Raw genomic sequence first — 57,671 nt, 5'->3', positions numbered from 1 at the left:
GGTAGGTGATGGTGGAATACAGCGGTTGGGTCATGGTTTATCTCCCGATACACGCTATGAGGGTTTGCAGCGCGGTTGGATCATTGACCGATACGATGGTTGGTTCCTGGAGATGCCATTTGAGGGATACCGGCCCAACGAGTTCCCGCCTGACCACCCAGAGATGAGCGGGGTGGTCCAACTGGAGCAAAGGAGAAAGGCGCGGAGCCCATCCCTTGTTCGTCATTTCCAGCCTGCCCACCTCGTCCACGCATATGACATCGGCGTTTTTGCATCTGGCCGGATCAAGGGCCCTGTTCCCGGCCTCCATGCCTTTCTTGAAAAAGGTGAACGGGATCGTCCCCGGTGCTGCCAGAAGATTGCGTCGGGCCAGTGGCGTAGACTGACCCGTTGCCAGATCGATGAGATCGAACCCCTCTCGCAGGTCGTTCTTCCACAATCCCTTGGCCAGAATTCCGGCTGTCCTGATACCGGAAAGTCTGTCCAGACATTCGGCAAGAAGAGTTGATTTGCCTTCCTGGGGCGCGCCGGTGAGGATGATTTTTTCCGGACTCATGCGGTCACACTCGCGGGCAGGAACACGTGTCGGTCCGTACCGATGGCGATTTTTTTGAGTTCTGTCTCATAGAGATCGCTCAGATTGTCTTCGGTCATGATTTCTCCGACCGATCCCTGGGCCACGATGCGTCCATACTTGAGAAGCACGACGCGATCGGCGAACAGGGTGGCCATGTTCGGATCGTGCATGGAGGTGACCACCCGGGTTGTGCGTTCCCGGCACAGTGCCTTGATGCGTTCCAGGAGGCGGTATTGGTTCTTGAAATCCAGGTGGTTCGTGGGTTCGTCCAGGAGCAGGGTGGAAGGATCCTGGACCATGGCCCGGGCCACCAGGGCGAGCTGGCGTTCCCCGCCGGAGATGCGGTTGAAATTTCTGGGGGCGAGTTTCCGGGCCCCGAGCATGGCCAGTGCTTTTTTGGCCATGGCGTAATCCAGTTCCGAAGGGGACTCGTACATCTTGAGGAAGGGGGTGCGCCCCATGACGACCACATCCAGGACGTCAAAGGGGAACATCTCTGTGCGTTCCTGGGGGACCATGCTCACATGCCGGGCGATTTCCCGGGCCGAAGCCCTGGTCATGTCCATCCCGTCCAGGATGAGGCTTCCGGAAGAGGGCTTGAGGATGCCGTTCATGCAGTGCAGAAGCGTGGTCTTGCCCGAACCGTTCCGGCCGAGCAGGGCGCAGAAGCATGCGTCCTCGACCTCGAAATCGATATCCTTCAAGGCATGGTGGGGGCCGTAGTGAAAATGGAGACCGTGGCAGGACAGTGTCATATCCATCCGCTCCCGCGGTTCTTGTACAGCAGGAAGGCGAACAGGGGCGCACCGATGATCGCCGTGATGATACTGATGGGCAGTTCGGCTGCGGTCATTGTCCGGGCGATATCATCGGCCAGGAGCATGAACAGCCCGCCCAGGGTGATGGTCACCGGGATCATGCGTTTGTGGTTGGGGCCGACCAGGGTGCGGGCGATATGGGGGATGACCAGACCGATCCAGCATATCTGGCCGCAGGTGGCAACGGACAGGGCCACGATGAGCGAGCTGATCACGATCAGGAGTATCCGATACATCCGGGGATTGATCCCCAGGGATCTGGCCTGGACGTCTCCCAGGGAAAGAATGTTCAAACGGTATCTGAGCAGGGTGATGAGAACCAGACCCAGTCCGACAATGGGGACCAGGGTGTGAACATCCTGCCAGGTGGCCCGGCTGAAACTGCCCATGGTCCAGAAGACAATGGCCGGAAGTTGATTGTACGGATCGGCCATGTATTTGAGGATCATGACCAGGGCGTTGAAGAACGAGGTGACGACCAGCCCGGCCAATACCAGGATGAGGATGGGTTTGACCCCGACGGCCCTGGCAATGCCCAGGGCCGAGAAGACCGCGGCCAGACCACAGGCAAAGGCGAGTATCCGGACCAGGGCAAAGGAACTGCCCGGCAGGATCAGGGCCAGGGCCGCGCCAAAGGTGCAGCCTGCCGCCACGCCGAGGATGTCCGGGGAAACCAGTGGGTTGCGGAAAAGTGCCTGGTACACGGCGCCCGAGCCAGAAAGCCCCATGCCCACGAGTATGGCCAGGATGCACCGGGGCAGGCGGACCTGGAAAAAGACCAGGGATTTGGAGAAGAGCGCATTGTCCAGGGGGGTGCCGGCCAGGGACGACCAGATGATGGTTCGGATTTCGTCCGGGGCAATGTCCAGTCTGCCCGTGTGCAGAGACATGACCGCCAGGATGATGAGTCCCCCCATGGCCGTATATTGCAACCGGCGATACCCTGTAGCCCCCAGGGTGGTCTTGTGGGGATCGAGAACCCGGCGGCCTCTGCAACGTGTCACCAATCGGTGGAGGGGATTATTGCGGAACGACTCGGTCGCCAAGAGAGCCTCCGAGATCGGTGAGTGTCTTTCCGAACAGGGTCATATAGAAATTGTCGATGCGTTGCTCGAGTTCGGCCTCGGAAAAAAGATCCGGATAGAGCCGGGTGGCACACCAGACAACCCCCAGCGTGGACAGAGGAGAGGGAAAGTCCCAGGGGACGTTGTTTGTTGGAAAAATATAGACCTGCTTGTCGGCAATGGCCGTGACCCCCTGGAGTTCCTTGCGGGCCAGAACACCGGTCAGGGCTTTCCTGGTGTTCCCGGTTACGGCCACAAAATCCGGATCCCAGGAGATAAACTGTTCCGGAGAGATTTGTTTGAAATATCCGGTAAAGGCATGGGAAACATTGATCCCGCCGGCTTTGACGAAGATCTCGCTCTGGAGCATTTCGCCGGAAGCCGTGGAGAAGAATCCGCGTGACCCTGCATAGTAGCAACGTTTTCGTTCGTCTTGGGGGATGGACGCGACACGTTTTTGGACATCACCAATGATTCCAAGGCACAAATCGACCACCTTGCGCGCATGATCTTCGACCCCGGTAGCCTGACCGATGAGCAGCAGGGTCTGGTCCAGCTTGGCAAAGTCTTCGGGCAGGATGACGATGGCGGGAATGCCCAGCCCCACCAGACGGTCGGCCAGGGCAATACCGTCTTTTTGGGCGTACATGATGACCAGGTCGGGCTTGAGGGCCACGATGGTCTCGATATTCAGCCCGGCGCTCTTGGTCCCCACACCGGCAGCCTTGGCAATGGGGGGATACACGCCCGTAGTGAAGGGCTCGTACCGGCACTCGTTGTCCACACCGACCAGATGGTCTGCCAGCCCGAGGCAATACACGGACAGTGTCGAGGGCTTGAACGTGGTCACGATACGTTCCGCCTTCTTGGGAATGAACACCTTGCGCCCGACCATGTCGGTCACGGTCCACCCGGCCAGGGCCGGGGCGGCGAGAAGGAGGGTGAGAAGGAAAGAGAGACAAAGAGCTCGTGGGCGGGGAAAGGTGTTCACAGCTGGGTCCTTGTAATGGAGATGAAATGATATGCAGAGTATCCAACCTTTTTCAGGCAGGTATTTTTTTCCTGGGAACGCCGAGCGTCTGCTCGGCATGGAATGATATGCCGGGGTAAGAACCGATAACGGTGTATGATCAACATCTATATCAACGCCCCAAATGCCGAGCAGACGCTCGGCGTTCCCAGGGATGAAGCGATGCTCTTGCCGGCTGATCCGCATGCAAGCCGTTGTTGATTCTGACGATAATCTCCTCCCCCTCGGATTCGAGAGGGAGGGGGGAGAAGAGCGCATGTTAGATCTTGGCGGACAGACCGACCAGAAAGCTGCGGCCCCGGCCGGGGAAGCTTTCTTCGGAATAGTAGTCCTTGTCGAAGATATTGTTCACCTCGACGTAGCCTTCGAGGTATTCCATGAACTGCTTGGAAAGGCGGCCGTTGAGGAGGAAGTAGTCGTGGAGTTTTGTTTCCGGATCATCCTCATGCCCCGGCGTCTGCACTTCGGAATAGCTTTCACCCATATAGAGACCGCGCAGATCGAGTTTTGTGGTAATGACCGGGAAAAGATAACCGATCCCCATGTCAATTTTATGTTTCGGGATGTTGACCATATGTTTTGATGGGGCCTCATCGCTTTCATTCTTTGCAATGGTGTATGTATAACCAAGTGAAAGGGTCAGGTTCTCAACAGGGTACGCTTTGACGTTGATTTCTGCTCCACTGAAGACAACGTCCGCCTCATTTTGGTATTGCCCGTCGTCATCAAGCCCGTCTTTATTGTAATCTCTAGAAATCCAATTTGAAATATCGCTGTAAAAACCTTCAACACTCGCGTCCAAACATTTGAAGAATGATCGTGAAATTCCAAGTGCGTAATTGATGCTGTGCTCAGCTTCGAGTTCAGGATTGTATGATTTTCCTGAATAAAGATATTGTAATGTAGGAAACCTTGTTTTTCGTGCTACAGATCCGTATAGTTTAGTCGTATCTTTAAACTCATAGCTAAGACCAATCATAGGATTGAATTCATCCATGGTATCTGCTTTTTCGATGTTGTCGTCATTATCATCAATGAAGTCTGATTTTGTTACTTCAAACCAGTCATAACTGGCACCCAAAATACATGTTAAGCCTTCTGTCGGTATGAATTCATTTTCCATTCCGAAAGAACCTGTGTATGAGAATGCGTCGTAGTAATTTGCCTTTTCCGATGTACGCTCTTTGTGGGAATCACCGCGGTAATGAAGCGAGAACCGTGCCGTGTACCACTCCAGAAGATCCATGTCGGTGATTAGAGAGCCCCCGGTCATGTAATCCTTGTATTTGCTGTGGGCGATTGCCTTGTCGTAATCGACGGGATCATCATAGGATACGTAGACATCCTGGTGGTTATGGTAAAAAAGTTTTCCTCGAAGGCTAATAATATCGTTCACCTTCTGTTTGCCGCTCAGGTCGATTCCCCAGTCGATGTCGTCATCGTCTTTTCCAAACCCTTTTGAAAAATTATCCGGATTCTCGTCGCCGAAATTTAACACTTTAACAGAATCCACATTTGCGGGCATGTCATGCTCGCTGGAGATGTAGTGGAAGGTGGCAAAATATTGGGATTCGTCGTTGGGCACGAAGCCGACACGTGTCCAGAGGGCATCTGTTGTGTACGCAGAATTGTCTCGGAATCCTCCATCTTCGATGATGGCGTCACCAGACTCGTTGTTGGGGTCAGGTTTGTGCTTGATGTAACCTTCGTGCGTTTCGTAGTCATCGGACATCCGCCAGCCGTCGGTATGCTGCCTGCTGTAACTCAGCCAGTAATTGAGGACACCGAATTGAGCGCCATGGGAAACGTTCGCGATGTAGGTGTTGTGTTCCCCGAATCCCACATTGGCCTCAGCCCATGGCTTTTCCGTTCCCTGCTTTGTGATGATATTGATCACACCGGCTTCGGCGTTTGCTCCATACAAAACCGAAGGGGCTCCCTTGATGACCTCGATTTTAGAAACAACGTTGGCAGGGATCTTGTTCAGGTCCAACTTGCCATAGTTCGTTTCATAGTAGGGTATACCATCAATCAAAACGAGAACCTTGCTCGAATCAAACCCATGCATTGAGACACTCGGCTTATTCTTCGTCCCGGTCGTCACCACAATCCCGGGCACGTACTGCAATGCCTCGGCAACCGTCTTGGCATTGGTGGCCTTGATCTCTTCGGCCGTGATATCGTTGGTGATGGCTACATCCTTGACCCCGGGTTTATCACCGGTGACGACCATTTCTCCCAAGGTATACACGTCCTCTGCCGATTTGTCTGCTGCCCAGGCCGTGGGGCATGACAGCCCGACAGCCAGGACAAGGAATAACCATGTGCTTACTGATTTCATCGGATTTTACCTCTCCATTATTGGTGTAAATTGTGACCCTGAAGACATATGAGTCAATGTTGACATGAATGGTTTCAGGTAGGGGAACTTGCAATTCCATGTCAATAGGGTTTCACAAAAAAACCAGATATGTTGGGAGAGTTTGGAAGAAATCTGGCCTATTTTGGGGGGTGGTTGTGTTCCAGGAAAAGGGAGATGGATTGGAGAGCTGATCGGGCATGGTTTACAAACCTGTCATTCTTGACATTGGTAAGCCAGGTAGCGGCCTGGTCCCAATCCTGGTTTTCCATGGCGCAGTATCCCATGAGCAACCAGGCTTGGTCACCGTCCTCTGTGTCCATTGCCACGATTGCCTGCAGGGTGGTGATGGCATCCTTGAAACGTCGGGCTGTCATCAACGTCCTTGCCTTGGTCATCAACCGTTCCGCAGTGGGATCCTGGGCAATGGCCAGGTCGATGTAGTGCATACTTTTGTCTATCCGATGGGCGCGCAGATATCCTCTGGCCAGATCGTCGTAATTTCGGGGCTTGGTCGATAATGCCGAACCCTTTTCCAGACACAGGGTTCCCTGCAACGGGGCATTGAGATAAAAATAGAGCGAACCCAATTCCTTCCATTCTTGGGCCGTTGCGTTCCCAATGCTCAGGGTTGTGCGCAGTGCAGCGGCGGCTTGGGCATATCGCTCCTGTTCCGTGCGGATGCCGGCCAAAAGTTTCCAATAGGCCCGCTCCGATGGGTATGCTTCAAGGAAGGATTCCAGGAGTTGGGTGCTACGCTTCAAATCGTGTTGGGCATAACATATCTGGATCATGAGGGTGAGCCATTCCCGGCGAACCGGTTTGGCTGTCTTGATGAGTTGTTCCAAAACCCTGCGGCTCTGCTCGAGCTGTTCGGCCTGATAGAAGGCTATGGCCGATTGGTAGAGCAGTCCGTCTTCTCGGGGGGTGGAGTGTTTATACGCCTTTCCAAAGAGCATCCCGGCTTTGGCAAAGTGCCCCAGTCCATATCTGGCAGCTGCCAGGTTGCGGCACAGAGAGAGATTGTCCGGGTGTTTGTCCAACCCTGCCCGGTACCATGTGGCTGCTGCTCCAAGATCCCCCTGCTGATAGCAGGCATTGCCCAGAACAAGAAAGAACAGGACGGGTTCCGTGTCCGGGTGGTGTTTGAGATAGGAAGAGAGCGTCTCCCGAACCATGGGATAGTCGTCCTTATCCATGGCCTGCTGGGCCCGGTAGAGGACACGCTGCTGGGGAACAGAGAGCCTGTCCTCGGCCCGCGTGCTGCCGGGCACAAGGGTAAGCAAGAGGAAGAGCAAAACTATGGTACGGATGATCATCGATTGCATGGACAGGATCATAGTTTGAAGGAAATGGGCGCGACAACCCAGGTGGCCACGGGTTTATCCTGATAGATGCCCGGTTTGAAGCGCCATTTGGTAATGCAGTCCTTGACCGCCTGGTCAAAGACGCCCTTGGGCTCGGACGAGACAATGGAAATTTTTTCGACCAGGCCCGTGGAGTTGACCAGAAATCGGACCGTGACCTTGCCGGTGATCCCCTGGCGCCGTGCCCTGAACGGATAGACCGGGCGTACTCTGCGTACCGGCATGGGCGGGGTGTCCAGCTCGCCCAGTTCGAAGCCGATTTTTGCCGTTTGGGGAGGACCGGTCTGGATGAAATCCGCCACCGCATCCGGCGGGGGCGGAGCTACCGCCATCCCCGGAGAGATCGGGTTGGCCATGGCCACTTCAAAGGACGGGGCCTTGGACCGTATTTTGGGCTTTGATCGGTGCGGCTCCCGCTGTTTCAGGGAAATGGCCGGCGTCTTGACCGGTTTTTCGGGCTTGGGTTTGGGTTTTTTCACGGTTGCGCGCTTGGTCCGTTCGTCCATGCGCGGGGGCGGGGCCAGAAGGATGGGGACGGTGGACAGCTCTTCCTGTGTGCGGGCCGAGTTGTCCGAAAGAACGGGCGCGATCATGCACATGAGTGCGTTGACAAGGAGGGCCGCTGCAAGAAGCAGGGACCAGAAGGTCAGGTTGTAGGCGAGTTTCATGCCGGTTTTTTGGCTGCAACGCTGATGTTGGTCACCCCTGCCAACCGGCAGGCGTCCAGGATCTGGACCACGATCCCGGTTTCACTCTTCTTGTCCGCCACCACGACCACCGCCCCTTCCGGTGTTTCTGCCAGAAAGCGTTCCATCCGGGTCCGGACCGACCGGACGTCGATGCTCTTCCCCCCGATGAAGATGTGCCCCTCCGCCGTGACCCCGACGATCATATTCGCCTTTTCCTTGGTCACTGCGGTCTTGGCCACGGGACGGTGTACCTCCACCCCGGATTCCTTGACGAAGCTCGTGGTGACCACGAAGAAGATGAGCAGGATGAAGACCATGTCCAGCAGGGGAGCCATGTTGATCTCTGCCCCTTTGGATCTGTTTGCGCGGATATTGCGGATAGATTTCATGGTAGTTTACGTGCGCAGTTCGCAGTGCACAGTGCGCGGGTTGGCGGTACGTTGAAGCCTTTGAAAATCGTTTCTGCAAAGAAGATATGTTGCCTTTTAAACCAAAACCATTTCGAAATATTGGGTTTTTGTTGAACCTTTACTCCGAATGGTGGTCGGTAGGGGCGCCCCCTGCGGGTGCCCTTTTGACGATGATCCCACCTCTGAGGCATTGCCAGAATTAGGCACCCGCAAGGAGTGCCCCTACGATTTGGTTGTCTTGAAGCGAAACCAAGTTCCATTCCAAAAATGACGTATTTCAAACGCGTTGCGGTTTAGGATGCTCCTGCAAAAAGCCGAAAATCGAGGCTCAAGGTCAAAACCATATTTTGTAACAACCTGATTTTACTTAAACCTTTCACCTTAAACCTTAACCCTGCCTGCAAAAATCTATTTTTTGCAGGCACATCGTTTAGATGCATTATCCCTTTCCCCCGTTTTGCCACGAAAGTATCGTCCCTGAGAGAACCTGCGCACTGCGTACTGAGCCCTGCGTACTTTCTCCTATTCCCCTAGCAATCGGATGGCGAAGCGTTGCATCTTGTCGGTCAGGTTTTCGGCCCTGCGGCGCAGGAAATTACCCATGAAAAGGCCGGGTACGGCGATGAAGAGTCCCGTCTGGGTGGTGATCAGGGCCTGGGAGATGCCCGAGGCCATGGCCTTGGCGTTGCCGGTTCCGAATTGGGCCATGACATCGAAGGTGCTGATCATCCCGGTGACCGTACCCAGGAGTCCCAGAAGGGGGGCGGCCGCGGCCAGCACGATGATGGTTCCGATGTATCGCCTTGCCCGTTCCGACTGGGCACTCGCAAGGGATACGGCCAGGGTTATGTCAAAGGATGCGTCCCCGGTCCGTTTGGCGAAGAACCGGTCCATGAGACTTCGCTGCCAGGGCGCACCGGCCGGGCATGCTGCCTGCCGCGAGTTTATGCATTCCCGGAACGGCGTCTCCTTCTGGAACATCCTGCTGAAGGTGACCAGTTTCCTGAAGATGAGTGCCCACATGCACACGGAGACCAGGATCAACGGGGGCATGACCATGCCCCCGTTGTGCAGATAGGTCAGGGATTCTCGGGCGATGTCGGCGAGCATTATTGGCTTTGTTTCCCGTCCAGGATGGCAGCGGCAAAGGCGGTTCCCTTTTCCTCCATGTCGCTGATGAGGGTTTCCACCCGCCGTTGCAGGAAGTGGTGCACGATCATGATGGGGATGGCCACGGCCAGCCCGAGCTGGGTGGTTATGAGGGCCTCGGAGATCCCTCCGGACATCATTCTGGGATCACCGGTCCCGTACAGGGTGATCACCTGGAAGGTACTGATCATCCCGGTGACCGTGCCCAGCAGTCCGAGCAGGGGGGCGATGGCCGCCAAAATGTTCAGGGTGGCCAGAAACCGTTCCATGGGCGGGATTTCCTTGAGGATGGCTTCTTCCAGGGTGGCTTCCAGAACATCCTTGGACGATCCCGCCGCCTCCACACTCCGGGCGATGACCCTGAGGGCCGGAATGCGGGACATGGCCGCGCAGGTTGTTTTGCATCCCTCCCAATCGTTCGCTCCGACCAGGGAGAGGACCTTGGTCATGACCGCCCCCGGCGTGGTTTGTTGTCTGAGCAGGACGACCATCCGCTCAATGGCCAGGAGCAGGGCGATCCCCCCGACGAACAAAATGGGCCAGACAAGCACGCCGCCGGAGCGCAGCCATTGGAGAACGTCCTTTTGCTGGTCGAGTCCCTGCAGGGCAGCGCCCCGAGAGATGTCCAGGGGGATGTCAGCGGACTCTCCGGCAAAGGCGGCCTCTATCTGATTGCGGACTTTCCGGCCCAAAGATGCCGGGACCGCGATCCAGGTTTTGCCGTCCTTTCCGGTGCGCAGGTAGCCGACCCTGCCGTCGTCTAGCCGGTACAGGGCCGTAAATGCTCCTATCCGAAGGACCTCGGCAGATGTTTTGCTGCCATCGGGGCCGACGATCTCCCCCTTGACCGAAGCGATTTTGCCCGTCTCTGCGGCTTCCTGAAAAAAGAGTCCGATCAGACCTTCAATATGTGCAAACCCGGGGAAACGGTCCGTATCCAAAAGCGGGGCAATGGTCTCCACCCGTTGGTCAAAGGCCGGTGAGACCAGACTGTCGTGGATCATGGTATCTGCGTCCCTGGCTGCTCCCCTGACAACGGTTTCCAGGGTCTTGATATCTTCTTGATGTTCCTCGAGTTCGAGGCGGGTCTTTTGTTCCTGGGCCAGGAGGCGGTCGAATTCCTTTTTGTGTGCGTCCAATCGTTTTTTTTCTTTGGCAATGGATGCGTTGAGTTCGGCTTCCAGGGCCTGCAGCTCCTTTTTCTCCCGGGCAATGATCGTTCGGGTGGTTTTGGCGTCCTGGGCAACGGCCTCGGATTCTTTGGCCAGATCCTTATGGATGGTTTTCCAGGCGGCGGAAGCATCGTCCTGGGCCCATGCCGGGCACGTCCAGACCAGAATGAGCAAAAAGGGGAGGAGGGGAAGCATCTGCGCATACATATCCCTACGGGCACTCCCCGCAACCATCTTTGGCATCCTGTATCTGTACCAGTTCTTTGTGGGACAGAGACTGGTCTTCATCAAAAAGGGAACCCGACGTGTCTTACTCATGGTTCCCTCCCTGCACGGGCAGCACCAGAAGCTGGGCGGCCCGTTTGCGGTCGACGATTTGCAGCGCTTGATCCAGCTCCCGTTCGTAATCGGCATCGAGAGGGGTCCATGCTCCGGCTGTTGCGTCGAACCGGGCGATGACATGTTTGTCAATGGACTGGAAGAAGAGCCCGGTCCTGCCTAGACGGAAGATACGTCCCTGGATGGTTTTTCCGTTGAGACTGATGGCCCCGTCCACGGCCTCCAGGGTACGGCCGTAATCCGCCTCCACGTGCAAGGCCTCCAGGACCCGGCGGAGTTTTTCACTCAGACTCAGGTGATAGTCACCAAGGCTCTCCTCGAGAAAGGCGATCCGTCTGGCGCGTTCTTCTGTCAGAAATGGAAGATCTGCGGCCACAAATCCCTTCAGCGTATCGACCGTTTTATCCAGATAGGGCTCCAGGCGCATATTGATCTGTTCCATTTCCTTTTTCCGGGCCTCGAGTCCGGCCAGCTCGGCCCGCTCCTTGTGGATGTACCCCCCGTATTTCCGGTTCTGGTATTCCAGCCAGGTCTTTTCCAGGGTCAGGTCACGGATGCGGGCCTCGATGGAAGCCTTCTGATTTTCCCAGGTTTCCAGATGTTTTTGGGCCTTGGCCTCCACCGCCAGGTTCTGTTGGACCTGCCTTCCAGCCTTGGCAATGTTTGACGCCATGCCCGGGACGAGCGATCCAAATAGCGCAAACAGGGTGCAGAGTATCATGAACGGATTGCGGAACACGCGGTCCTCCTTGAGAAATGTTCCATCGAAAAAATGGACTCATGTTTATGTCATGTGACCCATAGAGTCAACGATGCCTCTGGAAGAGGGACACTGGTCAATGCTCAGAGGAACTGAATAGGGGATAGAGCCAGTTGGGGAGGCCGGTATAAGGGTGGGGCACGATGTCCACACCCAGGCCGAGGATGGAGGAGATGCCGACCTCAAAGGTCTGTCTGGCGTCCATCATGCGGGACATGATGGTCTGTATGCCGGCCACGATCATGAAACTGACGGCAAAGATCAGGGTCGCGCCCATGACCGGTCTGGGCATGACGGCGGAGACCGTGCCCAGTTTGGGGAACCGGGCGAGCAGGCCGACCATCTGGCAGAGAGCATACCCTGCAGCCATGCCGATGACGATGCAGAAGCGTTTGGCCTTGTTCTTACTCCAGACGTTCAGGCCCACCATGGTTGCCAGGGTGAACAGGGCGACCGCTGTTTCCATAGGCTGCAGGGGCTGTCCCTGCTCGGTGATGCCAAAAGTGCTTGTCACGGAAAGTTCTACCACGGTGAGTCCGGCCATGGCCACAATGAGTCCTGTGACCTCGGCCGGGAACAGGGCCCGCATGCAGTGCATGTGGGCCCTGTCATTTGGAAGGGGGTACGATTTTGGAGTGGGAACGGGGTTCAGCAGGCCATGGGTACGACCGTCGGATACCCGTTGATGGAATGGATCTCCACGGGCAGCCCGTACACGGTCTCGATCATTTCGGACGAGATGTGTTCCACCCGGCCCACGTCATAGACCTTGCCGTCTTTCAAAAAGAGGTAGGCGTTGGCGAACCGGAGGGCCGTGTTCAGGTCATGCATGGTCATGACCCCGGCCATGCCGTGTTCCACGACCACGTGGTGGATCATGGACAGGATCTCGACCTGATTTCTGAGGTCCAGGGAGCTGGTGGGTTCGTCCAGAAGCAGGATGTCCGGTTCCTGGACCATGGCCCGGGCAATGGCCACTTTTTGCAGTTCGCCCCCGCTCATCCGGTCGATGTGGCGCAGGGCCATGTGTTCCATGTTCAACCGTTTCAGGGCCGCGTCCACAATGCTCAGATCCTTCTGGCCCACGCTCCAGCGGATGTAGGGCTTGCGGCCCATGAGCACGGCGTCGAACACGGTCATCCTGGAACTCTCGCATTGCTGGGCCACGTAGCCGATGGCCTTGGCGATTTCGTTGCCCCCAAGCTTGAGCACGTCCGTTCCCTTGACCAGGACCGAGCCCTGTGAGGGGGAGAGGATGGCGTCGATGCATTTGAGCAGGGTGGTCTTGCCCACGCCGTTGGGGCCGAGAATGGCCAGAAGTTCACCCGGCCTCAGGGTGAAGGAGATGTCGTCCAGGACCGGATGGGAATTGTAGGTGAAGGAAACCCCGCACACGTCGAGGATCATTTTTTGTACCCCCGGATGATCAGATACATGAAAAGGGGTGCTCCCATGAATGCGGTGAGCACGGAAACGGGCAGAACATGGGGAGCCAGGATGAGGCGTGCCACCGTGTCCGAGACAAGCAGGAGCAATGCCCCGAGCAGGATGGTCGCCGGGAGCAGGAAGCGGTGGTCCCCACCAAGGATGCGCCGGACCATGTGCGGGACGACCAGGCCGACAAACCCGATGATTCCCAGGTAGGCGATGATCACCGAGGTGACCAGGGAAGCGACGAGCATGCCCGTGACCCTGATCCGGTCCACCCGAACGCCGAGCCCTCGGGCCGTCTCGTCGCCCGCGTCGATGGCGTTGTAGTTCCAGCCGTTGGCCATGAAGTACAGGGAGGCCAGACCGGTCACCCCGGCGAGAATGGCCAGTTCATTCCAGGAGGCTCTGGCCGTGTCCCCGAAGGTCCAGAAGACCATGGCCGCAAGCTGCACGTCGTCGGCAAAGAATTGTAGGAACATGGTCCCGGCCGTGAACAATGCGCCCAGGGCCACGCCCGTCAGGATCATGGTTTCCGGAGTGGCTCCCCTGAGCCGGGAAACCATGATGATCATCCCCGTGGCCGCGAGACTGCACGCAAAAGCGGCCCCGGTGGTGAGATAGGGATTGGTGATGTTGATGGACCCGACCTGCGAGCTGCCCATGACGCCCGATCCCAGGAGCATCACGGAAAACGCGGCCCCAAAGGCTGCGGCATGGGAGATGCCCAGGGTAAACGGCGAACCCAGGGGGTTGCGAAGAATGGACTGCATGACCGCACCGGACACGGCCAGTCCCGCCCCCGCGACCATTGCCGCCAGGGCCTGGGGAAGACGGATCTGCCAGACAATGATGTCAAACCGCTTGGAGACGGACATGGATACGAGGCTTTTGGCCACATCGGCAATGGGCACGTGTGCCGCACCCATTGATATGGCCGTGAGCAAAGCGGCAGACAAGAGTACTGCCGTACCGGCGATAAGGATGGCTTTACGCCCGATGTACCGGGAGTATTCTGCGGGAATATGGCCGTCTTCGAGATGCATAAGGGCGGTTTTAGGCTGTAAGTTTTAGGTGTTAAGGTCTATCCCTCGCCACAGGCAATCAACCCCGTCAATCCGGTCAACCCGGTCAATAAGGTCAATCAGGCCCCCCATCTACTCCACCAAAATTTTTCTAAAAACCATCCCCTCAAACGCCTGATCCATCTTGTCGAACACGGGCTGCCCGACCAGGAAGGTGTATATACCATCGGCCTTGGCCTTGGGATCGATGTCCTTAAACCGGCCCGGGTACAGGGTTTTGCCGATGAACCAGGCATCGGCCAGGATGGACCCGCAGTTTTGGGAGTACCAGTTGTAGGGGAGCACGCCGTAGACCCTGCCCCCGCTGACAGCGGTCAAGGCCTGGTAGGCGGGATCGGTTCTGAGTTCGTCCAGTCCGCCGGACTGTTTCCCGAATTGCAGGGTACTCAGGTCCAGAAAGAGGACGTTCGGGTCCCATTCCAGAAGTTTTTCCTTGGCCACGTCGGAATGGCGTAACCCCTTTCCGGTCAGGCCCGTAGTGTAGGCCACGTTCCTGCGTCCCACAAAGCGGAACGGGGGATAATCGGGTTCCGTGGACTGGAACCCGTGCGGTCCCTTGTAGGCAACCCCGCCGATATACACGCTTTGGGGGTGTTTGCCCTGAGCCCCCTTGCACCGAGAACCGATTTCCTGGATGTTTTTTTCAAAAAAGTCGATTACTTTTTCAGCCCGGCCTGTTCTGCCGATGACCGTGCCCATGATCCGCAGGGAATTGTAGAAATCCTGGCGATAATCCCCTAGATCGCCGGAATCGAGCACGATCACGGGGATGCCGGTTTTTTGGGCCAGTTCGTCCGGGTTCGTGCCCATGGTGGCGAAGGTCTTGAAGATGACATCGGGCTGGGGGGAGAGGGTCAGGATACGCTCGGGGTTGTCGTGGCCCCGGAATTCTCCGAACGTGGGCAATTGCTTGAAATCGGGGTTGGCCAGGGCATAGGGGCGGGCCTCGAATCTGTTCCGTCGGGTTTCCATGTCGTCCACGCCCACAATCATTGATTGCCCCTGCAGATAGGTCAACAGACGCAAACACCCCGATCCCGAACAGATGACATGGTCGACGGTTGCAGGGATGGTCCGCGTGGTCCCGGTGGCATCGATGATGGTCCTGGCCGGGGAGGCGACGGCAGAGGGGCCCGACAGGGTGCACAGGAGCATTGTGAGCAATAGAGCCGCGGTGTAGCGCATGGAGTCTCCTTGGAAATGTCTGAAAATAAAAAAGATGGTTCGTAAATGATACACTATAAAAAATCGTAATACGCAGGTTGCCTATACGAAAGAATGTGGTGCGTCAAGGGGAGAGGAGGAGAAGAGAAGACGGGAGACAGGGAGACGAAACATGACATGACGGAAGACAGGAGACGGGAGGCGGGGGGCAGCGGTCACGGGCAGTCCCACGTCCGTGCATGGCCGTGACCGCTGCCCCCCAGACAGCAGAATCACTCTATCACCTTCCGCCGCAATGCCTTGGTTTGGCCGCGCTTGGTTTTTCTGTCCACGCGGCGTTTGCGGGCGTTTTTGGAGGGCTTGGTGGGTTTGCGTTTTTTGGGAACCACGGTCACGGACCGGATAAGATCCCGCAATCGGCCCAGACCGTCTTCCCGGTTTTTTTCCAGGGTTCTGTACTGTTGTGCCTTGATGACGATGACCCCTTCCCGGGTGATGCGGCTGTCACGGAGGGCTATGAGGCGTTCCTTGTACACATCGGGCAGGGACGAGGCCTGGATGTCGAAACGCAGATGCACGGCCGATGAGACCTTGTTCACGTTCTGTCCCCCGGCCCCTTGGGCGCGGATGGGAATGATCTCTATCTCGTTGTCGGGGATGGTGACGGTGTTGGATATGGGGAGCATGGAGGGGGGTAGGATTGGAGATTTACGTTTTAGGGGGCGGGAGACGGAAAAAAATATCCACTCTGCCTTTTGCCCCCAACAAACTACCACCTAAAACCTAAAACGTAAAACGTAAAACCTGTCCCTGCCCTCTCACCCCAAAACCGTCTCCAGGGTGTTGCGGAGTTCCTGCAGGGTATACGGCTTGATGGCCACTCCCCTGAAGCCGTAGTCCTGGAACCTGGCGATGATCGGGTCGTCCGCGTATCCGCTGGAAACGATACCCCTGGCATTTGGATCGATCTTCAGAAGTTCCTGCATGGTCTTTGCTCCGCCCATGCCGCCGGGGATGGTCAGGTCGAGGATGACCGCGTCGAACGGGGCTCCCGCATCCATGGCCTTGTGGTAGACCTCTAAGGCCTGGCGGCCGTCCGAGGTCACGGTGACCCTGTACCCCATGCTCTTGAGCAATGCGGTCAGGACTTCCTGGATCATGGTTTCGTCGTCCATGATGAGAATATGTTGGGTCCGTTTGTCTGACTGCTCCCGGACTTGGATATTTTTGGCAGGGCCCGGAGGTGTTGCGTGTCGGTCTGGTTCTTCCACGGCCGGGAGGTAGATGGAAAATTTGGCCCCATGTCCTGGTTCGGATTGGACAACGATCCCCCCCCCATGCTTGGAGACAATGGAGTAGACCGTGGCCAAACCCAATCCCGATCCGGTCTGGTGGGTGGTGAAATAGGGATCGAACACGCTGTCGATATGTCCGGGCGCGATGCCCGGACCGGTGTCCTGGAACACGATCTTGACATAGGTCCCAGCGGGTATGCCGGCCACGTCGTCCTCACCCACCCCTTCGTTGCCCATGGTTACATACAGGGAGCCCTGGCCATCCATGGCCTGTTTGGCGTTGATGGTCAGGTTGGAAAAGACCTGTTCGAGCTGGATCTTGTCCGCCTCCACGATCCAGAGTCCCTCTTCGGTTTCAAAGGAGGATTCCACTCCGCTCCCGGAAAGATCGAAAGTAACGGTGTCCCGGATCAGGCCGGCCACGGATAGTCGCTGTTTGACCGGGTTGCCCCCCTTGGAGAAGGTGAGCAACTTGTTGGTGATCCGGGTGGCCCGGTCCATTGATTGCTCGGCATTGCCCAGGAATTCCCTGGCGGGGTGTTCTTGGTCCAGGTGGGTCGAGGCCAGTTCGATATTTCCGTAGATGCCCATGAGAATGTTATTGAAGTCATGGGCCAGCCCCCCGGCCAGATTGCCCAGGCTTTCGAGCTTGTCCATTTTTTGCAGTTCTTTGCGCATGCGGTATTCTTGGGTGACGTCCCGAAAGACCAGTACCGCACCGGTTATTTGGCCCGAAATGTCCCGGATGGGGGCGGCGGAATCGGCGACCTGGTATTCGCTGCCGTCCTTGGCTATGAGTACAGTATTGTTGGCCAATCCGACGATTTTTCCCTGATCCATGGCCTTTGCGGCCGGATTCTCGCATTCCTCGCGGTCGGTGGCGCCGACAATGGAGAACACGGTCCGCAGGGGTAAACCATTGGCCTCCTGTCGGTCCCACCCCGTCAGGGACTCGGCCGCCGGGTTCATGGTCGTTACCCGTGCCTGGTCGTCTGTGGCGATGACCGCATCGCCGATGGAATGCAGGATCGTCCGCAGGTATTCCTGGCTCTGGCGCAGGGCGTCCTCGGCCCTTTTTCTGGCACTGATGTCCAGTGCGCTGAATGTGATCCCTTTGGAATAATCATCCAGGTCCAATGGGGTGAAACTCAGGATGACGTGCAGGACCGAGCCGTTTTTATGTATGAGCCGGGTCTCGACTGTTCCCATGCCCGAGTCCTTGATCAGGGCATATACTTCTGGTCCAAACCGGTCGAAATCTTCCTGGCTGGGATAGAGCATTCTGGTACTTCGCCCCACGAGCTCTTCTTCCGTGTACCCGAGCATCCCGTAGAGCCGCTTGTTGGCCCGGACGATGGTCCGGTTTTTTGTCAATCCGATCCCGACGGGAGCCGACCGGAAGATGCTCTGGATCTCGGCCCGGCTGGCCATGAGCTCGGACTCTGCCAGCTTTCGCTGCCGGAGGTCGATGTCGATGCAGTAGAGTTCGGGGTCGCGTCCTGCGCGGAAGACCACTGCGTGGCTCGAAAGTACGGTAATCGGTTCCCCGTGTTTGTTCTTGAGGGTCAGTTCCTGCGGAGGGGGCATTTGAGCGTCCCGGGCCCCCCTGGCAATGACTTCCCGTGCTTTTTCCTGCATGTACTCGGGAATGATCAGATCGACCAGATTGCTGCCGAGGGCCTCTTCCTGCGTGTACCCATAGATCGTTTCGCTGGCCTGGTTCCAGTAGTGGACCGTTCCGTCGGGGCCGTACCCCTGGACCGCGACCTCCGGGACGCTTTCAAGCAGCTGACTGAACCGCTGTTCACTCTCCCGCAGGGCCGTTTCGGCCCGACGTCGTTTGGCTTCCTCTTCCAGCCCGTGCAACGCGAACGCGATGTCCGCCCCGATCTCCTTGAACAGGTATTGCTCCTGGGTGTCATCCATCCGGTCCGGTAAGAGAGTGGCCGTGAGCACCCCATAGACGCGGTCCCTGTATGTTATCGGACAGGTGAAGCAGCCCGGCGAGGGGTCCATGGCCCCCTGGTCCCCGTGGCAGGGGCAGTCGTCGCAATTGTCCATATGTTTCCGGGTGACGACCAGGTCCTGACGCTCCAGTGCCTGGACCATGCTGGGGCACAGGGGATTGTTCTGAAAGTGCTCGCGTACCTGGGCGTCACTTGCATGGATGTTTGCCGCCCCATGGTCCACATACTCGCCCTTGGCGTCGAGCTGGAGGATGCACGCCGAAAGGTATCCCTTGGACCGGAGGAGCTGGTCGCAGGCGGAGCCGATCAGCTCGTGGGGGTCCTTGACCCGGTCGATGACCTTGTTCACCCCGTGCAACCCTTCGAGCACATCGTTGAGATGCATGGCCCTGTCCCTGAGTCGTCCTCTGCTCCGGAGCATGGGGCTCAATGCCGCCGCACCGCAGAGGGCCAGAAACATGAACGCGATGCGCATGAATAGATGGGGGCCGGGATTGAACAGGGCAATGTCCCAGAATGCCGCAAGTTCTCCATTGTCGAGCCAGAAGTGGAGAACGGCGTCCGCCATCCATAGCGTCAGACCGACGAGGATGGAACCGGCGTACAGGATGGATACCTCGTTCTGCGCGGATTTTTTTCGCAGGCCCAGCATGTTGCGTACCGGGGCGATGTTGAGCACGACATAGGAGGCCAGGAGAAGGATGTACCCGGTGACCGTGTGTTTGATGGCCACGGTCCGGACCCAGGCAAGGGAGACCCCGTTCCAGGTGATATCCGGTGCCCATGGGGGGGGATTGAGGGAGACCAGCCAGGTGAAAATGGTCAGAAAACCCAATTCGCTGACCACGCGGAAGGGGATCTCTACGACGAAGACGGATTGGTACCAGGGGTACCTGCCTCCGCTCTTCTCCCTGACCCCGGCCCACCAGCCATGCCAGACGATCCATAGGGTAAAGACGGGAACCGCATAGATAAATCCCCACCCATCCCCATGCCACAGCCACCACATGGACTGGCACCCTCCGGCCAGTGCGCTGAGCAGCCCGTACCGCCAGCCCCAGGCCAGTGCAATGGTCAGGGGGAAAAAAAGACCGATGAGAATATTTATCTTCAACCCGGCCGTATCCAGGAGCTGGATGTCGAGAAAGTTGGATAGAAAACCGGTGATTCCGAAGGCAATAGCAATGGATATACGGAAAAGTACCGTGCGGGGGGGAGTCTGTGGGGCGGGCAGGGGGGACATCGTGCGCTCCGGAAATTGAATGTATATGTTACTGCGATGACCACTACATACGCTATCGTGTTTTGTCATGTTTTTTTTAGGACCTACCAGTGGGTAGGCCAAAAATGTATGACATTTTTTTCGGAAAATGGGGAGGGACAGAAATGGCCCCTGCGGGGAGAGAGGGGTAAAAAAAAGATGGTTACAACGTGTATGCTGTAACCATCTGCTATGTTGCTGTTTTCGGGGTTGTGGTTGCAAAAAACTCCCCCCGGATATTTTTTACGGCCTACCCGTCCAGGACCTTCCGGACCCGTGTCAGAAGCTCAGACGCCGAGCAGGGTTTCTGGATGAAATCCGTTCCTTTGGCCAAGATGCCATTGTCTCCAGTGATATCTTTCGTGTATCCGGACATGAACAGGCATCTAAGACCAGGGTCCGAGGATAACAGCTCATCTGCTAGATCCCGGCCATTCATCCCGGGCATGACCACATCGGTCAACAGCAGGCTGATTTTTTTTCGGAAATTTTGGGCTATGTTGATGGCCTCGTTCGGGGTTGACGCCGTCAAGACCGTATAGCCGAAATTTTCCAGTACCGTTCGGACCATGCGCAAGATCCCGACCTCGTCCTCTACGACCAGAATGGTTTCGTCGCCCCTGGTTCCAAGACTATCGACAGATCCGGTCCGGGACGGCTCCGCGCATGTTCCATGACGGGGCCAATATATCCGAAAGGTCGTACCCTGGTCGGGCTCCGAGTAGACGTTGATGAATCCGTCATTCTGTTTGACGATGCCGTAGACTGTGGCCAGCCCGAGTCCCGTTCCTTGATCGACCTCCTTGGTGGTGAAGAACGGTTCGAATATTTTTTTCCGCGTTTCCGTATCTATACCGCATCCGTTATCGCTCACCGCCAGCATTACAAAATCCCCGGGCCGTATGTCCGGATTGTCCGCACAAGCGGATCCATCAAATGTAACATTGCATGTCTCGATGGTCAGGTTGCCCACATCCTCGATGGAGTCACGTGCATTGATCGTTAAATTGGCCAATACCTGATCAAGCTGGGTCGGGTCGATCTTGATCGGCCAGAGACCTGATCCCGGGCGCCAAGCCAGATTGATGTTCTCGCCGATAAGTCGGCGCAGCATCTTGAGCATCTGTTCTATGGTTCCGTTGATCGTCAAGACTTCAGGAGCAATGGTTTGTTTGCGGGCAAAGGCAAGCAACTGCCGGACAATATCGGTGGATCGACGAGTGGCGGTGAGGATTTCATTGAGGTTGGTATGCGCCGGATCGGTCGATGCCGTCTTCTGCATTGCGAGTTCGGTATTCCCCATGATCACCGCAAGCATATTGTTGAAATCGTGGGCCACCCCGCCGGCAAGGGTGCCGACAGCCTCCAGTTTTTGAGCGTGTTGGAGCCGATCCGAGAGTTTTCTTTTGGCCTGTTCATCCTCTTTACGCCGGGTCGTATCGGAGGTTACGACCGTTATATACTCCATACGGCCATTGGTATCAAAAACAGGGAGGAGATGGGAGTAGAGCCAGACACCATTGCCACGCGTATCGGTGGCCAACGCTTCCATCGTCAGAGGGGTGCCGGTATGTTTGACCTCTTTGAGCTTGTCGCTCATCTCGTTGCGGAACGCCAAGGGAAAGAACGCAAACGGATAGGGTTTTCCATAAACCTGGGCCGCATCGTCTATTTGCAGCATTTTGAATCCACTGGCAGACATATACCGCAGATTGGAATCGAGACCGACAATTTTATGGCATGCAGGCGAGTGATCCAACAATGCCTGGGTCTGTTGGGAAACACGCTGCAACGATGTGTGGGCTTCTTTTTTTTCAACGATCTCGCCAATCAGTCTGGCAAAGACGCTCAAAAGATTTTTGGCGGTATCGACAATGAATCTGGGGCGTGGCCTGTAGCTCCGCGCAAAGGCGTTGAGTTGTTCCGGATCAATCCGGAATGACCGGGCCAGGGCCTCTAGCTTGTCCGGGTCTCTGGGGGGTTCTCCGTATCCAATGTTGATAGCCCCAATGACATTTTGGCCGGCGTAAATCGGCTCCGCGTATAGCCGTATCCCTCCAACACATTCGATGTCCGTGCTTTTTCCCGACTCGATGGCCTTTTTCGCAGAGTCGTTCCAGCAGTTTTCATGGCAGAGCCATTTGCCGCATGACAACGCCTCCCGGTTATCATCCGTCCCGCACAGCTTACGGGACGCAAGGTCCATTGCCTGGCACCAGCCGGATGAGAAAAGCCCAAATGCATAATCCCCATTGGCTTCATATATGGCAACAGAAGTTTCCAGGGATTGGACAGCATGCGTTCCAATATCCTTGAGCGTTTCAATGCCTACTGAATCCAGTATTAAACGACAGGTGTTTAATTCTGTTACATTTCCATATGGGGGCACATACTCTGCTTGTACCTTTTCATAATCCGGACCTTTTTCGTCAAATATCCATCCATATCCATTGTACTTGTCGATACTTTTTTTTCGCACAATTTTTTTGTCCTATGTTCCGATAAGGTTGGTATTGAAGTTTTGTTGTAGGATGTATAAAAAAAGTAAATATTTATCGATATATATATATATATAATTTTTTTATCAATTTTATTTATTGTAGTACATAGATTTTCATTTATGTTGTAATCAATACTGCATATGGAATAGTTTTTTGTTTTTCTATGTAAATATATTGCACGGCAAAAAGATGGCAGTCAAGTATGTGCGGGGGAAAGATTTTTGTATGACAAAAAGAGTGGGGGGGCATGGATCGAGAAAAACGGATATGAGCAAAACCTTGCGCAATATGGCGTTTTGGTTGTAAGCGAGACATTCATGTTTTTTGAAGAACCCGCAGCGGCCCCTGTTGTTTGTCGGAAATAATCGCCGTCAATGGGTCCCCCGAGGGCAGGGTTCTTTGTTTGGCATAGCCATTGGTTTGGACCGGCTTGAGAACATGTGTTTGGGGATGGCCTGGTACGAGGACTCTTTGCCCACAGATCATTACACTATGGATAATAACGAGCAGTTTTCCCGGCTGAAAGCCACATTCAGGGCGATCAACCATAAATTGTACGCCTCATTCAAGGACCTGCTGCCTATCATTTTGGTCATTGGGTTCTTCCAGATAGTGGTCCTGCGACAACCCCTGCCCAACCTCGGGGAGGTCGTGTTCGGCGGCCTGTTGGTTGTCTTGGGGTTGACCCTTTTCATCGAGGGGCTGGACATGGGCTTGTTCCCCATTGGCGAAAACATGGCCCATGCCCTGGCGAGAAAGGGCAGCTTGTTCTGGCTGCTTGCCTTTGCCTTTGCTCTTGGCTTTTCCACGACCGTTGCGGAGCCCGCATTGATCGCCGTGTCTGCCGAGGCCGCGAACATAGCGGCCCAGGGCAATCTGATCGCGCCGGGCGAGGAATCCCTTACGAGCTACGCGCTGGGGCTGAGGCTGTCCGTGGCATTTTCCGTCGGGGCGGCCATCTTCATCGGCGTCCTGCGTATTCTCAAGGGCTGGCCCGTCCACTTTTTGATTATCGGCGGATATGTTTTGGTCATGTTGATGACTCTGATCGCCCCGGAAGAGATCGTGGGCATTGCCTATGATGCGGGCGGCGTGACCACCTCGACGGTCACCGTTCCCCTGGTGGCGGCTCTCGGCGTTGGCCTGGCTTCTATTATCAAGGGGCGGAGTCCCCTGGTTGACGGCTTTGGGCTCATCGCGTTTGCCTCTCTGTTGCCCATGATTTTTGTCATGGGATATGGTTTGCTCGTATTTGAATAAAAAAGACTATTGGACAGAACATGTTCCATTTTTTTACAGACTTCGGCCTGGTTCTGCTTGCAACGGTCCGGGACATCCTTCCGATTCTTGCTTTGATCGTCGGGTTCCAGCTTTTTGTCCTCCGTCAGCCCATTCCACAACTGCGGCGTCAGATCATCGGAGGAATCTATGTGGTTCTCGGACTCGCTCTTTTTTTGGTAGGATTGGAAAAGGCCCTGTTCCCTGTGGGCAAGATCATGGCCGCCCAGTTGTCTGATCCCCTGTTTCTTTCAAGTGGTGGGGACGTTGCTCCAACGGATTGGAGGGCGTATGGTTGGATCTACGTGTTCGCCGCCATGATCGGTTTTTCCACGACCATCGCGGAACCGTCCCTGCTTGCCGTGGCGCTCAAGGCGAATGAGGTTTCGGGGGGTGTCATCAGTCAGTGGGGGCTGCGCATTGTCGTGGCGATTGGAGTTGCCTTCGGTATATCACTGGGCGCCTATCGTATAGTTACCGGTACGCCCCTCTATATGTATATCATGGTCGGTTATCTGATCGTGGTATGCCAGACGTTCTTCACCCCGAAAAATATCATTGCCCTGGCGTATGATTCCGGCGGTGTGACCACGTCCACCGTGACCGTGCCCCTTGTCGCGTCACTTGGTTTGGGATTGTCCGAAGCCGTTCCGGGACGCAATCCCGCCCTGGATGGTTTCGGACTCATCGCCTTTGCAAGTCTGTTCCCCATCATTACGGTTATGGGGTATGCCCAGTACACGCACTGGGCCGCTACAAGATACAAGAAACGCCATGCCGGCCCTTAAGGAGACAAAACATGAAATTCAAGCTCGTTCTCGCCCTGCTCAAATCCCATAAAACCGACCCTGTTGTTGACGCGGCCAAGGCTGCCGGGGCTACGGGTGCAACCATTATCAGGGCCAGGGGAACCGGTGTGCGCGAGGCAAAGACCTTTTTCGGCCTGACACTCGAGGACCAGACCGACGTGGTCATGTTTTTGCTGGAAGAGCATTTGGTCAAACCGGTCCTCGCTGCCATCGAGAATGCGGGTGAATTCAAAAAACCCGGCACCGGAATCGCCTTCGTCCTTCCCATTGACGCGGTCCTCGGCCTTGAAAGCCAGTTGCAAAAATTCAAGGAGGCGATCCACTCCCGGGAATAGTGGTTGACCAGCCGGTCGCCCCTCCAGGAAAAAGATCTGTCCTCATGGACAGTTAGGGTGTTGATTTGTTCGTTTGCCTAACTTTTTTTCGATAGGTAGCCACAATGTTCTTCTTTGATCAAAAGGTCTGTAAGGAACCTCTTGAGGATCCACTCGTTCGACGGCTCTGGTCCCTTATCCGTCTCTCGGTAAAATTGCTGGCGATACTCATGACTCTGGTCATTGTCTGGGGGATCCTGGATGTGATGTGGGTTCTTTACCAGCGAATGATGACCCCCCCTGTTTTTTTGCTCAACATCAATGACATACTGGCAACGTTTGGCGCGTTCATGGCTGTGCTTATTGCCATCGAGATATTTGCCAATGTCGTCATCTACCTGGAATATCGGATGATTCATTTAAAACTCGTGATTTCTACAGCACTCATGGCTGCAGCTCGAAAAATAATCGTCCTTGATTTCAAGGTCCACGATTATCAGATCGTGTTTTCATTGGGAGTGATCATTGTCGCACTTGGAGTTTGCTACTGGCTCGTAGGACGCAATGAGTCGTATGGAGAGGCGGTGTTTGAAGGTGGTGTCCCCCATGACGGTGGATCAGACGATGATGTTGGTTGATGGGCAGGCCATTGCCACGGGGTATCCATGGACGCGTACCACAACCTTCGAGGCGCGTGGCCAGTTGGTGGAATACCGACCCGATGGCGACCGGCGCGGCCATGGATACATCAGCCCCGACCCCACCCGGCCAATGGGATGAAAACGGTGGCCGGAGGTTGGATATACGGTTGGAAACAAAAAAGGACGTACAGAATAAATTCTGTACGTCCTTGATTTTGTTGGCGTCCCCAGCGGGGTTTGAACCCGCGTTACCGGCGTGAGAGGCCGGCGTCCTAGACCACTAGACGATGGGGACAGTAAGTTGGTGGGCCGTGCAAGGCTCGAACTTGCGACTCTCTGCTTAAAAGGCAGATACTCTACCAACTGAGTTAACGGCCCGTGTTGCGAGAAACAGCTTCTATAGTTTCGTCCACTACCTGTCAAGGCAAAAACCGGGGAAAAATGAAATTTTTGCCCGGAAACCCTGGACAGATTTTCAGTCGCCGATGAACCCTATTCCTGCGGAGCCCGGACCGGCGTGGCTGGTCAGGGTGTAGGAGGCCTCGACAACGGGGACATCCTCGATCCCAAAGGTCTCTTTGATCCGTCCAACAAACCAGTCGGCCAGTTCGGGATTGTCCGCATGGGCCACGGTGAATCTGAGATTCTTTTTGCCCATGGCCGCTTTTTTGGTCTTTTCCCAGGTTTTTTTCCGCACACCGCGCCGGGAAAATCCAACCCCTCCAAGTTTGACCACTCCATCTTCCTTGAAGGTGATGATCGGGCGGAGCTGCATGAAGGAGGCGATCTTGCCCGCTGAATCGCTCAGTCTGCCGCCCCGGAGATGGTATTTGAGCGTGTCGAAGCAAAAGAAGGCCCTGGCCTTGCCGGCCGCTTCTTCGGCAATGCGTACGACCTCGGCCTGGTCCCTGCCCTGGGCTGCCGCCCTGGCCGCCTCAAGTACGACAAGACCCATGGCCATGGAATTACATGTGCTGTCCACGACGGAAACCCTGTCCTCGAATCCGGCGGCGATCCTGCGCGCCCCGTGGATGGTCCCGCTGTGGGCCGGAGGAAGGTGTATGGACACGCACGCGTCATAGTACTTGAGGAGGAAGGCATACATCCGTTTGAACTGCATCGGCGTGGGTTGGGATGTCCTGATCGGGGTCCCAAAGTCGCGCAGTCTGGTGTAGAATTCGTCCCGCCCAATGCCCAATTGGTCGAGGAATATTTCGTTGTCCCCGAAGACGAGGCTGTGGTGGATGGAATGGATGTTGTATTTCTCCCGTAACTTTGGAGGAATATCGCATCCGGTATCCGCCACGATGGCGATTTTGGCCCCGTCCGAGCGGTGGACGTCATGGTTTTGCTGTTCCATATCGTCGATCTTCTGCTCCCTGAATTCCCCTTCCTTGGCGACGATATTGAAAACCATGGCCGGATTGTTCGTATGGATATGCACCTTGGCCTTTGAGGTCGAGCCCGCAACGATCAGGGAGTCGCCGTGTTCCTGGAGGGCCGTCCTGAGCGTGGGCAGATCGATATTTTGGCCAACGACGAGACATTCCGTGCAGTATCTGAAACCGGAATGGGCATGGTCGTCAAAAAAATCTTCCCCGATCAACGGGGCGATATCCCTGTCGGCCTGGTCCTGGGCGTCCTTTCTTGAGGCGACCAGGTCCCCCTTTTCCATGAATGTGACAATCCCTTCGAGCATGTACACGAACCCTTGGGCACCCGCGTCGACCACCCCGGCTTTTTTCAGCGAGGCGAGCTGGTCCGGGGTCCGCTCGAGGGCCTGTTTGGCCCAGTCCAAAGAATCCCGGAGGAGTTCGTCGAAATCCGTGGTCTTCTGGCAGTTTTCGCGGACCCTGTCCGACCATTCCCGGATCACGGTCAGGATGGTTCCTTCCTTGGGGGAAGAGATGGCCTCCTGGGCCTTTTGGGCGGCAACGTGCACTGCGTGACCGAACCGTTCGGTGGTAACCTTGCGCTGGCCCTTGAGTCCTTCGGCCAATCCTTGAAAAAATTGGGCCAGGATGGCTCCGGAGTTGCCTTTGGCCCCCATGAGAGCGGAATCGGCGAGGCTGTCGCTGACCCGGTGCAGGGATTTGTCGATATTCTCTTTCGCCTGTTCGGCGATCCGTTTCATGGTCGCGGCCATATTGCTCCCCGTGTCCCCGTCGGGGACAGGAAAGACGTTGATGGCGTCGAGGTGTTTCTGCATGGCCACGACCCAGTCGGCTCCGGCCACGATGGCCCGTTGGAGCCTGATCCCGTTCACGTATTTGATTTTTCCGAGAGCTGCTTCCATCGTGTTTTGCTTGGTTCCGTCGTTTTTTGTCGGAGGGGGGGTATGGGGTGTTCCGTTGTCTGCCAATGGATTATCCTGGGTAGATGACATCCAGCCCGCCCATGTAGGGGCGCAGAATGTTCGGGACGACGACCGAGCCGTCTTCCTGTTGGTAGTTTTCGAGTATGGCCACCATGGTCCGGCCGACGGCCAGACCCGACCCGTTCAATGTATGGACCAGTCGGTTCTTCTTGTTCCCCTTGGCCTTGTAACGGATATTTGCCCTGCGGGCCTGGAAATCCTCGCAATTGGAACAGGATGAGATCTCCCGGTACCTGTTCTGGCCGGGGAGCCATACCTCTATATCATAGGTCTTGGCGGCGGAAAATCCGAGATCCCCGGTGCACAGGGTGACCACCCGGTAGTGGAGTCCGAGTTTTTGCAGGATGGCTTCGGCATGGCCGAGCAAAAGTTCGAGATCCCCGTAGGAGTGTTCGGGATGGGCGATCCTGACCATCTCGACCTTGTCGAATTGGTGCTGCCGGATGATCCCCTTGGTGTCCTTGCCATAGGACCCGGCTTCAGATCTGAAGCACGGCGTGAAGGCGGTCAGGGCCGTTGGGAGCTCCTCTTCTGTGAGGACTTCGTCCCGGAACAGATTGGTCAGGGGCACCTCTGCAGTGGGAATGAGATAGTAATCGCTATTTTCGAGTTTGAAAAGGTCTTCGGCAAATTTGGGAAGCTGTCCGGTCCCCAGTAGGGAATCCTTGTTGATGATCGCCGGGGGCATGACCTCGGTATACCCGTGTTCACCGGTATGCACGTCGATCATGAAGCTGGTCAGAGCCCGCTCCATGCGTGCGGCCCAGTCCTTGAGCACGACGAATCGGCTGCCGGTCAATTTGGCCGCCCGGGGGAAATCGAGTCCTCCCAGGGAGGTGCCGATCTCCCAGTGTTCTTTGGGGATAAATAAAAATCCGGGTTTTTCCCCCCAGATTTTTTCCTCACGGTTTTCTTCCTCGTCCCTGCCCACGGGAACGTCCTGGTGGGGGACATTTGGAATGGTCAGCAGAAAATCTTTTGTGGCGCTATCCACCTCCTTGAGTGCTCCGTCCAGTCTCTTGATTTTTCCCGAAAGACCGGAAAGTTCTTCCAGAAGGGGGGAGGCATCTTCCTTGTTCCGTTTTTTCTGGGCCACCTCTGCCGAAGCCTTGTTCCTGCGGCTTTTGAGTTCCTCGACTTCCTGGAGGATCCCGCGCCGCTTGGCATCGGTTTTGAGAAACTCGGCAAGGTCGAGACTCGAATGTCTTTTTTCAAGGGCTTCGCTGACCTGGTCAAAATGGGTCCGCATGAATTTTATATCGAGCATGGGGTCACTCCTGAAGGATTTCGCAGGGATCGGTGTTCCCTTGGTGTGCCGGATCGTGTTTTTTGTCTGACAATGACGGGGCATGGGTCTCGTATTCCCATGGTTCCTTTTCTGAAAACGTTTCTCCGTGCCCAAATATATTGGTTTTGTCAAAAAAAATTAAATTTTATCCGCTGGATTTTCTAAATAAGAAAAAGAGTAAATCGAAGCTTTTTAGAGAAAAAATTAGATAAATTTAGAAAAAAATGTATATTTTCCAAAAATGATTTATAGTAGGCTTTGAAGGGTATAAAAAAATCATATTCCGCCCTTGTAATTTCTTTTGCGATGCTTAGAATCCCGTCCTGTTAGCACTTCTTTCAGTCGAGTGCTAATCCATCCAGTTATCAATCAACTTATTTGGAGGTAGAACAGATGAAACTCAGACCGCTTCATGACCGTATCCTGGTAAAACGGGTAGAGGAAGAAGAAGTAACCAAGGGTGGCATCATCATCCCTGACAGTGCCAAGGAAAAACCCATCAAGGGTGAGGTCGTGGCCGCAGGTCCCGGCAAGACCGCCGACACCGGCGATACCGTACCCATGGGTGTCAAGGAAGGTGACCAGGTCATCTTCAACAAGTACGCCGGAACCGAGGTCAAGATCGAAAGCGAAGAGCTCTTGATCATGCGTGAAGACGATATCCTGGCGGTCATCGAGGCCTAGTTCGAAAAAAGGTCGGCGCCATGCCCTGGTACATCAGGGGCTGATCGCGAATGTTTCATGTTTTATCACTACGATCTCAACAAAGGAGACAGATACAATGGCTTCCAAGATTATCAAATTTGACGAAAAAGCCAGAGAGGCTTTGAAAAACGGTCTGGATCAGCTGGCCGATGCCGTAAAAGTTACCCTCGGACCCAAGGGCCGCAACGTGGTCATCGAGAAATCCTTTGGCGCACCGATCATCACCAAGGATGGCGTGACCGTGGCCAAGGAAATCGAGCTGGAAGACAAGTTCGAGAACATGGGCGCACAGCTGGTCAAGGAAGTCGCTTCCAAGACCTCCGACGTCGCTGGTGATGGTACCACTACCGCCACCATCCTCGCCCAGTCCATCTTCAAGGAAGGGGTCAAGCTGGTTGCCGCCGGCCGTAATCCCATGTCCATCAAACGCGGTATCGACAAGGCCGTTGAAAATGTCGTGGCCGAACTGGACAAGGTAGCCAAGCCCACCCGTGACCCCAAGGAAATTGCCCAGGTCGGTACCATTTCCGCGAACAACGACGCGACCATCGGTAACATCATTGCCGAGGCCATGGACAAGGTCGGCAAGGAAGGGGTCATCACCGTGGAAGAGGCCAAGGGCTTCGACACCACCCTGGACGTTGTCGAGGGGATGCAGTTTGACCGTGGCTACCTCTCTCCCTACTTCGTGACCAATCCGGACAAGATGGTTTGCGAAATGGAAGAGCCCCTGATCCTGATCAACGAGAAGAAGATCTCCAGCATGAAGGAACTCCTGCCCGTTCTGGAACAGGTCGCCAAGATGAGCAAGCCCCTGGTGATCATCGGTGAAGACATCGAGGGCGAGGCCCTGGCCACCCTGGTCGTGAACAAGCTGCGCGGTACCCTGAATGTCGTGGCCATCAAGGCCCCCGGCTTCGGTGAAAGAAGAAAGGCTATGCTCCAGGATATCGCCATTCTTACCGGCGGTCAGGTCGTCTCCGAAGACCTGGGCCTGAAGCTCGAAAATATCACCCCCAACGATCTCGGCAGCGCCAAGCGCGTGGTCATCGACAAGGAGACCTCCACCGTCGTCGACGGTGCCGGTCAGGCCGAAGACATCAAGGCCCGCGTCAAGCAGATCCGCAACGAGATCGAAGAGACCACCTCGGACTACGACCGTGAAAAGCTCCAGGAACGCCTGGCCAAGATCGTCGGCGGTGTTGCCGTGATCAATGTCGGCGCAGCCACGGAGACCGAGATGAAGGAAAAGAAGGCCCGTGTGGAAGACGCCCTGAACGCAACCCGCGCCGCCGTTGAAGAGGGCATTGTCCCCGGTGGTGGTGTGGCCCTGGTCCGTAGCCAGGCCGTGCTCGACAGCGTCAAGGCAGCTGACGATGATGAAACCGCCGGTGTCGAAGTTGTCGGCCGCGCCCTGGAAGCCCCTATCCGTCAGATCTGCACCAACGCCGGTTATGAAGGCGCAGTCATCGTCGAGAGTGTCCGCCGTGGCAAGGATGACTTCGGCTTCAACGCTGCCAATGGCGAATTCGAAGATCTGGTCAAGGTCGGTGTTATCGATCCCAAGAAGGTTACCAGAACGGCTCTGCAGAACGCCGCTTCCGTGGCCTCCTTGCTCCTGACCACAGAGGCCGCCATTGCCGAGAAACCCGAAGAGAAGAGCGACATGCCTCCGATGCCTGCAGGCGGCATGGGCGGTATGGGCGGCATGGGCGGCATGATGTAGGTCCGCCCCTCCGTTTACAGCTGTTACGAAAAAGGCCGGTCCCTCAAAGGGGCCGGCCTTTTTCGTTGTGCTGTTCCTTGAAACCCCCGTGGACCGCGTAGAAGGATGCAGCCGGTCATTGGGACAGGGGGTGTTCTTGGTGGTTGGAGGCCATCCCCGGTGTGATCCGGGATATTGCGAGATTTCTGATGGATCCTGGAGATCCCGGCGGTTGCGTCGGAATGACCTGGAGAGGCGCGGGGGGCTCGGTCAGGATGCCGTGGCCACCAGTTCTGGGGCGCGCGCAACGGCTTCCTGGAATTCACGCTTCAGATTCTCGAACAGTTCATGCACGGATATGATCCCCTTGACCCGGGGGGCATTGGATCCGGCGAAGGCGAATCCGTGTTTGAGCAGACCCTTTTTGGCATTCACCAGGGCCATGGCGATGCAGTAGGGGCTCTTGGTGTGATCGCAGGTTTTGATGCAGTGGAAGGGACATTTGAAGGGCTTGCGCATGCCGTTTTTCACGTCTTCCAGGAAGGCGTTTCTAATGGCACGCCCGGGCATACCCACCGGGCTCTTGATGATCTCGAGATCATCTTCACCCGCATCGACCATGGCCTGCTTGAAGGCATGGTCGGCATCGCACTCGTCCGTGGCCACGAATCTCGTTCCCATCTGCACGCCCGAGGCTCCCAGGTTGAGGAATTTGAGGATGTCCCCGCCATCGTACACGCCACCGGCCGCAATGACCGGGATCTGTTTTTCCGGAGTATTGAAGGGGGCCACGGCCCTGACGACATCCGGGACCGACCTCTCCAGGCTGTAGGCCGGGTCGTCGATTTCTTCGGGTTTGTATCCCAGGTGTCCACCCGCCTTGGGGCCCTCGACAACGAAACCGTCGGGCAGGTATTTGAACCTGGAAAGCCATTTTTTGCAGATGATCTTGGCCGCACGGCCTGAAGAAACAATGGGGACCAGCTTGGTCCGGGCACCTTCGGGGATATATTTGGGCAGATCCAGGGGAAGCCCGGCCCCGGAAAAGATGATATCCGCCTTTTCCTTGACCGCAGTGGTGACCATGTCGTTGAAATTGTTCAACGCGACCATGATATTCACCCCGATGATCCCGGATGTCTTTTCACGGGCCTTGCGGATTTCTCTGGAAAGGGCCCGTATGTTGGCCTGGCGGTAATTGGACCCGATATCCTTCTCGCACATACCGATCATTGCTGCGGCAATGACGCCGATGCCCCCTTCCTTGGCAACGGCCGAGGAGAGCCCGGACAGGGAGACCCCGACGCCCATACCCCCCTGGATGACAGGGAGTTTTGCGATCAGGTCGCCGATCTTGAGTTCTGGAAATAGTGACATGTGGTGACTCCTTTGCCGGCGGTACAATATGCCGGCATTTTTGAGTGTCCACTCAAATTTTTGGCATGTATACCGAGGGGTTTTCTTGGTGCTTGCTGCGGTGTATTGAGTGGACGTTTAATCAGTAGAATAAATCTGTGTATCTGAAAGAGAGGGGCCGGTCAAACGGACGGCGGGTGTGGGGGGCTCAGCAAAACATTCCGGGATGATTGGTAAAAGCAAGCCAGGGGCGTCGGCGCGGCCCCGGAGGGATGATTATGCGAAAATGGCATCGGGCTTGAGAAGATGGGGTGAGGAACACTTCCACACCCGTCTTGGCCCTGATCTTGTTGACCAATGCGTCCCTGTACGGACAATGGTCCACAAGGCACGGGGCGATGTGCATCGCGCAGAGGCGGTTCGGGGGCACGGATCGCTGATCACGCGCGTTGCAGATAGTCGGCGATGAGCTGTTCGGCGCGCGTGGCCAGCTGCTGTATTTCCGGCTTGGAGACCTGATCGTCGGCCCCCACTGCCTCGCCCTTATGCTTGAGCCGTTCGGTGACCAGAGAGGAAAACAGGATGACCGGTAGGTTCTTGAGCACGGGATCGGACTTGATACGTTTGGTCAGGTTGAGTCCGTCGATCATGGGCATCTCTATATCCGAGACCACGATCTGGACGAGATCGATGGGCCGAACATCTTCCGCCACCGCCTGCTCCTTGATCTGGACGAGCCGGTCCCAGGCCTCCTTGCCGTTGTTGACGGTTTCAATATCAAAATTGGCCCGCTGGAGATATCCCTTGAGCATGTTCCTGACCACTGCGGAGTCGTCGACAACCAAGGCCCGGTAGCGATTTGTGCGGTGCAGGGTCGGCAGGGGCTTGTCCTGGAGACACATGCTCGGATTCAGTTCGGCGATGATTTTTTCCAGGTCGAGCAAAAAGATGATTTTTTTGTCGATGTGGACCACGCCCGTGATCGTATTGTCGGAAAATCCTCCCAGGTATTGGCTCGGTGGTTCGACTTCGTCCCAGCCGATCCGGTGGATACGATTGACCCCGGAGATGAGGAATGCGTTCACCACTTCGTTGAATTCGGTCACGATGGCCTTTGGATTTTCATCTCCGGGTTTGGTCTTGTGCAACCACGTGTGCAGATCGATGAGGGGGATGACCTTGGACCGAAGATTGAATGCTCCCCGGATGGCCGGGTGGCCGGCATCGGGGATTTCGATGACCTTTTCCGGGGCCCTGATGATTTCAAGCACCTTGGCCACATTGACACCATAGTATCCGCGGTAGACAGTGGGGTCGTCCGGGGTGGCCTCGTCGAGAAAAAATTCCACGATTTCGAGCTCATTGGTGCCAGATTCGAGAAGGATGTGCGATCGTTTCATGAGTGCCCTGTGCTCGGGATGTATTTGGGAGGATATGTTGTCGTACAAAATTTTTTCTTACCTGCCTGAAAACCGGGATTTGATCAATACGCGTCTGGACTGGCCATGCAGGGCGACCCCGAGGGTGTCCAACGGGATGCGGCGCATAAAGGGATACGGGGACACCATGTCCCGGAGATGTCCGGGAAAAGTGACCGTTTCGTTATCTTTTGGCAAAGGAATCGACATCTTCCGGGCCGGGGAAGATTTCAGAAAGATATATTACGATGTCCATTGAGACATATGTCAATAAACCCCGTAAGAACCGCTGGAAAATTCTTTACAAGGCGGTAAAGGGGGATAACATATAACGTATTAATACATCAAAATCGATGATGTCTGATGAGGCATAGCGGACCGATCGTCGAAACAAGCAAGCCCCATGCCGAATATGGGATGAGGACAAAGGAGTTGGGTATGGCACAACTATTACGGATCAATACACGGGAAAGGACTTACGAGTATCAGGAACTCGGAGCGTATGCCGGACTTGGTGGCCGGGCCCTGACGTCCAAGATGCTCCTCAACGAGGTCCCCCCGACCTGCAACCCCATCGGCCCGGATAACAAACTTGTCGTGGCCACCGGGCTGCTTGCCGGAACCATTGCGGCAAATTCCGGACGGATTTCTGTGGGCGCGAAATCTCCTCTGACCGGGGGGATCAAGGAATCCAATTCCGGGGGGATGCTCGCCCTGAAGATGGCCAAGCTCGATCTGCTCGCCGTTGTCCTGGAGGACAAGCCCGCCAAGGACGCTCCCCTGTGCACTATCAAGATCACCAAGGACGGGGTCAGTTTCGAGGACGCTGCAGATCTGGAAGGGACCGGAACCTATGCGGCCGCTGAGAATCTGCTGGCAACCCACGGCAACAAGACCGGTGTCATGCTCATCGGTCCGGCCGGAGAGACCTCACGTTTGGCTTCTTCCATCCAGTTCACCGATCCCAAGGGCCGTCCCGCCCGCGCCGCCGGTCGCGGTGGTCTTGGTGCGGTCATGGGCTCCAAGCGGGTCAAGGCGCTTGTCGTTGACGACGCCGGAGGCATCGGTTCCGACTATGCGGACAAGGAAGCTTTTAAGGAGGCCTCCAAGCGGTGGGCCCAGATACTGCGTGACCATCCCGTCACCGGTCAGGGACTTCCCACCTTTGGTACCGCTATCCTGGTCAACATCATCAATGAGGCCGGAGCCCTGCCCACAAAGAACTTCCGCGAAGGACGGTTCGAGGGGGTTGCCGGGATCACCGGTGAAAAGATGGTCGAGTTCATGGAAGAACGTGGGGGCAGGGCCAAGGAAGGGTGTCATCCCGGCTGCATGATCCAGTGTTCCCAAGCATACAATGACAAGGCCGGCAAATATCTCACTTCCGGTTTCGAATATGAGACCGTGTGGGCCTTCGGTGCCAACAGCATGATCGACGATATCGACGCCATCGCCCAGATGGACCGTATGTGCGACGATCTCGGGCTGGACACCATCGACATGGGTAACGCCATCGCCATGGCCATGGACGGTGGGGTCATCCCCTGGGGCGACGCACAGGCCGCTATCGACCTCATGGGACGGATCTATGACAAGAAGGATCCCTTGGGCCGGATCATGGGCAACGGGACCGCCTTTGCCGGTGAGGCCTTTGGTGTGGAACGCATCCCCGTGGTCAAACGCCAGGCCCTCCCAGCGTATGATCCCCGTTCGGTCAAGGGCGTCGGCGTGACCTATGCTACGACTCCCATGGGTGCCGACCACACTGCCGGGTACGCCGTGTGCCAGAATATTCTCAAGGTTGGTGGTGATGTCGATCCCTTGAAGAGCACGGACGATAACATCGAGACCTCAAAGAACCTGCAGATCGCCACGGCCGCAGTGGACGCCACCGGTTTGTGCCTGTTTGTGGCCTTTGCCGTTCTGGATACCGAGGACTCCCTGGATGTGATTGCCAAGATGATCAGCGCCAAGTATGGGATTGATTTCAAGGCCTCGGATGTGGCACCCGTGGGTATCGGTGTCCTCAAGGACGAATATGCCTTCAACGAGGCCGCCGGTTTTACCAAGGTCCACGACCAGCTGCCCGAATTTTTCAGCAAGGAAACACTGCCCCCGCACAACACCCGGTGGGAATACTCCATCGAGGACCTGCAGAAGGCCAAGGTGTAATCTTTTACTGAAAAACGTGATCTGAAAACGAGAAAAGGCGGCCGCAACGGCCGCCTTTTTTTTGCCTGAATATATTGGGTAGGATGGTGCCGTAGCTTTGCTGCGTTGGTACGTCGTCTAGGACGTGGTCCGGGATCTTTCGGGATTGCTGGAAACTGTTCCAAGATTCCGGAGAGGTGCACGGACCTGGGAAAGCCCGGGGCAAGCGCAAGATGACGTCGTTTACGGGGCAAATCTTTTTTATGCGAGCACACGTTCGAAAAACATCGTTCACAGCAACCGCGGACGATACTCTCCATAGGCGCTACTCTCTGTTTTTCTGCGGTTCCCGGGGCGCAAAAAACGGGTGATTCATGATGTACATTTACAATCTTGGGTTTTGGAAAATGTACCCGAATATGCACCTGGATTTACAAAATGGTTTGGGTAGAGGAGGGATTCATGCTCATAGATGTACAATGTTTCGCTACCCTGGCTTCCCATAGTCCCAAGGATGGGAGCCTGGACGTCGAGGAAGGCACGAGGATCGATGATCTCCTCGCAAGCCTGGAAATTCCCATTGATGAAGTCCGGCTGGTATTCATCAATGGGAAGAACCGGCCGGATTGGTCCTGCAGGATACAAGAGGCTGACAGGGTGGGCATTTTTCCCCCTGTGGGAGGAGGATGATGCACAGGGGGTGGCCACAAGATATCGATCGCCATATCAAGAACCGGGATTCATTGGGGCCCGGCGACCAAGAGCGATTGGCCCGGGCCCATGTTTTGGTCGCCGGAGCGGGGGGATTGGGCGGATATGTCATCGAATTGCTGGCCCGCATCGGGGTCGGTCAGCTGACCGTGGTTGACGGTGACAGATTCGAACCCTCCAATCTCAACAGGCAGCTTTTGTGTCTGGAGGACAATCTCGGGTCCCCCAAGGCCGAGGCCGCTCGGGAAAGGGTCGCCCGGATCGACCCGGGGGTTGTGTGCCGGACCGTGCCCGAATTTTTGGACCGCAAGGGATTTTGCCAGCATATTGCCGGCGTATCCCTGGTTGTCGACGCCCTGGGCGGGATCTCTTCCCACAGGGAATTGTGCGCCGCATGTTTGGGACGGCAAAAACCCCTGGTCACCGGAGCGATTGCCGGTTGGACGGGATTTGCCGCCACTGTCCTGCCCGGTGGTCCAGATCCCGGTTTCTTATGGCAGACGGATAACGGCAAGGATGCGGAGGGTATTCTGGGCAGTCTTGCACCCATGGCCGCGGCCATTGCGGCCGTGCAATGCGCCGAGGCCGTAGCCTGTCTGACGGGCGAGCAGCCATGCCTGTCTGGAAAACTGCTCGTCGTGGATTTGCGCCAGGGATCGTTTGAGACCGTCGAGTTGTGACCTGATCCGGTTTGTTCCCCCATTTTCTCCCGGAATATCTATCTATTCAGGTCAAAATTTTATTATCACAGCATGGTAAAATTGACCGCCAAATCTGAGTGCTGACCAAAAAATTGAGAAATTGGAGGATTCCAAAAGATTAAGAAATGAAAGACCTACGTGCCAACCCCTTATAATCTCATAACTCCTGCAGCTTTATAATTCTGATTCCTGGAAAATGTGCCCGAAGAGTCACGGAATTTTTGGAGTTACAATCCAGGTTCTTGGGCCGTGCAGCCGCATGGTTACCCCGATATTTTGATTTTTTTTATGAACCCACTGGAATATTATCTGTTTTTGCTATAAAAGACGGATGCTTTCTTGTTGGACACCCAAAATACTCTTCAGGCACCGGCCCCCAAGCGATCATGCCCAAGACTGGAAACCAGGTTTTGGGGAAGCTATTGTCGGACGTGTTTGGTGGACGGCGGGGAGCAGAGCCGGTTCCATGGAGGCGGCCCGGGAATGTTCGCAAACGGGACCGGAAACCGGTGGCCAGGAGATGTGTGGCCTGGCAGCCTATGGCGTGTGGGTTGGTTTTTTTCTCAACGTAATGTTATTCTGACAAAGGAGAAGAGGATGGATGCATTAGTTATGATGGTTCTCGTGCTCGTAGGGTACATTATCATGTACCGTCTCTACGGCCGATTCATCGGTCAGAAAATTTTCGCCCTGGCCAAGGACCGACTGGTCCCAGCCAAGGAATTTGAAGACGGGGTGGACTTCGTTCCCACCAAGAAGGAAGTCATTTTTGGACACCACTATGCCTCGATCGCCGGTACCGGCCCCATTGTCGGTCCGGCCATCGCCGTTATCTGGGGATGGCTGCCGGCCATCATCTGGATCTTCGTGGGCAGCATCGTCATCGGTGCGGTGCACGATTTCGGTGCCCTTGTCCTCTCGATGCGTAACCAGGGCAAATCCATCTCCGAGTACACCAAGAAATACATCAATCCCAGAACCGGATTGATGTTCTTTGTCATCGTGTTCATGGAGCTGTGGATATTCATCGCCATTCTCGGGCTGGTCATGGCGGTTATCTTTGCCAAGTATCCGGCCGCGGTCTTTCCCGTATGGATGGAAATCCCCATCGCCATCTATCTCGGCTACCTGGTGTACAAGAAGGGCAAGAGCATCCTCGGGCTTTCCATCCTGGCGATTATCGCCATGTACGTGACCGTTATTATTGGTGTGTACATGCCCATCAATCTTCCCGTCATCGCGGGCATTCCCCCGACCGGAGGATGGACGCTCATCCTTTTGACCTATGCCTTCATCGCCTCGGTGCTCCCCGTTACCACCCTGTTGCAGCCCCGTGATTTCATCAATTCCCACCAGCTCGTCGTGGCCATGGTTCTTTTGGTCGGTGGTGTCCTGGTGGCCGGTTTTTCCGGTCAGATGGAAATCGTCGCTCCTGCCGTACAGGCAACACCTGAGGGTGCTCCCCCCATGTGGCCCTTCCTGTTCATCACCATCGCCTGCGGGGCTATCTCCGGATTCCATGCCTTGGTCTCTTCAGGTACCACCTCCAAGCAGGTCGAAAGCGAACAGGATGCCCTGGTCATCGGTTATGGCGGCATGCTCATGGAAGGTGTCCTGTCCACCCTGGTCGTTGTCGCGGCAACCGCAGGCATCGGCATGGGCTACGAGGCAGACGGACAGCTGCTGAGCGGGACCGCTGCCTGGACCCAGCACTATGCCTCCTGGGCCGCAGCGGCCGGTTTGGCTTCCAAGATAGGGGCCTTTGTGGACGGTGGGGCGAACATGATCTCCACCCTCGGTGTGCCTGTTGCCTGGGCCGTGGCCATCATGGGCGTTTTTGTGGCCTCCTTTGCCGGAACTTCTCTGGATACGGCCACCCGTATCCAGCGGTACATCTCCACCGAGCTCTTCACCCGTTTTGGTGTCGGCGCCTTCAGAAATATCTATGTGTCCACCGCGTTCGCGGTCATCTCCGCGGCCATCCTGGCCTTTGTGACCGGTGCGGACGGAAAGGGCGCTCTGAAGCTCTGGCCCTTGTTTGGTGCCATCAACCAGTCCCTGGCCGCATTGGGACTGGTGGTCATGACCGTTTATCTAAAGAGCAAGGGCGGCGGAAAATGGGTCTTCAGCGCCGTTCCGGCGGCCTTCATGATCGTCATGACCATGTGGGCGGCGATCATGAACCAGATAAAGTTCCTGGGCGGGAGCAATATCCTGCTGATCGTGTCCAACTCCGTGATCATTCTCATCGTCGCGGTCATCGCTTTCGAGGGCGTGGTCAAGTTTATGAGCACCTCTCCAGATGCCTCTGGACCCGGTGCCACGGCTTCTTCCAAGAGCTAGCCGAGACCATAAGTAGACAAGCGCCCGGGTCCGTCCGGGCGCTTGTCTTTTTGCCCGAAAACGGGCCGACAAGGATTGACGATGCAGTCTGAAATGCTCACAAAAAATTTCCAACAATGGTATTTGGCCGTTCTGACCCCGGCATGTCTGGCCATGGTTGTTCTGGCCGCGTGCAGGACGTTGGGAGTGGAACTCTTGGCCGAACAGGCCGGGCGACCGGTGACCATGTCACTCCTCGTCCTCGCGGGAGTCCTTGCCTTTGCCCTCCCCCTGTGGCTCAGGATTCTGTTTTGCAGAACCCAGACCGGGAAAAGCGGCATTGGGTTGGACGGGTTCATTGTCTTTGAAAAGCGGTTCATCCTTGCCGGGGTACTGGCAACGTACATGGTCCCTTTGGGGTATTTGTGCAATCTTCCCCAGGTGCCCCTGTTCTGGATCATGCTTTTTGCCCTGTATGCCGGATACTATTATTTCCCGTCCCAAAAAAGGATCGATCTGGAAGTGAAAATTTTTCGGGTCCAGGGGGTTGGATGAAACTGTCCGATCTCAAGGAGAAAATCCGCTCTGCCCTGGCTACCTTCGAGGAGATCAACAAGGAACGGGCCACGGAAACCCTGGAATGGGAGGTGGGCGAAATGGAGAACATCTTTGCAGTGCTCGTGCTCGGGTCCTTCATCGGCATCCCCTCTCCGCCCATTCAGGTAACCCTGGAACTCCTGCCCCTCATGGAGCGTGAGCTTCTCCTCATGACCAACAAGGTGGCCACCTCATCGGACCCCTTGGCGGAAGTCTGTTCGGTTCTGGATGCGTTTTGATGCAAACGGTCCGTAGGGCACCCGCAAGGAATACCCCGACACGTTGACTGCCCGGAAACGGAACAAAAATCCGTTCTAAAAATCCCGTATTCCAAACGGGTTGTTGATGCCTTACATTCTCCCGGCCCTTCCCCTCCCCCCTAAACTCTCTAAAATCTCTCAAATCTCCAAAAAATCCATTACCCTCTTTGTGGGGGTGCATCCGACCATCTGCTTTTTTAGTACCTTACTCGTAAAAGTCTGCCATAAAAAACAAGAAAATTCTACAACCGATTGAACGTAAAACGTAAAACCTAAAACCAAAAACTTAAAACTGCGGTTTGGCCGCATCAGACCATGGTACTTTCAACATGACCCAGCACATCCATATGTTCATCGGTAAAGGCGGGGTGGGTAAGTCCACTTCGTCGGCGTTGACCGCGCTCTATGCGGCCACGTCGGGTCGTAAGACCCTGCTCGTTTCCATGGACCCGGCCCACAATCAATGCGATATTTTTGAGCGGCGTCTTTCAGAAAAGCCGGAAAAGGTGGCCGAAAATCTCGAGGTCATGGAGGTGAATGACAAGGCTTGGGAAGAAAAATATCTCAAGGAGACCTTCCGGCATCTTCAGGAGACCTATAGTTACCAGAGCGCTTTCGGACTGGGGAACTATTTCAAGGTATTAAAATATTCTCCCGGGGTGGAAGAGTACGCCCTGACCCTGGCCTTCTCCCATATTCTTGAGCGCTATGCGGACAGGGATATCCTGGTCTTTGACATGCCGCCCACTGCCCAGTCACTCCGTTTTCTCTCTCTGCCGTCCATCACCAGGATCTGGCTCGAGGAGTTGCTCAAGCTACGCCGGGCCATCCTGAAGAAAAAGGAGATCATCTCGGCCATCAAGGTGGGAAAAAAGGAGATGGAACAGGACAGGATTGCGTCGCGTCTGGGAAAGATGGGGGAGCAATACTGTAAACTGGGTGATCTTTTTGAAGGGGCGAGCATGCACATGAACGTGGTCATGAATCCGGACAAACTGGCCTTTTCAGAGTCCCTGCGCATCAGAGAGAAACTGGCTGAGATAGGCATCGCCCCTGCCCGTGTCTTTTTGAATAAGATACGGCCCGAGGATGATATCGATCATGTCCTGAAAGCCTTTGAGGGAGTGCCTATCCAGCGGTTGCCTATGGCTGACTATCAGGTGACCGGAGTGGATAATCTGCTGGCCTATATGAAGGACCAGCCGGATCTTGGCGGGGTGTTCTCTGGGTAGGATTTTTTTTGATTCCGGGCGATTATCCTTATTCTAGTGAGGCCCGGGATCTTGGGTGAGATGGAAACTCTCTCTGATGCCCAATCAAACTGTCGGCCACATTTCCCAAGATCCCGGATCACGTCCGGGACGGAGTGATCATGTTCGTGTCCCGGTTTTTGTCTTCCCGCCTTTCCTTGTCTCCGTAGATAATTTGCTCAAAGACATAGGGCGTTTGTCTGTTCGCTACCCCGCACACCGGGGGGCACTGCCGGATGGACGACAGATTACCGGGCGGGCGTGAAAACTTCCGGGACGTATCCCTTGGGCAGATGGGCCGAGCCCTTGATACAGGTGATCCCGGCCTCATCGGCGATGCGCCGGGCCATTTTGTCGGTATGGTCGCAGAAACCGTTGCCCAGTGACCAGGTCATACCTTCCTCCCGTTTGCAGAATAGGCAGGTGCACAAGTGTATGACTTCGGCCCCCTTGCTCTTGAGTAGTTTTGCCTTTGCCACGACATCGTCCCCGGGACAGTGGCAGGTCATGACCCCGGTGAGGGTGGTTCCGTCGTAGCCGGCAAACCCCTGCTTCTTGTCCTGCAGGCAGGTGAAACAGCCGGTCAGGGGGCATTTGTCCAGGTTCTTGTCGCAGCGAATGAGTCCGATTTTTGTCATGCGTTTTCTCCTTTGAGCTGTAGATGTCGGGGAGGTCACCGGTTTTTGTGCGGACCTCCATGGATGGGATCAAAATTTTTGGAGGCTTTTAGCCCAATATGCAGAAGATGAAAAGGAGAGATCTGGAAGGACCGGCTTGTTTGTCCATATGGCCAAACGGAAAAAAGGCGTCTCCCGGATAGGAGAAACGCCTTTTTTTCCGTTTGGTCATTGTTGCAGTTGCAGGGGCGCAGTCATTGTCCCCGTCGAAAAACCGCCAAGGACCGATCCTTCGCCTTTCTGGTTTCCCCCCGCCTTGGGGGCCTGGGCGATGATCCGGTCGGCCAGGCGGGAGAAAGGCAGGCTCTGCAGATAGACCGTGCCCGTCCCCTGGAGTGTTGCGAAAAAGAGTCCTTCACCCCAGAAAAACATTGGTTTGGGGGAGCCGGCCCGTTGGATATCATAGCCGATCCCCTGCGTGGAGGCCACCAGACAGACGGTGTCCACGCAGGGGTTCATCTTTGAGTTCCTTTTTGACCACGGTTCCTCCGGCATGGACAAAGGCCATGCCATCGCCCTCCAATTTCTGGAGGATAAATCCCTCTCCACCGTCCATCCTCCTTCCCACAGGGCTCCCGAGAGAGAACCTGCTCATGGAGTGTGGCCGATCTCGGTTACGAACGTGTCGACAATCTCCGGATCAAGGCTTGGCCCGGCAAGTTTCTTCAGGATCGAGACCGCCCTGTCCCGGCCCATGGCTTTCTGGTAGCTGCGCTGGGTTGTCATGGCGTCAAAGCAGTCGGCAACGCTGACGAAACGGGCCAGGACGGGAATTTCTTCCCCTTTGAGGCCCCGGGGATACCCCTGGCCGTCCAGCCGTTCGTGGTGGCAGAGGACCAATTCCGGGACCACACCCAGAAAATCGAGGTTGTTCAGGATCTCGAATCCCCATGTGGGGTGCTTTTTGATCCGTTCCATCATCAGATCACTGGGCCGGGTGTCCTCATTGGTGAAGATGTCGTCTGAAAAGCCTATTTTTCCGATGTCATGGAGAATACCGGCAAGCCGTACGGATTCGGTTTCTTTGGCGGAGCAACCAGCCCGTCCAGCCGTTCGCGCGGCAAGGTCGCCCACCCGTTGGCCATGCCCACGTGTATAGTCGTCCCGAGTGCCCAATGCGTCTGCAATACTTGCTACCGTGAGCAGGGTATTTTTGCGGATCTGATCGTTGAGCTGTTCGAGATTGAGTTCACGGGCCTCGATGCGGACCATCATCATGCCCACCGCCTCGGCGATCCGGCGGATGTGGGCCGGTTGGTTGTCCTTGGTCAGTTCCATTATTGCTCCGGAGTAATCTCCGGAAGCAATGGCCTCGATGTGTTCGATGAGTTGTTTTGTTTGGTCCATAGCTTGTGTGGGGAGTGGAGGTAGTTGTGAACGATGATGGTTTCCCGTCTACCCCAAACCACCGTTCCAGGCAAACACCGGGTGACGTACAAGGAAAACCCTACCGTGATGACCTTGCCATGAACGACTCACCGTGAGAAGCAGGGGGTGCGCGCAGGATATCCCGGTCCTGTAAGACCCGTGCCCAATCCATTGTTTTTTCTCGTCTCCCGGGGGGCGAAAAAACGGGCGCTGCCAAAAAGCTTTTTACTGTGACGGGAACAGACCGCATGGAAAACCTCCTGGGGATTTTTGAGGGTAAAGGATAATTATGTACGTATCCTTTTTATAATAAAATAAAAAACTAGACAAGAAAAATGCAGAATCATGTACTAATGCGGCCAAGCCGCAGTTTTACGTTTTGGGTTTTACGTTCAATCGTTTGTATGATTTTCTTGTTTTTTTATGGTAGAATTTCATGGGTAATGTAATAAAAAACATGTAATGCGTACGATCATTTTGCTTTTATGCATATATTGTTATTTGGTTGTTATCTTAAATAATTTCTAACAGTAAATATTTTTTTGATCTTTTTATACGCATATTTGTTTTTTTAATGAAAAATGTATTGAAAGTAAAAATATAATTGAATGATTTTGTATATATTTTTGTTTTTCAGTATTGAAAAGATTTTTTTTCTATACTTTATTAGTGTTGAATTTTAGCATTTTGTGTTCGGAATAATTGTATTATTTTTTGGATGTATAGACAATTTGTTGTTTATGAATTTGGATGGGAAAAATATTTCTTATTCTTTTTTTTAAATTTTTTTTGAATATTTTTCATTCATTAAAAAATTTAAAGTAAAAATATATAAATAAAATTTGATGAAATGTCTTAATAAAAAAAAATTTTTATATCATGATATAAAAAAATACAAATTTTTTGTTTGTGTAAAACAAAAAAGATTGGATAATTATGCAACAATAATATTTTTTTAAAAAAGACAATATTCAATTTCAAGGAAAAAGTCTTAATTTGACATTAAGATTATCTATGATAAATGATCTGACTAACTAAAGAGTGATCAGGTTTTTTGTCTTGGGGAAACCAGAGTTCAGCTGTCGTTTATGGCCTGTCCTGCAGTTCAGCAGGATTTCTCGTTTCCCCCCTTTTTTAGTAAACGAAACCCGAAGGTGATGATGTCAAAAATACGCGTTCGAAATCTTACCAAAATTTTTGGCTCCAACCCGAGCAAGGGGTTGGAGCTACTCAATAATGGTGAGTCAAAGGATGAGATTTTCAAGAAGACCCGTCAAAGTGTTGGAATTTCCAATGTGTCCTTTGATGTTGAAGAAGGTGAAATATTAGTCGTCATGGGGCTTTCCGGAAGTGGAAAGTCGACGCTGGTTCGGTGTGTCAACAGGCTCATAGAGCCGACAGCCGGCGAGGTGGTGCTGGACGGCGAGAATCTTGGTGAGCTGACCCCCAAGGAATTGCGTGATGTTCGGCTGAAAAAACTTGGGATGGTTTTCCAGAATTTTGCCCTTTTCCCCCATCGGACGGTCCTGCAAAACGCTGAATATGGCCTGGAAATCCAGAAAGCCGATCCGGACGCGAGAGAAAAGAAGGCCATGGATAGTCTGGACCGTGTCGGCCTCAAGGGCTGGGAGCATGCCTACCCGAAACAATTGTCCGGTGGAATGCAGCAACGTGTCGGTTTGGCCAGGGCCCTTGCCCTTGATCCGGACATTCTCCTTATGGATGAGGCTTTCAGTGCCCTCGACCCCTTGATCCGCCGGGATATGCAGGATGAACTCCTCGCCCTGCAGGAGGAGATGCAGAAGACCATCGTCTTTATCAGTCATGATCTGGACGAGGCCCTCAAACTCGGGGACCGTATCGTGCTCATGAAGGATGGTATGGTTGTTCAGATCGGCACCCCGGAGGATATCCTCACCAATCCGGCCAATGAATATGTAGAACGGTTTGTCGAGGACGTGGATATTTCCAAGGTGCTCACGGCCGATTCGGTGATGAAAAAGTCCGAGGCCGTCGCCCATATCAAGAGCGATGGACCCCACGCCGCCCTGAGGAAGATGAAGTCGAACGCTATCTCTTCCCTTTTCGTCGTGGATAAGGAACGCCACCTGATCGGTGTCGTTTCAGCAGAAGACACGGCCGAACTCGTCAAACAGGGGAGCAAGGACCTCACCCCGATCATCAATAAGAATATAACCACGGTGAACATGGATACCCCGGCCAACGAATTGTTTGAATTGCTCAAGGATATTCCTTACCCCTTGTCCGTGGTCGACGAGAAAAACAGACTCAAAGGCGTGATCATCAGGGGACTCCTCTTGGCCGCCATAGCTGAAAGAGGAGGTCAGGCCTAATGAATATTCCACGCATGCCTCTAGGTGCTTGGATCGAAGCGGCCCTGGATTTCATGGTAGAGCATTTTTCCTTTGCGACCAAATCGTTTGCCGTGGTTACGGAAAAGGGCCTCTCTTGGTTGGAGAACGGGATGAAATTTCTGCCCCCCTGGCTTTTCATCCTGTTGGCTGCCGGACTGGTTTGGTATTTGAGCAAACGGAACCGTGGCTTGGCCCTTTTTACCGTGGTCGGACTCTTGCTCATCTGGAACCTCGGACTCTGGTCCGCCACCGTGAGCACCATCGCTCTCGTGGTCGTGGCCACGTGTATTGCCATTATGATTGGTGTTCCTTTGGGCATTGGTGCTGCCCTGAGCAATGTCATGTACAAGATCACCATGCCCATTCTCGACTTTATGCAGACCATGCCGGCCTTTGTCTATTTGATCCCTGCCATTCCTTTTTTCGGTCTGGGTAAGGTCTCGGCCATCTTTTCCACGGTCATTTTTTCCATGCCCCCGGCCATCCGTTTGACCTGTCTGGGCATCAAACAGGTCCCCATAGAGTTGAATGAATGCGCCGAGGCCTTTGGCTCGAGCAGATGGCAAAAGCTGGTCAAACTGCAGTTGCCCTTGGCCACGCCCACAATCATGGCCGGTGTCAACCAGACCGTCATGCTCGCCCTGTCCATGGTCGTCATCGCCTCGATGATTGGAGCCAAGGGCCTTGGTGGCGAGGTATGGAAGGCCATCCAGCGGCTGCAGCCCGGACGGGGATTCGAGGCCGGCCTGGGGATCGTTATCGTGGCCATCATTCTGGACCGGGTGCTCCAGAAGGTCGGGGGATCCTCCAAATCGTGATCCCTGCAGTTTTGTTCCCACAAGATCTCGTATAAAGATAGACCCTTTGGCGACATGCCGGTCCGGGGATGCCGACCGGCATGTCTTTTTATGTTCAAACAACGGTTCCTACCCACGTGCTTTTTTTATGGAACCGCAACGACTGGAGGTCAGGTATGAAAATCCGTACAGTAGTGATTATGTGTGTCGCCGCATTGTTCATGTGTGCTTCGACGGGAACATCCTTTGCCGGTAGCAAGGGCAAGATTCGTTTGGCGTATGTAGAATGGGATTGTGCCACCGCCACAACCAATGTGGCCCGGGCCGTATTGGAAGAAAAGATGGGCTATGACGTGGAGACCTTGCCGGTCGCCGCTGCAGCGATGTGGGCGGCCACGGCCGACGGAGATGTGGACGGAATGTTGGCTGCGTGGCTGCCGGTGACCCACTCCAGCTACTACAAACGTTTCATCAAGGATGTCGATGACCTGGGTCCCTTGGTCACCGGTGCCAAGATCGGTTTGGTGGTTCCCAAGTATGTGACCATCGATTCCATCGCCGAACTGGAAGCCAACGCCGACAAGTTTTCCGGACGGATTATCGGGATCGATCCCGGTGCCGGTGTCATGGCCCGGGCAGAAGATACTATCGAGGCCTATGATATCGATGACATGGAGCTCATGGAAGGAAGTGGTGCCACCATGACGGCCGCTCTTGGGGACGCCATCAAGCACAACAAATGGGTCGTTGTCACCGGTTGGGCACCCCATTGGAAGTTCGGTCGCTGGGAGCTCAAGTTCCTTGAGGACCCCAAGGGCATCTTTGGTGAAGCTGAAGATATCCATACCATCGTCCGCAAGGGCTTGAAAGAGGACAAACCCGACGTCTACCGTTTTCTGGACAATTTCAAGTGGACCAGAAACCAGATGGAAACCGTCATGGCCTGGGACCAGGAACCCGGAGCCAATCGGTATGAAGATGCCAAACGTTTTGTGAAAGAGAACCCCGAGCTGGTTAATTCCTGGTTGAAGTAACCACGTGGTTTCAAGCTGAAAAAAATCCCCTGGAGGCATCAAGCCTTCAGGGGATTTTTTTGGCACGAATGGTTTTTGTTAGCCTATAGAATTAAAATACCTGCATTGGTAGCATTCGTTAGAAAACGACCCGATCCAAACGGTGCCGCTAGCAGAAAGCAGGGAATAACAACTCTGCGTTTACAGGTCCCTATCAACCAAAAATCCAACTGACTCCTTGAGGGATGCGGCCATGTTAAGGATCTCATCCGCAGGAATTTTTTTGATGACCTTGTCCGAGCTGGGATCGATGATCTCGACCTGGATGGTCTCGGTACGTTTATCGACCTTGAACTTCAGGCTTACGCCCATGGCGTCCCAGAATTGCTCGAGCGCATTGCTCACTCGGTCGATTTCAGCTTCTTGAATATTCTTGTGGTCAAGGGACTTTTCCTCCGTGGGAGCGGGAGTCGAGTCCCGGAGGTCTTTTTTCTGGGGAAATTCGGTGGGGAATTCCGTCTGGGCTGGCGGCGTGACGGCCTCCGGACCGGAGGGTTCCCGTTTTTTGGGCTCAATGGTTTCAACGTGCATGGCTTGGCTCCCGGTGGCTCTTTATGGATCGAAATCCTCTAAAAGATTTATCGGCCAACCATGGATTTTCTTTAGTCGTCCAAATAACGAGCCGAACTTTTGGATGTGACGGCCCATGGTTGGGCTATGCGGAAATTTTGACAGCAACGGAAGGGATTCGGGGTGGATATTTGACGCTTGGCCTGTGATCGGGACGGCAAAAAATGCCCCTGTTATATTCTAGTATTTTGAAATTAAAAGATAAATTTTTGATGGCACCTTGATTGCTAGTAAGAGTTACAAAATGCACACAAGCCTATCAAGGAGGGTTTTAGTATGTCTTTGGTCATCAATCACAATCTTATGGCGATGAACTCGGCCAGGAATTTGAGCAGTTCCTACAACAGCCTCTCAACCTCAACCAATAGGCTCTCCTCGGGTCTCCGGATCAACAGTGCCGCCGACGACGCCGCCGGACTGGCCATTCGGGAATTGATGCGCTCGGATATATCGACCATCAACCAGGGGACACGTAACGCCAACGACGCCGTATCCATGATCCAGACGGCCGACGGCGCCCTCGGGGTGATCGATGAAAAGCTGATCCGCATGAAGGAATTGGCCGAACAGGCCGCCACCGGTACCTACACCTCGGACCAGCGACTGATCATTGATTCAGAATACCAGGCCATGGCCTCTGAAATTTCTCGGATCGCCAACGCGACCGACTTCAACGGGATCTATCTGCTCAACGGGAACCTTTCCAGCGAGAATCACACTGGAAGTAACCTGGATTCCTCGGGTGCCCTGCGGGTCCATTTCGGCACCGGTAACGATTCCAAGGAAGACCACTACGATATCAAGATCGGTACGGCAACGGCCTCTGCACTCGGTGTGGGGCTGAACGCTGAGACGGATGCGGGCAAGTCCATTTCGACCCAGTCTTTGGCTGAAAATGCCCTGGATGCCCTGAATGAGGCCATCATCTCCAAGGACCAGATCAGGGCCAACCTGGGTGCCCTGCAGAACCGGCTCGAGGCCACGGTCTCCAACCTGAATGTCCAGGCGGAAAATCTGCAGGCAGCGGAATCCCGGGTTTCCGATGTGGATGTCGCTACGGAGATGACGGAATTCACCAGACAGCAGATCAAGACCCAGTCGGCAGTGGCCATGCTTTCCCAGGCCAATTCACTGCCGCAGATGGCCATGCAGCTGATCCAGGGATAATCGCTGATTGATCCCGAATAGCTCCAGACTGTCCACGTGTGCTGGTGACCAAGACAACCCTGCGGAAAGGCGGCTTTCCGCAGGGTCTATATGGTCCTTCGGTCCGCGTGATCCCCGCCAGGTGGCCTCTTGTCGGGAAATCGTTCGGCGGAGCGGGCTCATTCCATCCCAACCCCTAGGGACATAAGGGCGTTGTGGGCCGCTTTTTGTTCGGCCTTTTTCAAACTGGTGTCTCGGGCAATCAGTGTTTCTCCGGATGGCAGTGCGGCTTGGACGACATATATCTTGGCGTGCTCCGGCCCCTCGCTGTCCAGTAATCGGTAGGTGGGGCGGGCCTTGTCAGTTTTTTGGGTTATTTCCTGCAGTTTGCTCTTGTAGTCCTTGGGCCTCGGTGTGGTCGGATATGCCGGCCAGAAGGGGCCAAAGAGGTTTGCGATGCACTGCCGGACAGCACCGAATCCACCATCAAGATAGACCGCGCCGACAACCGCTTCCAGGGCGTCGCTGAGAACCGACTCCCTTGTCCTTCCACCCTGGATCATTTCTCCTTTACCCAAGAGGAGATATTCTCCCAGCCCGATATTTCTGGCTACTTGTGCCAGACCGGGTTCGCTGACCAATTTCGCCCGTAACCGGGTCAACTCCCCTTCATGGATTTCCGGGAATCTATTGTACAATTCCGTGGAAACACATATCTCTACAACTGCGTCCCCCAGGAACTCCATCCGCTCGTTGCTGCATGTATCATGCTCGTTGGCATAGGAGCTGTGGGTGAGCGCAGTGACTAAAAGCTTGACTTGAGAGAATTCATAATGGATAGCCCGTTGCAGGTTCTCCATTTCTTTGGCGTTGTTTTCCAATACTTGCTCCATAGGTTTTTTGCATGCGAGTGACTTCCCTCGATCCTCTTTTCTCCCCCCGATCCATCCTTGTCCTTGGAGATTCCGGCCAACCAGGAACGCCCGTTTCCACCATCGTGGATCGACTTGTTTCATCCGGCTATCAGGGGCACATTGTTCCTATTGTCCCGGATTGTCGTGAAGTTTGTGGAACGTGCACGTACAAGGATTTACAAAGCGCACCCGCTACGGATCTTGGAGTCGTCTGCCTTCCCCTCGAACGACTGGTGCACGCCCTGGTATCGATGGGTGGTGCGGGGATCAAGACGGTCATATGTCTGGCACCCGGTGAGACAGAGACCCGTGCGGAGGAATTCATCCACCAGGAACGGGTTTGTTCATTGGTGCGTGATAGGGGAATGCTCGTACTCGGTCCTAAAAGTTTGGGTCTAATAAACCCTCGTGAAGGAGTCAACGCAAGTCTGGGGCTTCCAGATATTATCCCGGGAAATATAGCTTTTTTCTCTCAGTCCGGTTCCTTTTGTCATGGTTTCCTCGATCTTGCCCAGGGGCACCAACTGGGGTTTTCCAAATGTGTCAGCTTGGGAAACAGGTCCCTGGTCAGTGAGTGCGATATGCTCGAGTTCCTGGGGAATGATCCGGACACGGAGGTGGTTGTCGGCTATCTCGAGGGGGTATCCGATGGCCCGCGTTTTTTGCGTATCGCCCAGGATGTGGCCAAGAAAAAACCCGTGATCATGGTCCGACCGGGCAACACGCCGCGCGGGACCACCGCCGCACTCTTCCATAGGGATTCCGTTCTCGGTTTTGGGACGACCTATACCACCGTTTTCGAGCAGGCCGGGGTCGTCCGGCCCCATGACATACCATCCCTGCTTGCCCTCTGCCAGGGTTTTTCCAGGCAGCCTCTTCCCCACGGAAACCATGTCGGCATTTTGACCAACTCCGGGAGCTTCGGCATTATCGCCGCAGATGGTGCCTCCGGCGTAGGGTTGGAACTCCCGCGATTTTCAGCCCGAACCTTTGAGAGGATCAAGGGGGTCGTTCCCGGGTATGCGACAATGTACAATCCGGTGGACGCGGGTTCCCACGCCGACGGGATGGTGTACGCACGTATCATGGAGAGCATGGACGCGGATCCGCACATACATGCGGTTGTGGCCATCATCACTCCACGCCAGAACATCGATCTCATGGATATTGCCCAACATGTCGTAAACATGGCCGAAAGAATGACCAAGACTACATTGGTCTGTGTTCCCGGTGGTGCCGGCAGCGACCCCGCAAGGTCATTCCTCGAGTCCAATGGGGTGCCCTGCTACAGGGAACCGGACTATCTATTGTACGCCCTGCGGAACATGCACGATTGTTTCAGACGGCAGCGTAAACCCTATCCCGTTGAGGTCTGTTATCGCCGGGATAGTCCAAAAATAAAAAAAATACTCCTCGACGCCCGTAAACAGGGAATTCTAGAGCTCAAGGGGATCGATGCCCAGCCCTTCCTCACTGGGTATGAAATCCCCTTCTTGGATATGAAATTGGCCCGAACGGCCAAAAGTGCGGCCAAGATGGCCCGTAAGATGGGTTTTCCCGTCGTGCTCAAGTTGGCATCCCCCCAGGAGGGGCAGTACCAAGGAGAACAGACCATTGCCCTTGACGTGGAGGACAATGGGAGTGTCTACCAGGCCTTTTGGAATGTCACCGAGGGGACTCGTCGGTTGTGGCCGGAAATGTTTATCTCCGGATGTTTGGTCCAAAAACAGGCCGGCCCCCTGGCCAAGGAAGTCTCCATTGGCTTGGTCCGGGATCCCCAGTTCGGTCCGCTGGTATCTTTTGCCCTGGCCGGTTCGGATGGTCGTGGCCGGGAAGATTGTTCCTACCGGATCGCCCCCTTGAGCCTGGAGGACGCCCACGACATCATTCGGGAACCCTGGGGGGGGCCGATCCTGCTGGGTCGGCGTGGGGAACCGGGAGTCCATCTCCGTTCCCTCGAGGATATGTTGTTGACGGTTTCCCAGATGGCCCTTGATTGTCCGGAAATCATCGAGGCGGAATTCAGCCCGGTCTTTGTCGACGACCATCAAACCGTGGTCGGGGATGTCAAGCTGGTGCTTTCGCCCTGGGATCCCCTTGTTCCGGCCGTCATTGGACGGTGATCGGTCTGGTTGTCCGGGGTGGGTATGCCGGGGGGCACTCCGGAAAGGAAAACAGGGTGTGGCCCCGGTGTCTGGGATCAAACCCACCGGGGGGGGTGGGAGCGGTATGGGGGTACAGCCTGGGTACCGCTCTGGATAGAGTATAATGCGCTAACGGATGCACTGCTGCGGAGGTTTCATGTTGGGAATCTATGTTGGGGCCACTTCGGCCTATGCCGGCAAGAATCTTGTCGCTATGGGCCTGGGGCTCAAATTGCAAAAGGATGGATACCGTGTTGGGTACATGAAGCCCATAGGCGCGTTACCGTTCAAGAAAGACGGAAAGCCGGGAGACGAGGACGCCTTTTTTGTCCAAGAGATTCTCGGCTTGGATGATGATCCGCGTGACGTCACTCCGGTGGTCGTGGACCAGGATTTTATGGTCAGGGCCTTTTCAGGGCGGACCGAGGATTTCATGCCGCGGATAGAGGCCGCTTATGCAAAGCTCGCCAAAGACAAGGACGTGATGATCGTCTCCGGATCCGGGAGCATGTTTTCAGGAAAATACTGCAATCTGGACGGGGTGAGCATCGTCAAAAGGCTGGGGATCAAGTCGCTGGTCATCGACCGGTTCGACAAGGAACTCAAATACGATTATTTGGCCGTGATGAAGGAGACCCTGGGCGACCATCTTCTGGGGGCTGTGCTCAACGACATCCCCCCGTCGTTCATGCGTGAGCTGACGACCATGCTCGTTCCCTTTTTCGAACAGCAGGGTATCCATATCCTGGGAACCATGCCAAGCGACCCGCTCATGGGAGCGATCCGGGTGGAAGATTTGTGTGATCGGCTCGGGGGCAAGCTGATCACGGCCCAAGAGAAGAAGGACAGGGTTGTGGAAAATTTTCTCATCGGGACGATGCAGGTGGAAAACTTCATGACCCATTTCAAGAAAAGCCGTCGTTCTGCGGTCATCGTCGGTGGGGACCGCTCGGATGTGCATCTTGTGGCCTTGGAAGGACAGTGCGAATGTTTGGTCCTGACCGGTAACCTCTATCCCAATGACATCATCATGACCCGGGCCGAAGTCCTTGGAATTCCGCTCGTTCTGGTCAAGGACGACACCTATGCCGTGGCCCAGAAGATGGAGGCCATTCTCTCCCGGTGCAAACTCCGCGATACCGTCAAGATCCAGCACGGGGCCCAGCTGGTGGCCTCGTTGATCGATTTCGAACATATCAGGGAACAAACGGGTCTGACCTAGTCTCAACAGGGCATGGACAGTTTGTTTGGAGAAAGGCAAGGGGCTGGTTGGCCCTTTGCCTTTTTTTATGCGCTCGGGTACAAACAGCCGCAACAGCAACTACAACCATGGATCATGTTCCTATGGATTTTTCACGGCGTTTTCCCGAATTGTTCGCTTCCATTTCCCTGGAGGCCTGGCTTCTCCTGGTCCTTTTGTTCGTTATCTACGGCGGGGTCTCGCTCGCCCTCCACCTTGCATCCAAACGTTACAATGTCGCTATTAAGACGGTCAGGTTTTTGAAATGGCTGGTTATTTTCATCTGTTTGTATATCCTCGAGTACGGGGTTCTTCCTAAAATCGGTATGGACATCCCCGAAAAGGGGATTTTTTTTGCCAAAGCCGTGGTCGTTTGGTTCATGGTCATCCGTTTTTTGGATGGCTGGTATGCCGAGATCTATCTGAAGAAGATCAAACGGCAACAGGTCAACCACATTTTCATCGATCTGACAAAGTTTGTGTGCTTCATTGTCATTGGCGTTATTATTCTAAAAAGCGCCTTTGACATCGATCCAAGCTCCATCCTCACCTCCTCGGCCATCCTGACCGCGGTTATCGGTTTTGCCATGCAGGATACCATCGGCAGCCTTATCTCGGGATTGCTCATCCAGATCGAGACCCCCTTTGCCATTGGCGACTGGATTGCCGTGGCCACCCACGAGGGCAAGGTTGTGGAAATCAGCTGGCGGTACACCAAGATCCGGACTATCAGCAAAGACTATGTTCTCATCCCGAACAACAGCATCTCCAGGGATACTCTGGTGAATTTCAACCGGCCCATCCCCTATGTCCGGCGAAGGATCAACATTGGGGTGGATTTTTCCATCCCTCCGGTCCGGGTGAAGACCGCACTCATGGAGGTGCTGGAAAAGTCATCGATCATTCTCAAATCGCCTGCGCCCATTATTCGTCTGATGGAGTACGGGCCGTACAGGATGGAATACCGGATCATTTTTTATGTCCGCGAATTCGATGCCGCCAGGCGGGCTGTTGATGAAATCAACACCTCTATTTGGTATCAATTTCGCAAGGAACATATTCCCATCCCCTATCCCCAGAGCGAGCTGGCAGTGAAAGAATACCATCAGCCCAGGGATGAAACCCAAACAATCCTAGAGACTCTTAGAAATATCACCCTGTTTAAGGGAATGACAGACGAAACCCTGGAGCTTTTGGTCAGGTCGTCATATGTGAAGGGGTTTTTGCAGGACCAGATTATTGTCCGCAAAGGGGGGACCGACACAACCCTGTTTGTCCTCCTGGAAGGCAGGGTCGTGGTCGAATGTGACGGCAAGAGCCTGGCCGAGTTTGGGCAAGGTGATTTTTTCGGGGAAATGGCCCTGCTGACCGGGGAACCCCGTTCCGCGGATATCAAGGCGGTAGAGCCCGTCCGGTGCGTGGTGGTCGACCGGGAAGGCTTCCGGATGATCCTGGCCAAGTCGCCCCGCATCTATGAAAATATCCAGGCCATGTTCAACGAGCGTATGCTCGACCGGGACAAAAAAGGCATGCTGCACCACAAAAAAATTGCAGGGGCCGGGTTGTTGGAGAGGTTCAGGCAGATATTTATGGAGTAGGAAAAGTGAAAAAAAACAGGATGGAAATAACGTCCTTGATCCCCGTGACCCGATTCGGTCTCCTTTTTTGTTGTCTAGGTTTGTTGGTTATTGGTTGTGGAGATCGGTTGGCCAAACATAATCAGGACCCGCATCCCGCTTCTGCGAACCTTGCCACAGGTATACAGGCAATTGAAAAAAAGGACTATTCCACCGCGATCAGTATCTTTGACAGGGTCATCGCGGCACGTCCTAACAATGCGTTGGCAGTATATAACCGTGGATATTGTTTTCAGAAAACCGGGGACTTTTTAAGTGCTGTTGCCGATTATTCCGCTGCTCTGGGGATTGATCCGGGCATGGTCCGGGCCACATGCAACCGGGGAACAGCGTTCTTCGAAAACGGTCAGAAGGATGAAGCCCGGGCGGTGTGGGATACGCTTGTCAAGGAGCATCCTGACTATGCTCCCGCTTATTACAATCTTGGCATGTACTATCTTGGCAAAAGGCAGTATGAAAGGGCGATCAGGGAATTTTCCAGTGCCGTCGAGCATGATCCCTCCATGGCAGCTGCTTTTGTCAACCGGGGAAACGGCTATGTGGCCATGGGTGAAAACGAGAAGGCTGTCCAGGATTTTAGTACTGCTTTGGACGTAAAAGTTACTGATGCCCAGATTTATTTCAACCGTGCCGTGGCCTATGATGAGATGACCGACTATGATGAGGCCATTTCCGACTATACCAAGGCCGTGGAGTTTGATCCGGATTTTGCGGCGGCCTATTACAATCGCGGTATTTTGTACATGAGGTTAGGCGGTAAGAGGCTCGGGTGCGCGGATATGAGTCAGGCCTGTGCTCTGGGACTCTGTGATCGCTACAAGCAGTTGCAGAAGATGGGCGAATGTCCCATGGATGTTGATGAAGACAACTAATCGGAACCATTCAGGATACGGGTGCTTTCAGTGTTCGGATTGACAAAGGGGCTTGCCGGCCTAGGGGCGATGTTTACCGGCTCCAAGGCTGGTCTGCAGGTTGTGGGGCAGATCCTGAGCGTGCCCGTGCTGACCAGGCTCGTCAATTTGGCGGTGATCACCCTTGTGGTGTGTATGCTCATGTTCGCATGGCTGGATCGTTATGAAACCGTATTGGACGACGAGACCACGTTGAGCGGCCAAGATTCCTTTACCGGGCAACCCGGATCAAAGGTGGGGACGCCATCGCGGTCCAAAGGGCTTGGTGAGTACCGGGCCATTGCCGGTAGGGACCTGTTTGGAACGGTCAAACATGCCGTCACGGAAGAGCCCAAGCAGGAAGAGGTCGAAATTGAGCAGATGCCCTTGGCTTCCCTTCGGCTTAAATTGATGGGTACCGTGGTTGCCAGTGACCCGGCGATGCGCACGGCCGTTATTGCCGAGGCCAACGGGCGCAACGAGCGGATGTACCGGGAAGGTGAGAGCGTCAAGGGTGCCACT

49 protein-coding genes, 2 tRNA genes and 1 pseudogene (1 of these 52 running past the window's edge) are annotated in these 57,671 nt (G+C 54.9%); 22 read left to right on the top strand and 30 right to left on the bottom strand.

The features are described 5' to 3' along the window. The 19 genes from ACY692_RS04730 to ACY692_RS04640 all read right to left on the bottom strand — a co-directional run. Nucleotides 1–34, bottom strand: the 5' end (the start) of a protein-coding gene (locus ACY692_RS04730; protein WP_462324192.1) for a hypothetical protein. It extends 722 nt beyond the left edge of the window; 34 of the gene's 756 nt are visible here — the first part of the coding sequence; it begins with the start codon at nucleotides 32–34; the stop codon falls past the left edge of the window. A 3-nt stretch (nucleotides 35–37) separates the two neighbouring features. Then, nucleotides 38–556, bottom strand: a complete 519-nt coding sequence (locus ACY692_RS04725) for a nucleoside-triphosphatase (protein WP_462324191.1) — start codon at nucleotides 554–556, stop codon at nucleotides 38–40. Continuing rightward, the gene (locus tag ACY692_RS04720; RefSeq protein ID WP_462324190.1) at nucleotides 553–1,338 is read right to left on the bottom strand and encodes an ABC transporter ATP-binding protein; all 786 of its coding nucleotides are present in this window, start codon (nucleotides 1,336–1,338) and stop codon (nucleotides 553–555) included. Before ACY692_RS04720 ends, ACY692_RS04725 begins: the two co-directional genes overlap by 4 nt. After that, nucleotides 1,329–2,441: a FecCD family ABC transporter permease gene (locus tag ACY692_RS04715; protein WP_462324189.1), complete on the bottom strand. Its 1,113-nt coding sequence runs from the start codon at nucleotides 2,439–2,441 to the stop codon at nucleotides 1,329–1,331. Before ACY692_RS04715 ends, ACY692_RS04720 begins: the two co-directional genes overlap by 10 nt. Next, the gene (locus ACY692_RS04710; protein WP_462324188.1) at nucleotides 2,416–3,450 is read right to left on the bottom strand and encodes an ABC transporter substrate-binding protein; all 1,035 of its coding nucleotides are present in this window, start codon (nucleotides 3,448–3,450) and stop codon (nucleotides 2,416–2,418) included. The genes ACY692_RS04715 and ACY692_RS04710 overlap by 26 nt, the downstream gene beginning before the upstream one ends. Nucleotides 3,451–3,748: 298 nt before the next feature. Continuing rightward, nucleotides 3,749–5,830 carry a TonB-dependent receptor plug domain-containing protein gene (locus ACY692_RS04705; RefSeq protein ID WP_462324187.1) on the bottom strand — a complete coding sequence of 694 codons (2,082 nt, stop codon included), beginning with the start codon at nucleotides 5,828–5,830 and terminating at the stop codon, nucleotides 3,749–3,751. A 158-nt stretch (nucleotides 5,831–5,988) separates the two neighbouring features. Continuing rightward, nucleotides 5,989–7,176 carry a tetratricopeptide repeat protein gene (locus tag ACY692_RS04700; protein ID WP_462324186.1) on the bottom strand — a complete coding sequence of 396 codons (1,188 nt, stop codon included), beginning with the start codon at nucleotides 7,174–7,176 and terminating at the stop codon, nucleotides 5,989–5,991. Between the two features lie 8 nt (nucleotides 7,177–7,184). Next, entirely contained in the window at nucleotides 7,185–7,883 is a 699-nt protein-coding gene (locus tag ACY692_RS04695) for an energy transducer TonB (protein WP_462324185.1), read from the bottom strand. Further along, entirely contained in the window at nucleotides 7,880–8,293 is a 414-nt protein-coding gene (locus ACY692_RS04690; protein ID WP_462324184.1) for an ExbD/TolR family protein, read from the bottom strand. The genes ACY692_RS04695 and ACY692_RS04690 overlap by 4 nt, the downstream gene beginning before the upstream one ends. A 543-nt stretch (nucleotides 8,294–8,836) precedes the next feature. Continuing rightward, on the bottom strand, nucleotides 8,837–9,424 hold the full coding sequence (locus ACY692_RS04685) for a MotA/TolQ/ExbB proton channel family protein (protein ID WP_462324183.1): 588 nt from the start codon (nucleotides 9,422–9,424) through the stop codon (nucleotides 8,837–8,839). Then, the gene (locus ACY692_RS04680) at nucleotides 9,424–10,953 is read right to left on the bottom strand and encodes a MotA/TolQ/ExbB proton channel family protein (protein WP_462324182.1); all 1,530 of its coding nucleotides are present in this window, start codon (nucleotides 10,951–10,953) and stop codon (nucleotides 9,424–9,426) included. Before ACY692_RS04680 ends, ACY692_RS04685 begins: the two co-directional genes overlap by 1 nt. Further along, complete coding sequence (locus ACY692_RS04675) at nucleotides 10,946–11,713, bottom strand: DUF3450 domain-containing protein (protein ID WP_462324181.1); 768 nt, start codon at nucleotides 11,711–11,713, stop codon at nucleotides 10,946–10,948. Before ACY692_RS04675 ends, ACY692_RS04680 begins: the two co-directional genes overlap by 8 nt. Before the next feature lie 97 nt (nucleotides 11,714–11,810). Further along, entirely contained in the window at nucleotides 11,811–12,332 is a 522-nt protein-coding gene (locus tag ACY692_RS04670; protein ID WP_462324180.1) for a solute carrier family 23 protein, read from the bottom strand. 50 nt (nucleotides 12,333–12,382) lie between these two features. Then, nucleotides 12,383–13,141, bottom strand: coding sequence for an ABC transporter ATP-binding protein (locus tag ACY692_RS04665; protein ID WP_462324179.1), 759 nt, complete (start codon nucleotides 13,139–13,141; stop codon nucleotides 12,383–12,385). Then, nucleotides 13,138–14,208 carry a FecCD family ABC transporter permease gene (locus ACY692_RS04660; protein ID WP_462324178.1) on the bottom strand — a complete coding sequence of 357 codons (1,071 nt, stop codon included), beginning with the start codon at nucleotides 14,206–14,208 and terminating at the stop codon, nucleotides 13,138–13,140. The genes ACY692_RS04665 and ACY692_RS04660 overlap by 4 nt, the downstream gene beginning before the upstream one ends. A gap of 111 nt (nucleotides 14,209–14,319) precedes the next feature. Next, nucleotides 14,320–15,432 carry an iron ABC transporter substrate-binding protein gene (locus ACY692_RS04655; RefSeq protein ID WP_462324177.1) on the bottom strand — a complete coding sequence of 371 codons (1,113 nt, stop codon included), beginning with the start codon at nucleotides 15,430–15,432 and terminating at the stop codon, nucleotides 14,320–14,322. Nucleotides 15,433–15,683: 251 nt separating this feature from the next. Next, complete coding sequence (gene arfB / locus ACY692_RS04650; protein WP_462324176.1) at nucleotides 15,684–16,097, bottom strand: alternative ribosome rescue aminoacyl-tRNA hydrolase ArfB; 414 nt, start codon at nucleotides 16,095–16,097, stop codon at nucleotides 15,684–15,686. A 132-nt stretch (nucleotides 16,098–16,229) separates the two neighbouring features. After that, nucleotides 16,230–19,916 carry a hybrid sensor histidine kinase/response regulator gene (locus ACY692_RS04645; RefSeq protein ID WP_462324175.1) on the bottom strand — a complete coding sequence of 1,229 codons (3,687 nt, stop codon included), beginning with the start codon at nucleotides 19,914–19,916 and terminating at the stop codon, nucleotides 16,230–16,232. Nucleotides 19,917–20,184: 268 nt separating this feature from the next. Further along, nucleotides 20,185–22,140 (bottom strand): ATP-binding protein, encoded by a 1,956-nt coding sequence (locus ACY692_RS04640; RefSeq protein ID WP_462324174.1) that lies wholly within the window; start codon nucleotides 22,138–22,140, stop codon nucleotides 20,185–20,187. Between the two features lie 766 nt (nucleotides 22,141–22,906). On the opposite strand from ACY692_RS04640, the gene ACY692_RS04635 reads away from it, so the two are divergent. The 4 genes from ACY692_RS04635 (at nucleotide 22,907) to ACY692_RS04620 (ending at nucleotide 25,474) form a co-directional block, all read left to right on the top strand. Next, on the top strand, nucleotides 22,907–23,695 hold the full coding sequence (locus tag ACY692_RS04635) for a DUF1538 family protein (RefSeq protein WP_462324173.1): 789 nt from the start codon (nucleotides 22,907–22,909) through the stop codon (nucleotides 23,693–23,695). Between the two features lie 20 nt (nucleotides 23,696–23,715). Further along, nucleotides 23,716–24,501 carry a DUF1538 domain-containing protein gene (locus ACY692_RS04630; RefSeq protein ID WP_462324172.1) on the top strand — a complete coding sequence of 262 codons (786 nt, stop codon included), beginning with the start codon at nucleotides 23,716–23,718 and terminating at the stop codon, nucleotides 24,499–24,501. A gap of 11 nt (nucleotides 24,502–24,512) precedes the next feature. Beyond that, complete coding sequence (locus ACY692_RS04625) at nucleotides 24,513–24,857, top strand: P-II family nitrogen regulator (protein WP_462324171.1); 345 nt, start codon at nucleotides 24,513–24,515, stop codon at nucleotides 24,855–24,857. Nucleotides 24,858–24,961: 104 nt separating this feature from the next. Then, nucleotides 24,962–25,474: a phosphate-starvation-inducible PsiE family protein gene (locus tag ACY692_RS04620; RefSeq protein ID WP_462324170.1), complete on the top strand. Its 513-nt coding sequence runs from the start codon at nucleotides 24,962–24,964 to the stop codon at nucleotides 25,472–25,474. 222 nt (nucleotides 25,475–25,696) lie between these two features. Here the strand turns inward: ACY692_RS04620 and ACY692_RS04615 are convergent. The 4 genes from ACY692_RS04615 to serS all read right to left on the bottom strand — a co-directional run bounded on the left by ACY692_RS04615 (nucleotide 25,697) and on the right by serS (nucleotide 29,121). Next, nucleotides 25,697–25,772: transfer RNA gene (locus tag ACY692_RS04615), tRNA-Glu, on the bottom strand. Nucleotides 25,773–25,779: 7 nt separating this feature from the next. Beyond that, a tRNA-Lys gene (locus ACY692_RS04610) sits at nucleotides 25,780–25,855 on the bottom strand. A 97-nt stretch (nucleotides 25,856–25,952) separates the two neighbouring features. Then, entirely contained in the window at nucleotides 25,953–27,773 is a 1,821-nt protein-coding gene (locus ACY692_RS04605; RefSeq protein WP_462324169.1) for a DegV family protein, read from the bottom strand. 70 nt (nucleotides 27,774–27,843) lie between these two features. Continuing rightward, entirely contained in the window at nucleotides 27,844–29,121 is a 1,278-nt protein-coding gene (gene serS / locus ACY692_RS04600; RefSeq protein WP_462324168.1) for a serine--tRNA ligase, read from the bottom strand. Between the two features lie 414 nt (nucleotides 29,122–29,535). Between serS and groES the strand changes: the two genes are divergently transcribed. Together groES and groL are read left to right on the top strand one after the other, a co-directional pair. Further along, nucleotides 29,536–29,826, top strand: a complete 291-nt coding sequence (gene groES, locus ACY692_RS04595; RefSeq protein WP_462324167.1) for a co-chaperone GroES — start codon at nucleotides 29,536–29,538, stop codon at nucleotides 29,824–29,826. 97 nt (nucleotides 29,827–29,923) lie between these two features. Further along, nucleotides 29,924–31,573 carry a chaperonin GroEL gene (groL, locus tag ACY692_RS04590; RefSeq protein ID WP_462324166.1) on the top strand — a complete coding sequence of 550 codons (1,650 nt, stop codon included), beginning with the start codon at nucleotides 29,924–29,926 and terminating at the stop codon, nucleotides 31,571–31,573. A gap of 249 nt (nucleotides 31,574–31,822) precedes the next feature. On the opposite strand, the gene ACY692_RS04585 is transcribed toward groL, so the two are convergent. Continuing rightward, the gene (locus tag ACY692_RS04585) at nucleotides 31,823–32,929 is read right to left on the bottom strand and encodes an NAD(P)H-dependent flavin oxidoreductase (protein ID WP_462324165.1); all 1,107 of its coding nucleotides are present in this window, start codon (nucleotides 32,927–32,929) and stop codon (nucleotides 31,823–31,825) included. A gap of 419 nt (nucleotides 32,930–33,348) precedes the next feature. Further along, nucleotides 33,349–34,308 carry a chemotaxis protein gene (locus tag ACY692_RS04580; RefSeq protein WP_462324164.1) on the bottom strand — a complete coding sequence of 320 codons (960 nt, stop codon included), beginning with the start codon at nucleotides 34,306–34,308 and terminating at the stop codon, nucleotides 33,349–33,351. A gap of 456 nt (nucleotides 34,309–34,764) precedes the next feature. Between ACY692_RS04580 and ACY692_RS04575 the strand changes: the two genes are divergently transcribed. From ACY692_RS04575 to ACY692_RS04545, 7 genes are all read left to right on the top strand, one after another. After that, entirely contained in the window at nucleotides 34,765–36,498 is a 1,734-nt protein-coding gene (locus ACY692_RS04575; RefSeq protein WP_462324163.1) for an aldehyde ferredoxin oxidoreductase family protein, read from the top strand. Nucleotides 36,499–36,939: 441 nt separating this feature from the next. Further along, nucleotides 36,940–37,167, top strand: coding sequence for a MoaD/ThiS family protein (locus ACY692_RS04570; RefSeq protein WP_462324162.1), 228 nt, complete (start codon nucleotides 36,940–36,942; stop codon nucleotides 37,165–37,167). Further along, nucleotides 37,167–37,868, top strand: coding sequence for a HesA/MoeB/ThiF family protein (locus ACY692_RS04565; protein ID WP_462324161.1), 702 nt, complete (start codon nucleotides 37,167–37,169; stop codon nucleotides 37,866–37,868). The genes ACY692_RS04570 and ACY692_RS04565 overlap by 1 nt, the downstream gene beginning before the upstream one ends. Before the next feature lie 618 nt (nucleotides 37,869–38,486). Beyond that, on the top strand, nucleotides 38,487–40,232 hold the full coding sequence (locus ACY692_RS04560) for a carbon starvation CstA family protein (RefSeq protein WP_462324160.1): 1,746 nt from the start codon (nucleotides 38,487–38,489) through the stop codon (nucleotides 40,230–40,232). A 93-nt stretch (nucleotides 40,233–40,325) separates the two neighbouring features. Continuing rightward, nucleotides 40,326–40,766, top strand: a complete 441-nt coding sequence (locus tag ACY692_RS04555; protein ID WP_462324159.1) for a hypothetical protein — start codon at nucleotides 40,326–40,328, stop codon at nucleotides 40,764–40,766. Then, nucleotides 40,763–41,047, top strand: coding sequence for a hypothetical protein (locus ACY692_RS04550; protein WP_462324158.1), 285 nt, complete (start codon nucleotides 40,763–40,765; stop codon nucleotides 41,045–41,047). Before ACY692_RS04555 ends, ACY692_RS04550 begins: the two co-directional genes overlap by 4 nt. Nucleotides 41,048–41,397: 350 nt before the next feature. Continuing rightward, on the top strand, nucleotides 41,398–42,300 hold the full coding sequence (locus ACY692_RS04545; protein ID WP_462324157.1) for an ArsA family ATPase: 903 nt from the start codon (nucleotides 41,398–41,400) through the stop codon (nucleotides 42,298–42,300). 266 nt (nucleotides 42,301–42,566) lie between these two features. Here the strand turns inward: ACY692_RS04545 and ACY692_RS04540 are convergent, their stop codons facing one another. From ACY692_RS04540 to ACY692_RS04530, 3 genes and pseudogenes are all read right to left on the bottom strand, one after another. Continuing rightward, complete coding sequence (locus ACY692_RS04540; RefSeq protein ID WP_462324156.1) at nucleotides 42,567–42,956, bottom strand: CGGC domain-containing protein; 390 nt, start codon at nucleotides 42,954–42,956, stop codon at nucleotides 42,567–42,569. Nucleotides 42,957–43,163: 207 nt separating this feature from the next. Continuing rightward, nucleotides 43,164–43,503: pseudogene (locus tag ACY692_RS04535) on the bottom strand (AIM24 family protein). Nucleotides 43,504–43,586: 83 nt separating this feature from the next. Continuing rightward, nucleotides 43,587–44,342, bottom strand: coding sequence for an HD-GYP domain-containing protein (locus ACY692_RS04530; protein WP_462324155.1), 756 nt, complete (start codon nucleotides 44,340–44,342; stop codon nucleotides 43,587–43,589). Between the two features lie 1,181 nt (nucleotides 44,343–45,523). Here ACY692_RS04530 and ACY692_RS04525 point away from each other — a divergent pair. The 3 genes from ACY692_RS04525 to ACY692_RS04515 all read left to right on the top strand — a co-directional run bounded on the left by ACY692_RS04525 (nucleotide 45,524) and on the right by ACY692_RS04515 (nucleotide 48,569). Then, nucleotides 45,524–46,717, top strand: a complete 1,194-nt coding sequence (locus tag ACY692_RS04525; RefSeq protein ID WP_462324154.1) for a quaternary amine ABC transporter ATP-binding protein — start codon at nucleotides 45,524–45,526, stop codon at nucleotides 46,715–46,717. Continuing rightward, nucleotides 46,717–47,556: an ABC transporter permease gene (locus ACY692_RS04520; protein ID WP_462324153.1), complete on the top strand. Its 840-nt coding sequence runs from the start codon at nucleotides 46,717–46,719 to the stop codon at nucleotides 47,554–47,556. Before ACY692_RS04525 ends, ACY692_RS04520 begins: the two co-directional genes overlap by 1 nt. A 155-nt stretch (nucleotides 47,557–47,711) precedes the next feature. Beyond that, complete coding sequence (locus ACY692_RS04515; RefSeq protein WP_462324152.1) at nucleotides 47,712–48,569, top strand: glycine betaine ABC transporter substrate-binding protein; 858 nt, start codon at nucleotides 47,712–47,714, stop codon at nucleotides 48,567–48,569. Between the two features lie 180 nt (nucleotides 48,570–48,749). Here ACY692_RS04515 and ACY692_RS04510 read toward each other — a convergent pair whose 3' ends face one another. Further along, the gene (locus tag ACY692_RS04510; protein WP_462324151.1) at nucleotides 48,750–49,139 is read right to left on the bottom strand and encodes a flagellar protein FlaG; all 390 of its coding nucleotides are present in this window, start codon (nucleotides 49,137–49,139) and stop codon (nucleotides 48,750–48,752) included. Nucleotides 49,140–49,454: 315 nt separating this feature from the next. On the opposite strand from ACY692_RS04510, the gene ACY692_RS04505 reads away from it, so the two are divergent. After that, entirely contained in the window at nucleotides 49,455–50,345 is an 891-nt protein-coding gene (locus ACY692_RS04505; protein ID WP_462324150.1) for a flagellin N-terminal helical domain-containing protein, read from the top strand. Between the two features lie 158 nt (nucleotides 50,346–50,503). Here the strand turns inward: ACY692_RS04505 and rnc are convergent, their stop codons facing one another. Next, on the bottom strand, nucleotides 50,504–51,217 hold the full coding sequence (gene rnc / locus ACY692_RS04500) for a ribonuclease III (RefSeq protein WP_462324149.1): 714 nt from the start codon (nucleotides 51,215–51,217) through the stop codon (nucleotides 50,504–50,506). Nucleotides 51,218–51,228: 11 nt separating this feature from the next. Here rnc and ACY692_RS04495 point away from each other — a divergent pair, with 11 nt between their 5' ends. The 5 genes from ACY692_RS04495 to ACY692_RS04475 form a co-directional block, all read left to right on the top strand. After that, nucleotides 51,229–53,361 carry an acetate--CoA ligase family protein gene (locus tag ACY692_RS04495; RefSeq protein ID WP_462324148.1) on the top strand — a complete coding sequence of 711 codons (2,133 nt, stop codon included), beginning with the start codon at nucleotides 51,229–51,231 and terminating at the stop codon, nucleotides 53,359–53,361. Nucleotides 53,362–53,539: 178 nt separating this feature from the next. After that, nucleotides 53,540–54,604, top strand: a complete 1,065-nt coding sequence (locus ACY692_RS04490) for a phosphotransacetylase family protein (RefSeq protein ID WP_462324147.1) — start codon at nucleotides 53,540–53,542, stop codon at nucleotides 54,602–54,604. 107 nt (nucleotides 54,605–54,711) lie between these two features. Continuing rightward, a complete protein-coding gene (locus tag ACY692_RS04485) occupies nucleotides 54,712–56,220 on the top strand; it encodes a mechanosensitive ion channel domain-containing protein (protein ID WP_462324146.1) in 1,509 nt (502 codons plus the stop codon). Nucleotides 56,221–56,327: 107 nt separating this feature from the next. Further along, entirely contained in the window at nucleotides 56,328–57,131 is an 804-nt protein-coding gene (locus tag ACY692_RS04480) for a tetratricopeptide repeat protein (protein WP_462324145.1), read from the top strand. 30 nt (nucleotides 57,132–57,161) lie between these two features. Then, on the top strand, nucleotides 57,162–57,671 hold a 510-nt coding region (locus ACY692_RS04475), incomplete at its 3' end, for a type II secretion system protein N (RefSeq protein WP_462324144.1).

It is taken from the genome of Desulfoplanes sp. (assembly GCF_054921335.1).
Note: the sequence above shows the minus strand (reverse complement) of the source record. Positions and strands in the feature narration are given on the sequence as shown.

Excerpts from the sequence above, each read along its gene's own strand:
- ACY692_RS04725 (WP_462324191.1), bottom strand. The coding sequence starts at position 556 with ATGAGTCCGGAAAAAATCATCCTCACCGGCGCGCCCCAGGAAGGCAAA.
- ACY692_RS04720 (WP_462324190.1), bottom strand. The coding sequence starts at position 1,338 with ATGGATATGACACTGTCCTGCCACGGTCTCCATTTTCACTACGGCCCC.
- ACY692_RS04705 (WP_462324187.1), bottom strand. The coding sequence starts at position 5,830 with ATGAAATCAGTAAGCACATGGTTATTCCTTGTCCTGGCTGTCGGGCTG.
- ACY692_RS04700 (WP_462324186.1), bottom strand. The coding sequence starts at position 7,176 with ATGCAATCGATGATCATCCGTACCATAGTTTTGCTCTTCCTCTTGCTT.
- ACY692_RS04695 (WP_462324185.1), bottom strand. The coding sequence starts at position 7,883 with ATGAAACTCGCCTACAACCTGACCTTCTGGTCCCTGCTTCTTGCAGCG.
- ACY692_RS04690 (WP_462324184.1), bottom strand. The coding sequence starts at position 8,293 with ATGAAATCTATCCGCAATATCCGCGCAAACAGATCCAAAGGGGCAGAG.
- ACY692_RS04685 (WP_462324183.1), bottom strand. The coding sequence starts at position 9,424 with ATGCTCGCCGACATCGCCCGAGAATCCCTGACCTATCTGCACAACGGG.
- ACY692_RS04680 (WP_462324182.1), bottom strand. The coding sequence starts at position 10,953 with ATGAGTAAGACACGTCGGGTTCCCTTTTTGATGAAGACCAGTCTCTGT.
- ACY692_RS04670 (WP_462324180.1), bottom strand. The coding sequence starts at position 12,332 with ATGCACTGCATGCGGGCCCTGTTCCCGGCCGAGGTCACAGGACTCATT.
- ACY692_RS04665 (WP_462324179.1), bottom strand. The coding sequence starts at position 13,141 with ATGATCCTCGACGTGTGCGGGGTTTCCTTCACCTACAATTCCCATCCG.
- ACY692_RS04660 (WP_462324178.1), bottom strand. The coding sequence starts at position 14,208 with ATGCATCTCGAAGACGGCCATATTCCCGCAGAATACTCCCGGTACATC.
- ACY692_RS04655 (WP_462324177.1), bottom strand. The coding sequence starts at position 15,432 with ATGCGCTACACCGCGGCTCTATTGCTCACAATGCTCCTGTGCACCCTG.
- arfB (WP_462324176.1), bottom strand. The coding sequence starts at position 16,097 with ATGCTCCCCATATCCAACACCGTCACCATCCCCGACAACGAGATAGAG.
- ACY692_RS04645 (WP_462324175.1), bottom strand. The coding sequence starts at position 19,916 with ATGTCCCCCCTGCCCGCCCCACAGACTCCCCCCCGCACGGTACTTTTC.
- ACY692_RS04640 (WP_462324174.1), bottom strand. The coding sequence starts at position 22,140 with ATGGACCTTGCGTCCCGTAAGCTGTGCGGGACGGATGATAACCGGGAG.
- ACY692_RS04630 (WP_462324172.1), top strand. The coding sequence starts at position 23,716 with ATGTTCCATTTTTTTACAGACTTCGGCCTGGTTCTGCTTGCAACGGTC.
- ACY692_RS04625 (WP_462324171.1), top strand. The coding sequence starts at position 24,513 with ATGAAATTCAAGCTCGTTCTCGCCCTGCTCAAATCCCATAAAACCGAC.
- ACY692_RS04620 (WP_462324170.1), top strand. The coding sequence starts at position 24,962 with ATGTTCTTCTTTGATCAAAAGGTCTGTAAGGAACCTCTTGAGGATCCA.
- ACY692_RS04605 (WP_462324169.1), bottom strand. The coding sequence starts at position 27,773 with ATGGAAGCAGCTCTCGGAAAAATCAAATACGTGAACGGGATCAGGCTC.
- serS (WP_462324168.1), bottom strand. The coding sequence starts at position 29,121 with ATGCTCGATATAAAATTCATGCGGACCCATTTTGACCAGGTCAGCGAA.
- groES (WP_462324167.1), top strand. The coding sequence starts at position 29,536 with ATGAAACTCAGACCGCTTCATGACCGTATCCTGGTAAAACGGGTAGAG.
- groL (WP_462324166.1), top strand. The coding sequence starts at position 29,924 with ATGGCTTCCAAGATTATCAAATTTGACGAAAAAGCCAGAGAGGCTTTG.
- ACY692_RS04585 (WP_462324165.1), bottom strand. The coding sequence starts at position 32,929 with ATGTCACTATTTCCAGAACTCAAGATCGGCGACCTGATCGCAAAACTC.
- ACY692_RS04580 (WP_462324164.1), bottom strand. The coding sequence starts at position 34,308 with ATGAAACGATCGCACATCCTTCTCGAATCTGGCACCAATGAGCTCGAA.
- ACY692_RS04575 (WP_462324163.1), top strand. The coding sequence starts at position 34,765 with ATGGCACAACTATTACGGATCAATACACGGGAAAGGACTTACGAGTAT.
- ACY692_RS04570 (WP_462324162.1), top strand. The coding sequence starts at position 36,940 with ATGCTCATAGATGTACAATGTTTCGCTACCCTGGCTTCCCATAGTCCC.
- ACY692_RS04565 (WP_462324161.1), top strand. The coding sequence starts at position 37,167 with ATGCACAGGGGGTGGCCACAAGATATCGATCGCCATATCAAGAACCGG.
- ACY692_RS04560 (WP_462324160.1), top strand. The coding sequence starts at position 38,487 with ATGGATGCATTAGTTATGATGGTTCTCGTGCTCGTAGGGTACATTATC.
- ACY692_RS04555 (WP_462324159.1), top strand. The coding sequence starts at position 40,326 with ATGCTCACAAAAAATTTCCAACAATGGTATTTGGCCGTTCTGACCCCG.
- ACY692_RS04550 (WP_462324158.1), top strand. The coding sequence starts at position 40,763 with ATGAAACTGTCCGATCTCAAGGAGAAAATCCGCTCTGCCCTGGCTACC.
- ACY692_RS04545 (WP_462324157.1), top strand. The coding sequence starts at position 41,398 with ATGACCCAGCACATCCATATGTTCATCGGTAAAGGCGGGGTGGGTAAG.
- ACY692_RS04540 (WP_462324156.1), bottom strand. The coding sequence starts at position 42,956 with ATGACAAAAATCGGACTCATTCGCTGCGACAAGAACCTGGACAAATGC.
- ACY692_RS04530 (WP_462324155.1), bottom strand. The coding sequence starts at position 44,342 with ATGGACCAAACAAAACAACTCATCGAACACATCGAGGCCATTGCTTCC.
- ACY692_RS04525 (WP_462324154.1), top strand. The coding sequence starts at position 45,524 with ATGTCAAAAATACGCGTTCGAAATCTTACCAAAATTTTTGGCTCCAAC.
- ACY692_RS04520 (WP_462324153.1), top strand. The coding sequence starts at position 46,717 with ATGAATATTCCACGCATGCCTCTAGGTGCTTGGATCGAAGCGGCCCTG.
- ACY692_RS04515 (WP_462324152.1), top strand. The coding sequence starts at position 47,712 with ATGAAAATCCGTACAGTAGTGATTATGTGTGTCGCCGCATTGTTCATG.
- ACY692_RS04510 (WP_462324151.1), bottom strand. The coding sequence starts at position 49,139 with ATGCACGTTGAAACCATTGAGCCCAAAAAACGGGAACCCTCCGGTCCG.
- ACY692_RS04505 (WP_462324150.1), top strand. The coding sequence starts at position 49,455 with ATGTCTTTGGTCATCAATCACAATCTTATGGCGATGAACTCGGCCAGG.
- rnc (WP_462324149.1), bottom strand. The coding sequence starts at position 51,217 with ATGGAGCAAGTATTGGAAAACAACGCCAAAGAAATGGAGAACCTGCAA.
- ACY692_RS04495 (WP_462324148.1), top strand. The coding sequence starts at position 51,229 with ATGCGAGTGACTTCCCTCGATCCTCTTTTCTCCCCCCGATCCATCCTT.
- ACY692_RS04490 (WP_462324147.1), top strand. The coding sequence starts at position 53,540 with ATGTTGGGAATCTATGTTGGGGCCACTTCGGCCTATGCCGGCAAGAAT.
- ACY692_RS04485 (WP_462324146.1), top strand. The coding sequence starts at position 54,712 with ATGGATCATGTTCCTATGGATTTTTCACGGCGTTTTCCCGAATTGTTC.